Source organism: Nonomuraea antimicrobica (genome assembly GCF_039536965.1).
Classification (GTDB): domain Bacteria; phylum Actinomycetota; class Actinomycetes; order Streptosporangiales; family Streptosporangiaceae; genus Nonomuraea; species Nonomuraea antimicrobica.
The window spans coordinates 1-45,401 of sequence record NZ_BAAAZP010000014.1 but is presented as its reverse complement, the minus strand read 5'-3'; the positions used below and the strand labels follow the sequence as shown (position 1 = coordinate 45,401).

Annotated in this window: 40 protein-coding genes and 1 pseudogene; 24 read left to right on the top strand and 17 right to left on the bottom strand. The window is 71.2% G+C overall.

Annotated features, from left to right (window positions below):
* Positions 1-39: 39 nt before the first annotated feature.
* The gene (locus ABD844_RS05175; protein ID WP_344873472.1) at positions 40-783 is read right to left on the bottom strand and encodes a TetR/AcrR family transcriptional regulator; all 744 of its coding nucleotides are present in this window, start codon (positions 781-783) and stop codon (positions 40-42) included.
* 107 nt (positions 784-890) lie between these two features.
* On the opposite strand from ABD844_RS05175, the gene ABD844_RS05170 reads away from it, so the two are divergent.
* Positions 891-2,285: a serine hydrolase domain-containing protein gene (locus tag ABD844_RS05170; RefSeq protein WP_344873471.1), complete on the top strand. Its 1,395-nt coding sequence runs from the start codon at positions 891-893 to the stop codon at positions 2,283-2,285.
* A gap of 75 nt (positions 2,286-2,360) precedes the next feature.
* Here the strand turns inward: ABD844_RS05170 and ABD844_RS05165 are convergent, their stop codons facing one another.
* Positions 2,361-2,879 carry a DUF1707 SHOCT-like domain-containing protein gene (locus ABD844_RS05165; protein ID WP_344873469.1) on the bottom strand — a complete coding sequence of 173 codons (519 nt, stop codon included), beginning with the start codon at positions 2,877-2,879 and terminating at the stop codon, positions 2,361-2,363.
* A gap of 126 nt (positions 2,880-3,005) precedes the next feature.
* Here ABD844_RS05165 and ABD844_RS05160 point away from each other — a divergent pair, with 126 nt between their 5' ends.
* On the top strand, positions 3,006-3,761 hold the full coding sequence (locus tag ABD844_RS05160; protein WP_344873467.1) for a TetR/AcrR family transcriptional regulator: 756 nt from the start codon (positions 3,006-3,008) through the stop codon (positions 3,759-3,761).
* A gap of 8 nt (positions 3,762-3,769) precedes the next feature.
* Here ABD844_RS05160 and ABD844_RS05155 read toward each other — a convergent pair whose 3' ends face one another.
* From ABD844_RS05155 to ABD844_RS05130, 7 genes and pseudogenes are all read right to left on the bottom strand, one after another.
* A complete protein-coding gene (locus ABD844_RS05155; protein ID WP_344873465.1) occupies positions 3,770-4,924 on the bottom strand; it encodes an NAD(P)/FAD-dependent oxidoreductase in 1,155 nt (384 codons plus the stop codon).
* Positions 4,925-5,056: 132 nt separating this feature from the next.
* A complete protein-coding gene (locus tag ABD844_RS05150; RefSeq protein WP_344873463.1) occupies positions 5,057-6,319 on the bottom strand; it encodes an MFS transporter in 1,263 nt (420 codons plus the stop codon).
* Positions 6,316-6,873 carry a winged helix-turn-helix domain-containing protein gene (locus tag ABD844_RS05145; RefSeq protein WP_344873461.1) on the bottom strand — a complete coding sequence of 186 codons (558 nt, stop codon included), beginning with the start codon at positions 6,871-6,873 and terminating at the stop codon, positions 6,316-6,318. The genes ABD844_RS05150 and ABD844_RS05145 overlap by 4 nt, the downstream gene beginning before the upstream one ends.
* Before the next feature lie 73 nt (positions 6,874-6,946).
* Positions 6,947-7,756 (bottom strand): class I SAM-dependent methyltransferase, encoded by an 810-nt coding sequence (locus ABD844_RS05140; protein ID WP_344873459.1) that lies wholly within the window; start codon positions 7,754-7,756, stop codon positions 6,947-6,949.
* Between the two features lie 51 nt (positions 7,757-7,807).
* Positions 7,808-9,739, bottom strand: a complete 1,932-nt coding sequence (locus ABD844_RS05135) for a tetratricopeptide repeat protein (protein WP_344873457.1) — start codon at positions 9,737-9,739, stop codon at positions 7,808-7,810.
* Positions 9,740-9,868: 129 nt separating this feature from the next.
* Positions 9,869-10,033, bottom strand: a pseudogene (locus ABD844_RS53050) (helix-turn-helix domain-containing protein); the annotation flags it as partial.
* 122 nt (positions 10,034-10,155) lie between these two features.
* Positions 10,156-10,533 carry an SbtR family transcriptional regulator gene (locus tag ABD844_RS05130; RefSeq protein ID WP_344873455.1) on the bottom strand — a complete coding sequence of 126 codons (378 nt, stop codon included), beginning with the start codon at positions 10,531-10,533 and terminating at the stop codon, positions 10,156-10,158.
* A gap of 266 nt (positions 10,534-10,799) precedes the next feature.
* Between ABD844_RS05130 and ABD844_RS05125 the strand changes: the two genes are divergently transcribed.
* On the top strand, positions 10,800-11,756 hold the full coding sequence (locus tag ABD844_RS05125) for a LysR family transcriptional regulator (RefSeq protein ID WP_344873454.1): 957 nt from the start codon (positions 10,800-10,802) through the stop codon (positions 11,754-11,756).
* Positions 11,757-11,813: 57 nt separating this feature from the next.
* Here ABD844_RS05125 and ABD844_RS05120 read toward each other — a convergent pair whose 3' ends face one another.
* Positions 11,814-12,764: a helix-turn-helix domain-containing protein gene (locus ABD844_RS05120; protein ID WP_344873453.1), complete on the bottom strand. Its 951-nt coding sequence runs from the start codon at positions 12,762-12,764 to the stop codon at positions 11,814-11,816.
* 207 nt (positions 12,765-12,971) lie between these two features.
* On the opposite strand from ABD844_RS05120, the gene ABD844_RS05115 reads away from it, so the two are divergent.
* The gene (locus tag ABD844_RS05115; RefSeq protein ID WP_344873451.1) at positions 12,972-13,517 is read left to right on the top strand and encodes a hypothetical protein; all 546 of its coding nucleotides are present in this window, start codon (positions 12,972-12,974) and stop codon (positions 13,515-13,517) included.
* An 87-nt stretch (positions 13,518-13,604) separates the two neighbouring features.
* On the opposite strand, the gene ABD844_RS05110 is transcribed toward ABD844_RS05115, so the two are convergent.
* The 3 genes from ABD844_RS05110 to ABD844_RS05100 form a co-directional block, all read right to left on the bottom strand.
* Positions 13,605-13,973 (bottom strand): hypothetical protein, encoded by a 369-nt coding sequence (locus tag ABD844_RS05110; RefSeq protein WP_344873449.1) that lies wholly within the window; start codon positions 13,971-13,973, stop codon positions 13,605-13,607.
* 212 nt (positions 13,974-14,185) lie between these two features.
* Entirely contained in the window at positions 14,186-14,845 is a 660-nt protein-coding gene (locus ABD844_RS05105; RefSeq protein WP_344873447.1) for a class I SAM-dependent methyltransferase, read from the bottom strand.
* Positions 14,846-15,140: 295 nt separating this feature from the next.
* Complete coding sequence (locus ABD844_RS05100; RefSeq protein ID WP_344873445.1) at positions 15,141-16,694, bottom strand: alpha/beta fold hydrolase; 1,554 nt, start codon at positions 16,692-16,694, stop codon at positions 15,141-15,143.
* Positions 16,695-16,880: 186 nt separating this feature from the next.
* Between ABD844_RS05100 and ABD844_RS05095 the strand changes: the two genes are divergently transcribed.
* Positions 16,881-17,909, top strand: coding sequence for an aldo/keto reductase (locus ABD844_RS05095; protein WP_344873443.1), 1,029 nt, complete (start codon positions 16,881-16,883; stop codon positions 17,907-17,909).
* A 77-nt stretch (positions 17,910-17,986) separates the two neighbouring features.
* Here the strand turns inward: ABD844_RS05095 and ABD844_RS05090 are convergent, their stop codons facing one another.
* Positions 17,987-18,550, bottom strand: coding sequence for a TetR/AcrR family transcriptional regulator (locus ABD844_RS05090; protein WP_344873442.1), 564 nt, complete (start codon positions 18,548-18,550; stop codon positions 17,987-17,989).
* 86 nt (positions 18,551-18,636) lie between these two features.
* On the opposite strand from ABD844_RS05090, the gene ABD844_RS05085 reads away from it, so the two are divergent.
* The 6 genes from ABD844_RS05085 to ABD844_RS05060 all read left to right on the top strand — a co-directional run bounded on the left by ABD844_RS05085 (position 18,637) and on the right by ABD844_RS05060 (position 25,560).
* On the top strand, positions 18,637-19,578 hold the full coding sequence (locus ABD844_RS05085) for a TIGR03620 family F420-dependent LLM class oxidoreductase (protein WP_344873440.1): 942 nt from the start codon (positions 18,637-18,639) through the stop codon (positions 19,576-19,578).
* Between the two features lie 380 nt (positions 19,579-19,958).
* Positions 19,959-20,672 carry a YbaB/EbfC family nucleoid-associated protein gene (locus tag ABD844_RS05080; protein WP_344873438.1) on the top strand — a complete coding sequence of 238 codons (714 nt, stop codon included), beginning with the start codon at positions 19,959-19,961 and terminating at the stop codon, positions 20,670-20,672.
* Between the two features lie 27 nt (positions 20,673-20,699).
* Positions 20,700-21,044, top strand: a complete 345-nt coding sequence (locus tag ABD844_RS05075; protein WP_344873436.1) for a hypothetical protein — start codon at positions 20,700-20,702, stop codon at positions 21,042-21,044.
* Positions 21,025-21,498 carry a hypothetical protein gene (locus tag ABD844_RS05070; RefSeq protein ID WP_344873434.1) on the top strand — a complete coding sequence of 158 codons (474 nt, stop codon included), beginning with the start codon at positions 21,025-21,027 and terminating at the stop codon, positions 21,496-21,498. The genes ABD844_RS05075 and ABD844_RS05070 overlap by 20 nt, the downstream gene beginning before the upstream one ends.
* A 19-nt stretch (positions 21,499-21,517) precedes the next feature.
* Positions 21,518-25,141: an RHS repeat-associated core domain-containing protein gene (locus ABD844_RS05065; protein ID WP_344873432.1), complete on the top strand. Its 3,624-nt coding sequence runs from the start codon at positions 21,518-21,520 to the stop codon at positions 25,139-25,141.
* The gene (locus tag ABD844_RS05060) at positions 25,141-25,560 is read left to right on the top strand and encodes a hypothetical protein (RefSeq protein ID WP_344873430.1); all 420 of its coding nucleotides are present in this window, start codon (positions 25,141-25,143) and stop codon (positions 25,558-25,560) included. The genes ABD844_RS05065 and ABD844_RS05060 overlap by 1 nt, the downstream gene beginning before the upstream one ends.
* Positions 25,561-25,699: 139 nt before the next feature.
* Here the strand turns inward: ABD844_RS05060 and ABD844_RS05055 are convergent, their stop codons facing one another.
* On the bottom strand, positions 25,700-26,110 hold the full coding sequence (locus ABD844_RS05055; protein WP_344873428.1) for a YbaB/EbfC family nucleoid-associated protein: 411 nt from the start codon (positions 26,108-26,110) through the stop codon (positions 25,700-25,702).
* A 161-nt stretch (positions 26,111-26,271) separates the two neighbouring features.
* On the opposite strand from ABD844_RS05055, the gene ABD844_RS05050 reads away from it, so the two are divergent.
* The 8 genes from ABD844_RS05050 (at position 26,272) to ABD844_RS05015 (ending at position 31,811) form a co-directional block, all read left to right on the top strand.
* Positions 26,272-26,574: a type VII secretion target gene (locus ABD844_RS05050; protein WP_344873426.1), complete on the top strand. Its 303-nt coding sequence runs from the start codon at positions 26,272-26,274 to the stop codon at positions 26,572-26,574.
* Positions 26,571-27,299: a hypothetical protein gene (locus tag ABD844_RS05045; protein ID WP_344873425.1), complete on the top strand. Its 729-nt coding sequence runs from the start codon at positions 26,571-26,573 to the stop codon at positions 27,297-27,299. Before ABD844_RS05050 ends, ABD844_RS05045 begins: the two co-directional genes overlap by 4 nt.
* 35 nt (positions 27,300-27,334) lie before the next feature.
* Entirely contained in the window at positions 27,335-28,018 is a 684-nt protein-coding gene (locus ABD844_RS05040; RefSeq protein ID WP_344873424.1) for a WXG100-like domain-containing protein, read from the top strand.
* Positions 28,019-28,042: 24 nt separating this feature from the next.
* Positions 28,043-28,360, top strand: coding sequence for a hypothetical protein (locus ABD844_RS05035; RefSeq protein WP_344873423.1), 318 nt, complete (start codon positions 28,043-28,045; stop codon positions 28,358-28,360).
* Between the two features lie 369 nt (positions 28,361-28,729).
* Positions 28,730-29,191 (top strand): nuclear transport factor 2 family protein, encoded by a 462-nt coding sequence (locus ABD844_RS05030; RefSeq protein WP_344873422.1) that lies wholly within the window; start codon positions 28,730-28,732, stop codon positions 29,189-29,191.
* 228 nt (positions 29,192-29,419) lie between these two features.
* Complete coding sequence (locus tag ABD844_RS05025; protein ID WP_344873421.1) at positions 29,420-30,037, top strand: TetR/AcrR family transcriptional regulator; 618 nt, start codon at positions 29,420-29,422, stop codon at positions 30,035-30,037.
* 299 nt (positions 30,038-30,336) lie between these two features.
* Complete coding sequence (locus tag ABD844_RS05020; protein ID WP_344873419.1) at positions 30,337-30,543, top strand: ferredoxin; 207 nt, start codon at positions 30,337-30,339, stop codon at positions 30,541-30,543.
* On the top strand, positions 30,540-31,811 hold the full coding sequence (locus tag ABD844_RS05015; protein WP_344873417.1) for a cytochrome P450: 1,272 nt from the start codon (positions 30,540-30,542) through the stop codon (positions 31,809-31,811). The genes ABD844_RS05020 and ABD844_RS05015 overlap by 4 nt, the downstream gene beginning before the upstream one ends.
* 45 nt (positions 31,812-31,856) lie before the next feature.
* Here the strand turns inward: ABD844_RS05015 and ABD844_RS05010 are convergent, their stop codons facing one another.
* Both ABD844_RS05010 and ABD844_RS05005 read right to left on the bottom strand, forming a co-directional pair.
* On the bottom strand, positions 31,857-32,504 hold the full coding sequence (locus ABD844_RS05010; RefSeq protein ID WP_344873415.1) for a TetR/AcrR family transcriptional regulator: 648 nt from the start codon (positions 32,502-32,504) through the stop codon (positions 31,857-31,859).
* The gene (locus tag ABD844_RS05005; protein WP_344873413.1) at positions 32,501-33,709 is read right to left on the bottom strand and encodes a cytochrome P450; all 1,209 of its coding nucleotides are present in this window, start codon (positions 33,707-33,709) and stop codon (positions 32,501-32,503) included. The genes ABD844_RS05010 and ABD844_RS05005 overlap by 4 nt, the downstream gene beginning before the upstream one ends.
* Positions 33,710-33,881: 172 nt before the next feature.
* Between ABD844_RS05005 and ABD844_RS05000 the strand changes: the two genes are divergently transcribed.
* The 5 genes from ABD844_RS05000 to ABD844_RS04980 all read left to right on the top strand — a co-directional run.
* Positions 33,882-34,766 carry an SseB family protein gene (locus ABD844_RS05000; protein WP_344873411.1) on the top strand — a complete coding sequence of 295 codons (885 nt, stop codon included), beginning with the start codon at positions 33,882-33,884 and terminating at the stop codon, positions 34,764-34,766.
* Positions 34,766-35,164 (top strand): hypothetical protein, encoded by a 399-nt coding sequence (locus ABD844_RS04995; protein ID WP_344873409.1) that lies wholly within the window; start codon positions 34,766-34,768, stop codon positions 35,162-35,164. Before ABD844_RS05000 ends, ABD844_RS04995 begins: the two co-directional genes overlap by 1 nt.
* Before the next feature lie 98 nt (positions 35,165-35,262).
* Positions 35,263-35,670, top strand: a complete 408-nt coding sequence (locus ABD844_RS04990; RefSeq protein WP_344873407.1) for a YbaB/EbfC family nucleoid-associated protein — start codon at positions 35,263-35,265, stop codon at positions 35,668-35,670.
* Positions 35,667-36,011, top strand: coding sequence for a hypothetical protein (locus tag ABD844_RS04985; protein WP_344873405.1), 345 nt, complete (start codon positions 35,667-35,669; stop codon positions 36,009-36,011). Before ABD844_RS04990 ends, ABD844_RS04985 begins: the two co-directional genes overlap by 4 nt.
* A gap of 11 nt (positions 36,012-36,022) precedes the next feature.
* A partial coding sequence (locus ABD844_RS04980) for a WXG100-like domain-containing protein (protein WP_486348535.1) occupies positions 36,023-45,401 on the top strand: 9,379 nt, incomplete at its 3' end.

Here is a 45,401-nt window from a genome sequence, read left to right as displayed (position 1 = left end):
GCGGGCCACGACGCCAAGGAGGCGCAACGGCCCCGCCCGCTAGCGTTCGCCGTCCGGCGTGGGCTGGAGGCGGGTCGCGAGGCCGTCGAGGACGCAGGCGAGGCCCTCGTCGAACTCCCGGTCGCGGGCGTCGCGCCGGTGCCCGCCGCGCTGTGCCGCGTAGAGCGTGCGCAGGCGCGGATAGTCACGCACGGCCCGCTCGGCGGCGGGCCACAGGCGGTCGGTCCACTCCTGCTCGTCGTGGCCGCTGCGGGCCAGCTTCGTCAGCCACGCGGCCTCGCTGGTCGACCTGCCGACGACGTACGCCGTGACGGTGTTCAGCCCCTGGTCGGCCGCCTCCAGGGAGAATCCGCCCGCCTCGAACGCGGCGAGTGTGGCCTCCGACAGCCGCAACACGTTCGGCCCCAGGTAGGCCACCCCCGCCTCGCCCAGCACGGACCCGATCCAGGGGTGGCGCAGCAGCGCCGCGCGCATGCTGTGGGCGCTCCGGGTGACGGCCGGCCGCCAGCCCGCGCCCGTGGCGGGCGGCTCGATCTCGCCGTAGACCTCGTCCACGACCAGTTCGAGCAGTTCCTCCTTGCTGGCCACGTGCGTGTACATCGAGGTGGCCCCGGCGTTGAGCCGGGTGCCGAGCCTGCGCATGCTCAGCGCGTCGATGCCCTCGGTGTCCAGCAGTTCCAGCGCGGCGGCGACGATCTGCTCGCGGCTCAGCGCCGGTTGCTCCTTGCGCCGGGGCCGGGGGCGGGCCCACACCGACACGAACGGTTCCTGGTCGCCGGGCATGCGGCCTCCTGATCTCTGCGCCATGCTCTCGCACAGTGTACGGCTTGCGAATGCCGTGCGATGCTCCGTACAGTGTTCGGACACCGCACACCGTACGGAGGTTTTCCATGACGTCATCCCATTTCGACACCGCCCGGTGGCAGGCCAGGCTCGACGAGCTGCTCGCCGCCCACCACGTGCCGGGAGCCGCCCTGGCGGTGCTGACCGGCGGCGTCGTCCACGAACTGGCCGGCGGCCTGCTGCATCGCGGCACGGGAGTGGCGGCCACGACCGACTCGGTGTTCCTGTCCGGCTCGCTGGCCAAGGTCTACACCGCCACGCTCGTGCTGCACCTGGTCGGCTCGGGTGACCTCGACCTGGACGCGCCCGTGGTGAGCGTGCTGCCCGAGTTCGGCACCCCGGACCCGGAGGCCACCGCGACGATCACGATCCGGCAGCTCCTGTCGCACACCGGCGGCCTGACCAACGACTTCATGTACGACTCCGGGCGGGGCGACGACTGCCTGGCCGAATACGTCGCCGCCCTCCGGGACGTACCGCTGGACTGCCCGCCGGGGACGGCCCTGTCCTACGGCAGCTCCGGATACGTGGTGCTGGGCCGCGTCGTGGAGGTGCTGACCGGCCGGACGTGGGACCAGGCGATGAAGGAGCGGCTGTTCGATCCGCTCGGGCTGCGGCACTCGATGACGCTGCCGGAGGAGGCGCTGCGGTTCCGCACGGCCATGGGCCACCTGGGCGAACCGGGCCGGATCCCCGACCCGGCCCCGGTCTGGGACATGATGCCGCGCTCGGCCGCCCCGTACGGCAGGGTCATCGTCTCGGCCGGGGACGTCGTCCGCTTCGCCAGGATGCACCTGGACGGCGGGCTCGCCCTCGACGGAACCCGCGTGCTGCCCGCCGACGCCGTCGCCGCCATGCGGCGGCGCCACGCGGACAGCCTGGACAAGTGGAGCGTCTGGGCCGACGGCTGGGGCCTGGGCTGGACCCTGCACGACTGGGACGGCGTCCCCGGCTTCGGCCACGACGGCAACGCCGTCTCCCAGCACTCCTACCTGCGCGTGATCCCGCACGCTGGCGTGGCCGTGGCCCTGCTGGCCAACGGCGGCGCGGTCGGCCGCCTGTACGCCGACCTCGTCCCCGAACTGCTGGACGAACTGGCCGGCGTGCGCATGCCACCGCCCTTCGCCCCGCCGCCGAACCCGCCCGAGGTGGACCTGGCGCCGCTGGCGGGGACGTACCGGCGGGAGGGCGTCGTCACGACCATCAGCCAGGACGCGGACGGCGCCGGGCGCATGCGCTACGAGCTCGTCGGCGGCATGAGGCGCTACTCCCCGCCGCTGGAGGCCGGCCTGGTGCCGGTGTCGCGGTCGGAGACCCGGTCGGTGTTCGCCGCCACGGGCCTGCCGTCCGGGGAGGAGTTCTGGCCGGTGGTCTTCGCCGCGCTGCCCGACGGCACGCCGTACGTGCAGGTCGGCATGCGCGTCGCCCGCAAGACCGACTGACGCGGGAATCCCGCGCCGCCCGGTGACCGATCAGCCGGTCGGCGCGGCGAGCGGGCTCGCCCTCCGGCCGACGACTCAGCGTCGGGCGTGGCGGATCGTCAACCGTCCCAGCCCCATGGCCCCGGAGATCCGGATCCTCGGCCCGCCGGGACGGGAGCGCCGCCGGACCTTGTGCAGCGGAGCCTTCCACTCGGTGCGCAGTCCCTCGACGTCGACGATCGCGTCACGGGGCACCTTGATCTCGGCGCCGCCGGTGCCGAGCCACAGCTCGATGTCGATCACCGGATGGTCGATGACCGCCCGGGACAGGTCCAGCCGCACCCTGCCGAGCGCCGACTCGACCTTGAGCGTCCTGGGCACCCGCCACGCGCCGCGCCGCCGGATCCGTCCGCTGACGGCGGCGATCGTGGAGGTGGCGTTCTCCACCGGGAGCGCGGCCAGGGCCGACTCCAGCTCGTCGTGCGTGGTGGCGGTGAGCGCCCGGTGCAGGCCCTCGTCCATCTCCTCGTGCGAGACGCGCCCGTCGGCGTACGCCTCCTGCAGACGCCGTACGGCCGCGTCGCGGTCGTCCTCGCCGATCGGCAGGGCGTTCACCGTCCCCGCCCTCCGGCGACCACGATCGGATCCGCCATGATCCCCTCCGCTTGGTACGTTGTACGCGGTTTGATGACGGTCAGGCTAAGTTACTGGGTACGACGTACGCAAGTGGGAGGTGGAGCCGTGGCCGATGCCGAGTACACGAACATCTGGATGCGGCCCGAGCGCCCGGCCCGCGGGCCGAAACCGGCCTACAGCCGCGCGCAGATCGCCGAGGCCGCGGTCCGGATCGCCGACGCCGAGGGGGCGGAGGCCGTCACCATGCGGCGCATCGCCGCCGAGATCGGCGCGGGCGCGATGTCCCTCTACCGCTACGTCCCGAGCCGCGACGACCTCATCGTCCTCGTGGCCGACCGGCTGCAGGGGGAGATCGACCTCGATGGCGTGCCCTCCGGCGACTGGCGCGCGGACCTGACGCGCTACGCCCACGAGGTGCGGGCCATGTGGCTGCGCCACCCCTGGGTCGCCACCGTGCACCGCTCGCTCCTCGCCCCGGGCCCCAACCAACTGCGCCTGATCGAACGCGTGATGGGAGTCCTCGACCCCTGCCTCTCCATCGACGAGAACCTCGGCCTCATGGCCATACTGAACGGCTACGTCGAGAGCGCCGCGCGCGAGGAGGTGAGCCGGGCCGAGGAGGTTCGCCGCAGCGGGCTCAGCGAGCCGGAATGGCTGGCGCGCAGCTACCCGTACGTCGAGCGGCTGCTGTCGAGCGGGGACTACCCGATCTTCACCAAGATCGCGACCGACACCCGCCACCTGCGCCTGGGCCGCGACGACCAGTTCCGGTACGGGCTGGAACGCGTACTCGACTGCATCGCCGCGGCCCTCCCGCCGACGCCCCCGCGCCGCGAGCGACGGGAGGACCACGACGATTGAGCCGGGTCTCAGGCGGTGGGCGCGGCGGCCTCCTCGGTGAGAGGGAAGAAGGGGATTTCGAGGTAGACGTTGTCGGCGGCGGCGAGGAGCCTCGCGGCGTCGTCGACCGGCGGGTGGATGTGCCGGTTGATCCACATCTTGACCTCCTTGCCCGCGACGCCCGAGGCCATCACCTTGCGGTCCCAGCCCCGGGTGAAGACGGCACCGGCGCCGCCCAGGTCCAGGCAGGTGACGTACGGGCCGGGGGTGAAGTCGCGCAGCGGCCCGCCGAGCAGGTCGGCCGCCGCGTTGTGCCCGGCGACCTTGCCGAGCGGGGTGGCGTGCTGGCAGGCCTGCATGACCGTGTGCCCGGCGTCGTACGCGGCCGCGGCCGTGTCCCCGGCGGCGAACACCTCGGGCAGGGCGCGCAGGTGCCGGTCCACCGGGACCCGGCCGAGGTCGTCGAGATCATCGGAGATCTGCCTGGTGAGATCGCTGGCCCTGAGCCCGACGGACCAGACCACCACGTCCGCCTCGACCTTGGCGCCGTCGGAGAGCACGGCGTAGCCGTCGCCGATCTCCGTCACCGTCGTCCCCAACCGGCGTACGACGCCCAGCGTGTCCAGCGCCGCCTCGATCACCGCGCGCGGGCCGGAGCCGAGCTGGTCACCGACCACCTCCGCACGGTCCACCAGCAGCACCCGGCCCCGGGCGGCCAGTTCGGTCGCGGCCTCCAGGCCGACGAACCCGGCGCCGACGACCACGGCGGAAAAGTCCTCCCGGTCGCGCAGATGCTCGGTGAGCCGCCGGGCGCCGTCCAGGGTGTCGATGTCGAAGAGCCGCTCTGCGCCCGGCAGCCCCTGGGGCGGGACGAGCCCGCTGCCCGCCGCCAGCACCAGCCGGTCATAGCCGACCTCCGCGCCGTCCGCCACCACCACGCGGCGGGCGGTGTCGATCGTGCTGACCGTGGCCCGCAGGTGCTCGACGCCGATCGGCCCGAGGATCCTGCTCAGCTCCACCTTGGCCAGGTCCGGCTCCGGCTCGTACAGGCGGGGCCGCAGCACCAGGTGCTCGTTCGGCGCGATGAGCGTGATGCGCAGCTCCGCGTCCTCACGCGCCAGCGCCGCCCCCGCCGCGCTCCACACACCCGCGAACCCGCCGCCAATGATCACAACGTGCGCCATCGGTCCCGTCCTCTCTCAGCATTCGCCCTCCGGGGATCGAAGGGTCCGGCAGGGAGACAAAACGGAGCCTTCAGATGTGACCGAACCAGCAAGGTTTTCCTGACCGCCCGGTCTCCTGACCGCCGCGATCGGTCAAGATCGCACGGTGTCCGGCTCTCCGGCGTTCTCGTGTCCGAGGGACTTCGCGGAAGCGGCGGCGAGCCTCCTCGTGGAGGCCGTCGTCAGGGTCAGCGCGCAGCCGAGCAGGATCGCTCCTGCCGTGAGCAGCAGCCACCGGTAGTCGACCACGGCGACGAGCGCGGCGCCGGCGGCGATGGAGGCCATCTGCGGCAGAGCGGTGGCGACGTTCGACGCGGCAGCGGTACGCCCCTGCAGCCTGGACGGGGTGAGCCGCTGGCGCGTGGTCACCATCGCGACCGTCAGCCACGGGAGCGCGACCCCGGCCAGGAACAGCGCCGTCAACGCGACGGGAAGCAGGGGGACGCCCGCGAAGTCGGCGGCCATCGCCACGCCGGCGGTGCCGAGCAGCGCGAGCGCGGTTGCGTACGTGACCGCCGGTCCCAGCCGGCGCAGCACCAAGGCGGCCGTCAGACCGCCCAGGACGCTACCGGCTCCCTGGACGCTCATCAGCACCCCGAAGAATGCCGCGTCCATCCCCAGTCCCTTGTCCACGAGCTCGAACAGCGCCGAGTCGTAGAGCCCGACGACGCCGAAGGCCGCCGCGCCCACCATCACCATGCGCCACAGCAGCGGGACGCTGCGCAGGTGAGCCAGACCGGCGGCGGTCTCCCGCCATCGGCTGTGCCCCGGCGGGCGGGGCTCCGGCGCGGATTCGCGTACCCGGATCGTGAGCAGGACGAGCGCGGTGAGCACCAGGCAGGCGGCCACCCCGATGGCCAGCGCGGCGCCTCCCCACCCGGCGTAGAGCGCGCTCCCCACGACCGGTGAGAGGACGCGTAACCCCTGGTCGACGGTGGCCAGCAGGCCGTTGGCGGTGTCGAGGTGCCGGGCCGGAAGCATGTCCCGGACCAGCCCGGTCTGGGCGGCCGAGTTGACCAGGCCCAGAGTCCCGTAGGCGAACGCCACCGCGTACAGCAACCACAACTGCCCGGCCGTCTGCACGGCCAGCAGCGTCGTGGCGACCGCGGCACCGGCGAGGTTGGCCCAGACGAGCAGGGGCTTGCGGCTGACCCTGTCGGCGAGCAGGCCGATGAGCGGGAAGAGCACCACCGGGGCGGCCAGCGCGAGGAACACCAGACCGGCGGCGCCGCTGCTGCCCGACAGGTCCTTGGCCCACACTCCGAGCGTAAGATAGAGCGCGCTGTCGGCGAGGTTGCCGATCGTCCAGCCGCCGAGCAGCCGCCGGAACGGCCGGCTGGCGAGTGCCCGTCTCATCGCCGGTCCGGGTCCGGCAGGAGATAGGTGTTGTGGAACAGCCGGACCGGACGCCCGTCCGCCGGGCGCGCGTCCGGCTCCCGCCAGCGTTCGGTGTAGGGAGCGATGAGCTGGGCGATCTCCGCCCCGAGGCGTTCGGCCTCCTCCGGCGTCAGCCAGAGCGTGGCGCCGGAGCGCGACAGCCTGCCCTTCCACGCCTCCGGCACCGTCGCCGTGGCCGCGGCCTTCATCCGTGAGTGCTCCCAGTCAAGGAAGGCCTGATCCAGCGCGGACGCCGCCGACTGCCCGTCCTCGTCCGGCTGCTCGGAGTCCCAGGACTGGTCGAGGTCGACGAGCCGCCAGGGCCGGTCGCGCCCGGTCTGGCCCGGCGCGCGCTCGATGTAGCCGAACTTCGCGAGAACTCGCAGGTGGAATGAGCAGTTGGACGGGTTCTCGTCGACCAGCTCCGCCAGCCGGGTGGCCGTCGCGGTGCCTTCGATGGCCAGGAGTTCGAGGAATTGGATGCGCAGGGGGTGGGCGAGCGCGCGCATCGCCTTCGGATCCTTGATCTTCACCGGCCCAATCTATAAGCGAAATAACTCTTTCGCAATAACTCTTTCGCGTCACCTCGTGGGGCGCCGTGAGGGGTCAGGTGGGCAGGGACGCGGCGACGGCCATTGTCGTGTACGGCATGGTGAAGCCGCCTCCGAGCGCGTCGACGGCGGCGCCGACGGCCTCCAGTACCTCGGCCAGCCGGTCCGGCGGGAGGCGGGTCAGTCCGCCGGTGGTGGGCAGCAGGTCGAGCCACTCGGCGCGGGTGTAGCGCCGCTCCCAGGCGAAACGCCACTGCTCCGGCTCGCCGAACGCGGCTGACCGCCGGATGCCGTCGGCGAACGTGGCGCACATCTGCTCGTAGATCTCCTGGGCCGGTCGCGGCGGGCCGGACCCGTACGGCGAGTCGGGCGCCACCCGCCACAGCGCGGCGGTGAACGCCTCCATGACCGGGGCGGGCGGGTCGTACGCGTGGGCGAACACCGCCAGCAGGCCGCCGGGACGCAGCACCCGCGCCGCCTTGGCCGGGCCCGCGACCGGGTCCACCCAGTGCCACGACTGCCCGGCGACGACCGCGTCGAACGTACGTCCGGCGGCGTCCCAGTCCTCGAACGTGGCCACCTCGACCTCGACCCCGCCACGGCGGGCGAACTCGGCCATCCGCGCGTCCGGCTCGACCCCCAGCACCTCGCAACCGGCCGCGATGAACTGCCGGGCCTCGATGCCGGTGCCGCAGCCGACGTCGACGATCTCCGGGCCGGGGCTGGTGGCCGTGATCCGCCGTATCAGGGCCTCGGGGTAGTCGGGGCGGGCCCGGTCGTAGCGTTCGGCGTCGATCCCGAACGATTCGGCCATGTGGCGGGCCTTGTGGGGTTCGTTCCCGGAGGGCGAGGGTTGAGTGGGCATGCGCCCACTCTAATGGGCGTGTGCCCACTCGGCAACCGGGCGCGGTGTGCGTCAGGGGGTGGTGGCCGCCAGGTCGCGGCAGCGGCTGCTCGCCTCGGCGTCGCCGATCGCCTCGTACAGCGTGGCCGCGCGCGTGTACGTACCGCTGCTCTCCTCGGGGCGGCCCTCCTCCGCCAGCAGGGCCGCGAGCCGCTCCAGGGCGACGGCCTGCGAGAAGTTCGCCAGGTGCAACTGCTCCATGAGCGCGACCGACTCGGTGAGCGCGGCGATCGCCTCGGCCCGGCGGCCGAGCAAGCGCAGGCAGACGCCGAGCCGCATCAGCAGATGCGGCCGGGACAGGGCCGCGATGCTGGGCGTCATCCCCGACCGATCGTCCTCCAGCAAGGCGCGTACTTCGAGGAACGTCTCCAGCGCCTCCTCGTGGCGCCCCTGGTCGTACCGGCAGTCGCCGAGGCCGCTGAGACTCTGGCAATAGGCGTCGACGTCGCCCGCGGCCTGGAACATCCGCGCCGCCCGGGCGAACGACTCCGCGGCTTCGTCCAGCCGCCCGAGCCTCCGGAGGGCGGCCGCCGCATAGTTGTGCGACCAGGCGATCTGCGCCGTGGCGCCGGCGCGGGTGGCGAGTTCGAGCGCCTGGGCCGCGTAGCTCAGCGTGGTCTCCGGCGCGGGGGGCGGCACCAGATGAACCCACGCCAGGTAGTTGAGCTGGGTGGCCTGCCGCGCCGGGTCGTCCAGGGCGGCGGCGGCTTCCGCGCCGAGCGTGAAGACCTCCTGCCAGTGCGGCGAGTGCATCCAGCGGTCGGAGAACCAGTGCATCGACTCGGCGCAGTCGAGGACGGCCTCGTGCCGCCCGGCGCCGGCCGCCTGCCGCATCGCGCCCAGCCAGTTGTCCACGTTGACGCGCAGCCAGCGTTCGGCGGTCTCCGGAGAGGACATCTCGGCGCCGGGCCGGTCGGGGCGGCCGTAGGCGGGTTCGAACCATCGTCCGGCGGTGGTGGCCGTCCGCAGCAGCCACGACGTCGTGGTCTCGGTGATCGCCTCGCGCTCGGCCGCGTTCTCCTCGGCGTGCAGCCGTTCGCGGGCGAACAGTCGGACCAGGTCGTGGAAGCGGAAGCGGCCCGACGTGCTGTCCTGCAGCAGGCCGAGGTCGACGAGTTCGTCGAGGGCGCTCCAGGTGTCCTTGATCGCGATCCCGCCGGCGACCGCGGCGAGGGCTGCGTCGAAGTCGCGGCCGGGCACCAGGGCGAGGCGGCGGAAGACCCGCCGGGTGGCCGCCGCGAGCTGTTCGTAGGACATCTTGAACGCGGTGGCGACCTCGAGGTCACCGGCCTTGAGCTGGGTGAGGCGGCGTTCCTCGTCCGTCATGCGGGCGACGAGCTCGGCCGGGTCCCATTCGGGGCGGCTGACCAGCCGGTTTCCGATGATCCGGACTGCGAGGGGCAGGCCGCCGCAGAGCTGCGCGAGCTGCGTGAGCACCGCTGGCCCGCCGGCCGCGGAACGTTCGCCCAGGATCCCGGTCAGCAGGTCGGTGGCCTCGCCCACCGGCAACGGGCCCAGGCTCAGCCTGCGTACGCCCTCCAGCCCGGCCAGCAGCCGCCGGCTGGTGACCAGGGCCCGGCTCGCGCCGCCGCCCGGCAGCAGCGGGCGCACCTGCTCCTCGGAGCCGGCGTTGTCGAGCACGACCAGGACGCGCCTGTCGCGCAGCAGCGAGCGATACTGGGACGCCCGCCCGGAGGCGTCGGCGAGGACCTGCTGGTCCGCGGTGCCGAGCGCGCGAAGCAGCAGGGCCAGCGCCTCCTCGGCGGGCAGCGGGTGCGGGGACATGCCGAACAGGTCGAGGAAGAGCACCCCGTTCGGGAAGTCCGGTCGCAGGGCGTGCGCGGCGCGGACGGCGAGCGTGGTCTTGCCCAGACCGGCGGGACCGGTGATGAGCCCGACCCCCGCCGCCCCCGGCGCGCCGGCCCCGCGAACCAGCTCGTCCATCCAGGCCAGCTCCGCGGCGCGGCCGGTGAAGTCGGCGACGGACCGGGGCAGCTCGCACGACCCGTCCGGACGCGCCCAGTGGTCGCGCAGACGGCCGTCTCGTGCCAGGTCGACGAACTCCTTGCGGGCGGCCTCGCCGAGGGCGAGCGCGTCCGCGAGTCTGGAGACGGTGCGGTGCTGGGGGCCCTTGCTGCGCCCGCGTTCCAGGTCCGACAGGGTGCGGGCGCTGATGCCCGAGGACTCGGCGAGTTCCTCCAGTGTCAGGCGGGCCGCGTGCCGGTGACGGCGAAGCAGCTCCGCGAAGCTCGGCGGCTCGGTGATGGGACGACTCCTGCTCTGCGGTGCGGGTGCGCCTGGACGCGACTGCCAGCGTACTCGGCTGCGCCTTTTGGCTCCGGACCGTCAAGATCTCCGCGTCAGCTCGGGGCTTGCTCGTTCCTGATGCCGGGGAGAGCCTGGGGGCCCGCGAAGCCGTGCCGCAGGATGCGCAGGAGCCGACGCGCGTGCTCGGGGCCGCCGCCGGCGACGGCGCTCGCGCTCGTGAGCGCGAGCAGGTCGTCCACGGTGAGGGTGCGGTCGGCCGCACCGGACTCCTGGGCCCGGGTGAGCAGCTCCTGCGCGGTCGACCGCATGGACGCGTGCCACTGGTCGAACAGCGTGGTACGGCGCCGGTCGTCGCTCGCGGTCCCCGCCGTGGCCAGGGTGCGTTTGGTGGCGACGTGGACGACGAAGCCGTCCAGCCAGGCGAACAGCGCCTCACCCGGCGGAACGAGCGGCCCGACGGCCGGGTGCACGCGCTCTCGAAGGGGATCGGCGTCAACGCCGACGGCACGTGCGCAAGCGTGACCTACGAGGACGTCGTCGTACGCGTGGATCAGGGCTGGCGCATCAGCCGCCGCAAGGTGCTCGCGCGACGGGTACCGCTGAAAAGGTGACTCGCCCGTTCGCCGGTTATACTCCTGGCAGTTGTCCTGGAGACGGCCGGCGTCGCTCGTCGAGCCGGAGTCTGCCTTGAAGGATCCACAATCGGCAGGTCACGGAAGACAACCGGGAGTTGTTCATGGAGCTGGACCTCGGTGCCGTCAGGACCTTCCTCGCCGTCGTCGACGACGGGCACTTCACCGAGGCGGCCGCGCGCGTGGGCATGTCCCAGCAGGCCGTGTCCAAACGAATCGCCAGGCTGGAGTCCGACCTGGGCGTCTCCCTGCTGGTCCGGTCCCGCGCCGGGGCCAGGCCGACCGGCGACGGCGAGGCGTTCCTCCCGCACGCCCGCGCGCTGATCAGCCTGGCCGACCAGGCCGTCGCGATGCTCCGCGCACGCGGCCGCCCCCTGCGCATCGACGTGCTCGGGCGCGGCGCGGCGTCGATGGACCTGGTCCGGGCCTTCTACGAGGCCGGCGACGTCGACGTCGACATCGTCGTCTCCCGCGGCGCCGTCCCGCGAACGTCGGTGCTCGCGGACGGGTCGATCGACGCGGCGTTCGGCCGAACCACGGGCACCCTCACTCCAGGGATCGAGCGCGTCCCCGCCTGCCTGGAGCCGATCTCCATCCTGGTCGACCGGCGGCACCGGCTCGCCAGGCGCCGGCGCGTGCCGATGCGGGAACTGTCGGGCCTGACGGCCTGGATGCCGGGCAACGCCCGCGACAGCGAGTGGGCGGACTACTACCGCTTCCTCAGCGCCGAGTTCGGCGTCCACATCGACAGCTCCGGGCCGGTCTTCGGCCGTGACCACATCATGGAGAGAATCGCGGCCTCACCGGACCTCATCACGTTCGGCAACAAGAGGCAGTATTCGGTCGCTCCGGAGGTCGTCGAGATCCTGGTCACCGACCCCACGCCGGTGTACCCCTGGTCCCTCATGTGGCACGAGGCGAACCGTCACCCCTCGCTGCCGCTGCTCGTCGCCCACGTGAAAGACCACTACCGCCCCTTCGACCCCCGGAGTCAGTGGCTGCCCGCGCCTGACCGCCACCTCTTCCCGGCCGATCCCGGGCAGGCCCGCCAGGTCCTGTAGCGGCCTCGCCCGGCGGACGTTCGACGGCTTCACCGCCGCCGTCGAACCGGCAGGCTGTCAACGGGGCTTGGTGCGGAAGGCGCGGCGGTAGGCGCCCGGTGTCGTACCCAGGGTGTTGAGGAAGCGCCTGCGGAGGTTGGTGGCCGAGGAGAGGCCGACGCGGCGGGCGACGGCGTCCACGGGGAGGTCTGAGGATTCCAGCAGGTCCCTGGCGGTGGCGATCCGCTGCGCGAGCAGCCACTGCCCGGGGCTGGTGCCGAGCTGGTCGGCGAACCGCCGGGCCAGGGTACGCGTCGAGAGGCCCGCGTGCGCGGCCATGCTCTCGATGGTCACCGTCGCGCCGATGCGCCCGCTGATCCACTCCAGCAACGGCGCGAGCGTGCCGTCGATCTGTACGGGGTGCGGCGGCGCCGAGTACTGCAACTGCCCGCCCTCGCGGTGCGGCGGCATGACCATGGTCCGCGCGATGTGGGCGGCGTAGTGGGCGCCCTGGTCGCCGCGGACCAGGTGCATGCACAGGTCGATGCCGGCCCCCGCGCCGGCGCTGGTGGCCACGTCGCCGTGGTCGACGTACAGGACGTCCGGGTCGACCTGGATGTGCGGGAAGCGTACGGCGAGCTTGTCCGCCAGCCTCCAATGGGTGGTCGCCCGTCGTCCGTCGAGCAGGCCGGCGTGCGCCAGCGCGAAGGCGCCGGAGCAGATGCTGACCACCCGCGCTCCACGGGAGTGGGCCTGGCGCAGCGCCCGGACGACCGCGGACGAGGGCGGCTCCTCGGTGGGCAGCCACCCGGCGACGATCACGGTGTCCGCCCGGTCGAGCGCGTCGAGCCCGTCGGTCACGAGCATGTCGTACCCGGCGTAGGTCGCCACCGGGCCTGGGCGCTCGGTGCACACGGTGAAGGTGTAGCGCGTCGGAAGCCCCGGCCGTTCGATCCCGAACACCTCGGCCGCGCACGCGAGTTCGAAGGTGGACTGCGGTGGGCGGATGAGCGCCACGACGCGATGCATGGCTGAAAAGTACCGCATGATGTCTTTCCTGACATTCGAGGATCGCACCGCATCGCGACACCTCGGGCAGGCCCGGCCGCCGCACCCCCGCACGAGCCCCTGTGGCTCCTGACATCTGGGGATGAGGCGGCGCTCGGAGGAAGCTCTTCGCCCTCGGCCGCCACCAGGAACCTTCGCGACGTTCTTCGCGTCCTACATGTCATGCGTATGATCGTCGCCGCGGCCATCACCGGCGTCGGCATTCTCGCCTTTTCGCCCGCCTCCGCCGCGACCGACGTATCGGCTTCCCAGGAAGCGTGCACGTTCACCTGGTTCAACATCGACAACCGTGACGTGCTCACCGCGGTCTCCGAGGGGAAGACGCTGGCAAAGGACGAGAAGTGGCTCCCGTCCATGCAGGTGTTGCGGACGGGCGTCGCGCAGGTGACCGGGGTGCGGCTGGACAAGCCGCAGACGGCGATTGCGTCGTTGGGCAAGCGGGTCGGCCAGTCGTTGACACCGATCGACCAGACGTATCCGTCCAAGGGCCGTTTCGGGGAAACCTCTTTCAGCGGCGCGGGGCGGTACGTCATCTACCAGATGGCGAATGGCCTGGTGGACGCCGACTGCGTGGTGGAGTGCGGCGGGAAGCGGCTCGGCTCGGGACACGCCACCTCCTGGCAGTACGGCGACTCCCGCGGGGCGGCGCAGTGCGGCGTCAAGACGGGGGACGAGACCCGCATTGCCGACATGGCGCTCCAGTTGGCCTGTTGACGCCTCGACCGTCGTCCCGCGGGGCCATCCGTCCCGCGGGACGCGCTGCGGCGCCCGAGTCCCCTCGCCTTGGGGGTCGGTCGTGTGTCAGCGCCTTCCCTGCCAGGAGTAGAAGGCGCCCTCCAGGTGCTCGAAATAGTGATCGACGTGATCCTCCGACCACTCCATGTCCTCGAGGAGTCGGGCTGGATCGCCCTGCGGACTCCAGGCGTAGCCGTAAGGGCTGAATAGCGTCACGCCCTGTTGGAAAACGACCACCCCGCGTTCGCGGCGGACTTCCTCGAAGTCCATCCCGCCGACGGTGCGAGGGCCGAGCCGGTCGCCGTCCTTCATTGTGCGGGCGAACGCCTCCATCTCTGCGGCTGACCGGATGAACCGCTGGTCATCGGTGCCGCGGAAGGCCACGATCGCCACTGTCACGACGACCGCGACCGTGAGGACACCGAAGAACGCCAAGGCTCTCGAACGTGAACCGCTGACTGACACGCGGCCTCCATCTGATCGTCGTGGACAACGGTCCTCCGTTGATCGTAAACAGACCGGAGGTGTCCGGGCTCAATGAATTGCGACAGGCGGGGCGCCCCTGGTCAGCGAATTGACATCTTTCTTGAGAGGAACCGGTATGACGGCCAGGGTTGTCTCATTGAAGGTGGGCAGTTTTCTTGGTGTCAGGCCCGGTTGCCCGCTCCCCAGTAGAACGGCCCAGTGGTTGAGTGAATCTTGATGCGCCATCCGATCCGCTCGAGCTGTCGTTCGAGGTCTGGCGGTTGGTGTGGGACTTTGACGATCCGGTAGGCGGTCCCGTCCAGGAGCTGGCGTTGTATGGTCGCGGACTGCTCGCCCTCGATGAGTTCGTCGGCAGTCCGGTAGCCGTCGTCGACGAAGAATACCCGCCCGTCCGGTTTCAGGCAGTCGGCCACCAGGGACCAGAAGGAGGCGAAGCGTTCGGGGGGAACATGTGACAGCCAGAACCCGAAGAAGACGACGTCGTAACGACGGTCCGGCTGCCAGCGGAACAGGTCGGCCGACACGAAGCGCACCCGCTCTTCCTCGCCCACCCGTGCCGAGGCGATGGCGAGCATTTCTGGGGACGCGTCCACGGCGGTGACATCTGCGGCGTGCTGGAGTAGCTGTGTGGTCCAGTTGCCTGGGCCGCAGGCGAGTTCGAGCACGCTGCCGGTCGGCCGGAACGCATCGAGCGCCGCCGACAGCTCAGAGGCTCCGGGAAAGGGTAGAGCGTGGCGCTCGTACTCCGTGGCAATCGCCCGGTAGTAGACGACCTGTTCGTCGAGTAGTTCTTGCAGGTTCCCGCCATCAGCCGAGTTCATGGATCGACTATCACAAAATCATTCGCCGGGCTGCAATGCTGACAGCGTCGACGTCTCACCATCGGCGCCAAGCCAGGACAACGACCAGCCGGCCACGCCTGGCGCACGAGTCTCAGCCACACCGCAACCATCGCTGCAGAACGTAACCGTCAGGTCACACCACTTGGCAGTGGACCAACGAGACCCACCAACGCTTCGAGACGAACGCCAGGTCACGTGAGACAGGGATGCTTGCGGGATACGGCATCGCCGCGCTCGTCCGGCCTGTGCTGATCGCCGGGTCCGCAAGTCGTGGTCAGTTCGGGGTCGCCAGGCCCTTGCAGCCCTTGTCGATCTTGCCCGTCTCGAAGTACCGTGCCACGTCGGCGGCGCACTCGGGCACCCGGGTGGTCGACACGTGCACGTCGTCGGCGACCGTGTAGACGGTGCCGCCGATGGCGCGCCGCGTCTGCAGCGTCCAGTCGTAGACGGACATGAACTCGTGCAGGTGCCCCGCCAGCACCAGTGACCCGCTGCTCCGCTTCAACGTGGCCTGTTGCACCGGCAGCGGCCAGCCGGGACACATGACCGGCACTCCCCAGGCCCGGCCGGTCGCCGGATTGCGCTTCAGGAGCTGCTGGTAGGCACTCCAGGCGGTGTCGAAATCGGCCCGGCTGCCGTCCTCGTTGCACGAGACGGCCAAGTTCATGGTCATGTTCAGCGTTTCGGGTGCGCCGGGCGCGGGCGTCCCCATCGTGGGCGCGCCGAGCATCTCCTTGACGGTGGGCGGGGCGGTGGCGCCCGTCGCCGTCCGCAGCTCGGCCAGCGCCCTGCCCGCGCGCGCCCACTCGGTCGAGTTACGCCTGGCCAGGTCGGCGACGGCCGAGCCGTCGATGGGACGCTGCAGGTCGGTGTAGGTCCTGGGGTGCTTGTCGTACGTACTGACCAGCGTCGCCACCTCCTCGCGCACCTTCTGCGGGGTGGCGCCGAGACCGTAGGTCCCATCGCGGCGGGCCAGCCAGGCGGCCATGCGCCCGAAGTTGCGCTCGGCCGCCTCCGCGCTGTCCTCGGCGTGCTCGTCGATACGGGTCCACGGCGGCGCCACACTGTCCAGGAAGGCCCGTCCGGTGTGCCCGGGGAACAGGCTGCGGTACACCATGCCCAGATACGTGCCCCAGGAGAAGCCGAGCAGGTTGAGCTCGCTCTCACCCAGCGCGGTCCGTACCAGGTCCAGGTCCTTGGCCACGTTCTCGGTGGTGAGCTGCCCGAGGAAGGCGGGGTCGGAGCGTCCGCACCTCTGGTTGGCGGCGACCTGGGCGTCGTAGATCTTCCTGGCCGCCTCCTCGGCCAGCGTTCCGGGCTCCTGCGGGCCGTTCGGCGAGGTGGGGCAGGCGACCTTGGTGCTGTACCCGACCCCGCGCGGGTCGAAGCCGATGATGTCGTGTCGCTCGTTGAGCCCCGCCATCTCCTCGTTCCTGAGCGCGGCCCGCAGGACCGGGTCCAGGTATCCGCTGTTGCCCGGCCCGCCCGGCAGGACGGCGATGGCGCCGAGCCGGTGGGCCTCGTCCGTGGCGGCCAGCCGGGTCAACGCGATGTCGATCTTCCGCCCGGCGGGTTCACGGTGGTCGAGCGGGACGCTGACCGTCCCGCACTCCAGGCGCTTCAGCAAGCGGTGGAAGGCCGCGACCTTGTCCGCCGCCACGCCCAGGCCGCGGATCACCTCATCGGAGTAGGCCGGGCAGGATTTCCACTGCACGGAAGACACGCCGGAGCTGGAACTGGGGCTCGCGGTGCCGCCCGCCGCGGAGGGATGCGCCACCAACCCCGCCAGCGCCAGTGCCAGCGCCGTCAGTGAAGTTCGGTACGTCATGCGGACCAGTAGTAGAGCGGCGGTCGTTTACTTACCGTTTCTCCTCGGCAGTACCGGCCGAAGATCACGTGCCGTTGGGCGGATCCAGAAGCCGCTTCGCCCCATCACTGTCAGGAGGCGCGCCCTCAGTGAAGTTCGTTAAGCAATGCGCTAATTGATTGGCCGCCCAGCGCCCAGGCTGTGATCGTGAACGTATGGAGGCGCACAGTTGTCAGGAAGGACGGCGGGATGAAGGCCAAGCGGCTCGGGCGCAGCGCGGTGGAAGTCACGGAACTGGGCTTCGGTGGCGGTCCACTGGGTGGCCTGTTCGCGCCGCTGGCCGACGACGCGGCCGCCGAGGCGCTGGCTGCGGCGTGGGAGGGCGGGATCCGCTACTTCGACACCTCACCGCACTACGGCATCGGACACTCTGAACGCCGGATCGGCGAGTTCCTGCGCCAGGTGCCGCGCGAGCAGTACGTCCTGTCCACCAAAGTGGGCCGCCTGCTGCTTCCGCAGGACCCAGCCGGCCGGATGGACGAGTTCTTCCACGTGCCCGCGACCCACCGGCGGGTTTGGGACTTCTCCCGCGACGGCATCCGGCGCAGCGTCGAGGACTCCCTCACCCGCCTGGGCGTCGACCGCTTCGACGTGCTCTTTCTGCATGACGCCGAAGAACACTTCGAGGCCGCGTTCCGCGACGGTTACCCCGCGCTGGCCGAACTGCGGGCGGAGGGCGTGGTCGGCGCCATCGGGGCGGGCATGTACGACACCGGCATGCTCACCCGGCTCGTCCGGGAAACCGACATCGACGTCGTCATGCTGTCCGGCTACTACACATTGCTGCACCAGTCCGCCCTCGACGAGCTGCTGCCGGCCTGCGCCGAACGAGGGATCTCGATCCTCGCGGCTTCCATCTTCAACTCCGGCGTCCTTGCCACACCACGCCCCGGGCCCGACGCGCGATTCGAGTACCGGCCCGCCTCCGCGGAGGTGCTGGAGCGGGCGCACCGCATCGCCGACGTCTGCGAGGACCACGGCGTGACACTGCCCGAGGCCGCCATGGCCTTCCCCCTGCGACACCCGGCGGTCGCCGGCATCGTGGTCGGCATGCGCTCAGCCGAGGAGGTACGCCGCAACCTGGCCGCGTCCACCAGTCAGGCGCCGGAACGGCTGTGGAGCGACCTCGTGGCGGCCGGGCTCGTCGACGAGCGGGCACCGCAGGCGACCGCGTAACTCCCGCCGCCCCACCCGCTCACACCTCACCGGCCGAGGGCGCGGAGCGGGGCGACGGCCGGTGTCGGTGATGCGGCTCAGCGTGGACGCAGGCCCTCGAAGACCAGGTCGAGGAGGCGTTCGGCGGTGTCCGGCGGGGCGGTCGTCTCGTTGACCCAGGCGACGGCCGTGGCCAACTCGATGAGCTCGGAACCGGTCAGGTCGGTTCGTGCCTGGCCGCGGGCTTGTGCATGTCGTACCAACTCGGTGGCGGCCTGTTCGACGGCCAGGCAGCGGACGCCCAGAGGGCTGTCCCCGGTGCGCGTTGCCCGCGCGTAACTGGTGGCGATCCCACGGTAGCGGGTGATGTGCCGGACGAGGGCGGAGACCCACTCGCGCAGGATGTCCCGCGATTTCGGCTCGTCGAGCAGTTCGATGGCCAGCGCGGCGAGGCCGTCCAGGCTTTGTCCGACGATCTCTGCCGTCAGCGCCTCCTTGTCGGGGAAGTGGCGCCACAGCGTGCCCGGTCCCACTCCCGCGCGGCGGGCGATGTCGTTCATCGCGGCCGTGTCGACGCCGACCTCGTCGAAGAGCGCGGTTGCCGCCTCGATCAAACGAGCGCGGTTGCGGCGCGCGTCGCTGCGTCCGGGGTGTCCGGTCATCACGTCGTTCTCTTCCCTTGTTGTATCGGAGTGGCACTCCGGTATTATACGGAGCCCCACTCCGGATTCTAGCGAGGAGCTTGTTCATGACGTCGACCCTGCCGTTCATCGGCCCAGTGGGACTGTGGGTGCCCGGCATGGACCTACGGTCACCGGCGGCGGCCGCCGAGGCTGCCGCCGAGATCGAGACGCTCGGCTACGGCGCACTGTGGCTGAGCGAAGGGCTGGTCCGTGACCCGTTCATGGAGGCGTCCACGCTGCTGGGCGCCACCGGTTCGCTTGTCGTGGGGACGGGCATCGCGGTGATCTGGGGCCGCCACCCCCGGGTGATCAGGTCGCAGGCGCGGGCGCTGCTCGACGCCCATCCCGGCCGCTTCGTGCTGGGGCTCGGCACGTCCCACGCCCGGATGGTCGAGGGCGTGCTGGGCCTGCGCTACGAGCGGCCTTTGACGGCGCTGCGCGAACACCTTGACCGCTTGGACGAGCCCGATCCCATACTCGAACTGGCCGCGGTCGGCGGCGGTCCGGCGCCCCAGGCGCCCCGGGTGCTCGCCGCGCTGGGCCCACGTGCCCTCGAACTGGCGCGGGACCGGTCTGCCGGGGCGTTCTCCTACCTGGTCACGCCGGAGCACACAGCCGATGCCCGCGCGGTGCTGGGGCGGGAGCGCGCGCTGATCGTCGAACAGGCCGTGGTGACCGGAGTGAGCGCCGACGAGGCGCGGGCCAGGGCGCGCGCCCACATCGCCGGCTACCTTCCCGGCGCGCCGTACCGGGCGAGCTGGCGGCGGCTCGGGTTCGACGAGGTCGACTTCGCCGATGGCGGAAGCGACCGCCTGGTCGACGCGCTGGTCGCGATCGGCGACGATGAGATCGCGGCGCGGGTCGGCGCCCACCTGAGCGCAGGTGCCGACCATGTGTGCCTCCAGGCGCTGCCCGCAGATCCAGCCACGCTCCCGCTCGACCAGTGGCGTCGGCTCGCACACCTCACGCGGCGATCGGCCGGTTCCGCCGCCGCCCCGATCGTCTGAGTGACACGCTCCCGCCGGCCCGCCTCCCGCCGGCAGCGGCCTGCTGCCGAGTCCCTGACATCTCCCGCGCCGTACTGACATCCGCAGGCGACCAGGACAGCGCTGTCCGGACGCATCGAAGATGGTCGAGACACCGCTGGTTGCGTCATTGAAGTTGGCAGTGACCAGCCGAAGATCAACTGTATGAACGCACTCGCTGCAGGGATGCCCGAACGCCCGGAGTGGTCTGCCAGGGACAAATGCCGGCGCCGGGCCCGATTTCTCCGGACAAATACCCGAGTGAACCAAGCCGAGCTGTACAGTGGCGGTCGTGTTCGATCACCACATCAGGACTGGCCGCGATGGCGCGCGTCGACCAGGGAAATGACGGAGCCGTCCGAGTGGTGGTCGCTGACGGCCGGGTGGCGTCCTGCCGGGTGAATCCCCGCGCGCTGGCCCTGACACCGGAGGAACTCGCCGGGCACGTGCTGGTGGCCGTGAACGAAGCCCTCGACGACGACCGCGACGACCGGGCCGGGCAGGACGACCAGGACGGGCGACCGCCCGTCATCGACCCCCTCGCACTGGCCGGGCAGTTCCGGGAGGTTCGCGACGATGTCGCGGCGCGGGCGGCGGGCATCACGGTCGCGATCGAGGACAGCGCCTGGCGGCTGCGCCAGGAGATGGAGGTCTCCGCCGCCGTCCCCCGGCTGGATCTCGGGCCGGCCTTCGACCGGCTCGCCGGGATGCTGGAGGTCATGGGACAGGTGGCCGTCGCCGCCGACCGGGCCGCCGCCGAGGCCTCGGGTGAGGGCGTGGCCGCCGGGGGACTCGTCCGGGTGGTCTGCCGGCCCGCGCCGCGGCTGGACTCGGTGACCATCCGGCCCCGCGCGATGGGGAACGCGGCCGAACTCGGCGACGCCCTCATGGCCGCCGTCAACCTGGCGCTGGACGACCTGGCGGCCGAGGTCCGGGAACGACGGCGGGCCGCGGGAGCCGACCCCGAGCGGATCGCCGCCAGGATCGCGGAGCTGCGGGAGCAGGGCGTCGCGGAGATGCGGGCGTTCGGGCAGGCCATGAGCGATCTCATGGGTAGCATCAAGCCTCGGGAATGAGTCGGGCAACGAGATGGGACGTACGGCATGGCTGCCGAGCTCGAGGTCGATCACGCGTCGCTGGCACGGCAGGCCGAGGGGCTCGGCGAGGCGCACGGCCGTTCCCAGGAGACCGTGCGGGCGTACCTGGAGGAGATGGCCTCCTACGGCCGTCCCTGGGGGCTCAACAACGAGGTCGGCCAGGCGATCGACATGTGTTTCAGCGCCGTTCACGAGGCGTTTGTTGCGTGCCAGCGGGACAATCTCGATGATTATGCCGCCTATCCCGGCGCCGTACGGGAGATGGCTGCCGTTCACAGGTCGTCGGAGGACGCTGCGACAGCACAGATCCGGGTGTCTTCCGAAGGGGACCATGAGCCTACAGCTTCCTGACGGGCAGCTCTCCGTCATGGCCGCCTTCCTGGGGGTGCTCTTCCCTGACGGCGAGGAGGACCTGGTCACGGCCATGGGCAAGGTCCCCGGCCAGTACGCCGACCTGATGCGTGAACCGCTTTCCGACGGGAACGCGTTCGCGCAGGCCATCGCCGTCGCCAACCAGGGCGACGACTTCACCGCCTTCGACGGGCACTTCGGCGGACCGGAGAACGCGAGCGCGAACCTCCAGCTCGCCACCACCGGCGTCCGGGTCGTCGGCCTTGGTCTCCTGGTCTGCGCGGCGATCGTGCTGGCGCACAAGGCCTACACGCTCTACCAGTACGGACTCACCGCGGCGGCCCTCGCCCCCGCGGCCGGCACCGGTGGCGCGATGGTGCCCGTGATACGGGAGGCGGGGCGCCGCCATCTCGACCTGACGTCCAAGGCCGCGGCGGCGGCCGTGACCGGTTGAGCCGCCGAGTACGGACACGATGGCTGTTTCCAAGATTGGCCGTGGGCTGGCGGAGCAGGGCCTGTTCCGGGCGGCGGGCTCGTTGTTCAGGATCCGGGGCGCCGCGGGCCGGGGCGTGGCTCGCGGCGCCGGAGCCGGCGCCGACCCGCGACGGTCGTTGAGCGCCGGAGCCGGCGCCTTACCGCGGTCGCGAGGCTACGCCGATCGGGTACGCACGAAGGACCCGATCGACGTGGCCAGCGGCGAGGTGGTGCTCCGGCAGGTCGATGTGGAGTTGCCCGGCGTACTGCCGCTGGAGCTGGAACGCACCCACGTGTCGTCCTACCGGGCGGGCCGGTCTTTCGGGGTGTCGTGGGCCTCGACGCTGGACCAGCGGCTGGAGTTCGGCGACGGCGGCGTGTACTTCGCCGCGGCGGACGGCATGGTGCTCGCGTATCCGCCGGTGCGCGAGAGCCCGGTGCTGCCGGAGGCCGGCCCGTACTGGCCGCTGGCGCCGGACGGGGCGGGCGGGCACACGGTCACGGACCCTCAGGCGGGGCACACGCTGCGGTTCGCCCCGGACGGCAGGATCACGGCCGTCCGCGACCGCAACGGCAACCGGATCGACTTCGACCACGACCCCACCGGCCGGCTCACCGGCATCCGGCACTCGGGCGGCTACCGGATCGCCGTGCACACCGACGACGACGCCCGGGTGACGGCGCTGCGACTGGTGTCCGGCGGCCAGGATCTGACCCTCGTCCGGTACGCCTACGACGACGCGGGCCACCTCACCGACGTGTACGACTCCGCCGGCCGCCCCCTGCGTTTCGACTACGACGCCGAGGGACGGCTGACCGGCTGGACCGACCGTAACGGGCACTGGTACCGCTACGTCTACGACGAGTGGGGACGCGGTGTCCGCGGGCACGGCACCGGCGGGTTCCTGGACGTGGCGCTGGCCTATGAGGACCGTGTCACGGTCATGACCGACTCGCTCGGGAACCGCACGACCTACCACCTCAACGACGCCGGCCAGGTGGTCACCGAGATCGACCCGCTGGGACATGCCACCGGGTCCGAGTGGGACGAGCGGGACCGGCTGCTGTCCAGGACCGATCCGCTGGGCCGTACCACCAGGTGCTCCTACGACGGGGCGGGGAACCTCACCGCGATCGTCCGCCCCGACGGCCGGCACATCACCGCCCGTTACAACCACCTCGGCCTTCCCGTGCAGGTCACGGATGCCGACGGCACGGTGTGGCGGCAGGAGTACGACCCGCGCGGCAACCTCGCGACGGTGACGGACCCCGCCGGCGCGACCACCCGGTACGCCTACGACGAGCTGGGCGGGTTGTCGTCGGTCACCGATCCGCTGGGGGCGCTGACCCGCATCGCGAACGACGACGCGGGCCTGCCGATCAGCGTCACCGACCCGCTGGGCCGGCGGAGCCGGTGCGTCCGCGACCCGCTCGGCCGGGTGATCCAGACGTTCGACCCGCTCGGCGGCCGGACCGCCTTCACCTGGACGGTCGAGGGACTCCTCACCTCCTCGACCCAGCCCGGCGGGGAGACGGAGCTGTGGTCCTACGACGGCGAGGGCAACCTGGTCACGCACGTCGACGCCGCGGGCCGGCTCAGCCGTACCGAGTACGGGCCCTTCGACCTGCCCATTTCCAGGGTCGAGCAGGACGGCGCGCGCGTCTCGTTCGACTACGACACCGAGTTGCGGCTCACTGCGGTCACCGATCCGCGCGGGCTGGTGTGGCGCTACGCCCACGACCCGGCCGGCAACCTGGTGCGGGAGACCGACTACAACGGCCGGGTGCTCCGTTACGCCTATGACGGCACGGGACTGCTGGTCGAGCGGGTCAACGGTGCGGGCCAGAGCGTCCGCTACGCCCGCGACGTCCTGGGCAACGTGATCGAGCAGCGCTCCGGCGACGAGGTCGCGACCTTCGGCTACAGCGTGACCGGCCGGCTGGTGAGCGCGGTGAACGCCGACGCCGACGTCAGGTTCGAGCACGACGTGCTCGGCCGGGTGGTGGCCGAGACGTGCAACGGCCGCCGGCTCGACTCGGCCTACGACGCGGCGGGCCGCCGCGTGCTGCGCCGCACGCCGTCCGGCATGGAGGCGTCGTGGGAGTTCGACCTCGCGAGCCGGCACGTCGCCCTGCACACGGCGGGCCGCACCGTACGCTTCGGGTACGACGCCTCCGGGCGGGAGACCGGCCGCCGGATCGGTGGCGGGACGACGCTCGTCCAGGACTGGGGGCCCGGCGACCGGCTCGTCCGCCAGACCCTGAGCGGCGCCGGCGTCCTCCAGCAGCGCACCTACGCCTACCGGCCGGACGGGAATCTCACCGGCATCGAGGACCGGACGATCGGCGCCAGGCATTTCGCGCTGGACGCGGTGGGACGGGTGACCGCCGTCCAGGCGGCGGGCCGGGGGGAACGCTACAGCTACGACGCCGCCGGCAGCGTCGTCCATGCCGACCGGCCCGCGGGGGCGGCCGGCGACGACACCCTCGGCGGGCGCGATTACACCGGCGTACGGCTCCGCGCGGCGGGGCAGGTCCGCTACGACCACGACGCCCAGGGCCGCGTCGTCCTGCGGCGGAACGCGGACGGCTCCTCGCCCTGGCGCTACGACTGGGACGCCGACGACCGGTTGGTGGGCGTCACGACTCCCGGCGGCCGGCGCTGGCGCTACCGGTACGACGCGCTCGGGCGTCGCGTGGCCAAGCAACGGCTGGCGCCGGACGGCCGCACCATCGTCGAGCAGACCGAGTACGCCTGGGACGACGCCGTCCTCGCCGAGCAGACCACGGTGACCGCTCCGGGTGCCGTGGCACGCACGGTCACCTGGGAATATGAGCCCGAAGGTGTCCGGCCCCTCACCCAGACCGAGCGTGACGGCTCCGGCCTGCGGTTCCACGGCATCGTCAGCGACCTCACCGGCGCCCCCACCGAGCTGGTGAACGACGCCGGCGAGCAGGTCTGGCGGCACGTGCCCACGCTGTGGGGCGGCGGCCTCCCGCTGGCCCGCGAGGGGGTGGACTGCCCGCTCAGGTTCGCCGGCCAGTACGCCGACGCGGAGACCGGCCTCCACTACAACAACCAGCGCTACTACGACCCCGCCACGGCCCGTTACCAGAGTCCCGATCACCTCGGCCTGGCCCCGCAACTCGACCCGTACGCGTACGTCGCCAACCCGCTGATCTGGGCCGACCCGCTCGGCCTCGCGCCCTGCCCGGTCTTCTTCAAGGACCTGGCGCTCAAGGTCCGTAGCTGGCGGGAGAAGGGGCCACGCTGGGCCTTCGCCCTGCAACTGGCCAAACGCGACAACCGCCTGGTGAACCGCAGCCTCGGCGGGTCGGCCCCGGCGCCCAACGCCACGGTACGTGACCTCCTGGACCTGAAGGCGGGCAACCCCCAGTACGGTGGCAGAGCGGCGGGCGCGTCCAAGCGCTCGGACGCCGAACTGCTCCAGTCGGTCTTCCAGCCGCGCGACGGCCAGTACATGGCGGTGCACCCGAGATACCCGGGCACGATCCTGCAGGGCAATCACCGGCGGATGTCGCTCATCCACCGGGCGGAGGACCCCGGGTCGGAGATCACCCTGGACACTCCGGTGTTCGTCAACAACTTCAGGAGACGCTGATGCGTATCTTCCGGGCCCGCAAGTGGCCGAGTCTGGACCTCTACTCTCCCGGCGGCCGGGGTGACATCAAGAGGCCGTCCCCGGCCGACTACGAGCGGCTCGCGCGGACCGCCCGCGATCAGGGCCGCTCCGCCGTCGGGCGGCCGGGCTGGATGGCCGCCCATGCGAGCCGGATCCGATCACTGTTCGCGGTGGTCTTCGGCACGGAGGGGCCGGGGGTTTACCGGTGCCTGGTCACCGCCGTCCTGGACGACGGCTCGGGAGGAAGCTTCACCCTCGATGTGTCCCACGCGGACTTCGACGCCCTGCCGGACGTCACCGCGGACGAACTGGTGGAGATGGCGCACCTCTACCTCCTGGACATGCCTCCCATCGACCTGGACCCGGACCAGCAGGCGTCGTGGGAGGACCCGGAGTAGCACACGGCTCGAAGGCGTGTGCGCCCTGGAGGGTTGTGCGGTGCCAGAACTGGGGCGAGCTGCGCAGCGGCTGGAAGGTGCGCCGACGGGCCCCAGGCGACGGCGGACGGCAGGACGACCCGCTTTCCTCTTTGAGGGATCAGCGGGAGTCGGTACGCAAGGAGGACAGGAAGGAGGACTGGATGTCTTCGAGTCCGCGGCCGGCCGCGCCCATGTCGAACGAGCCCAGCTCTTCCCCCTGCACCGCCGCGAGCCGCGCTTCCAACTGCCCGCGGGCCGAGAGCTGGGCCTCGCGCAGCGCCGCCACGATGGCCTCGGCCAGTTCCTCGACTCCCATGGTGCGCAGCGTGCGCGGATCGAGGCGGATCTCCTTGACCATGCCGTCGGACTCCACGGTGGCCTGGATCTTCCCGTCGGCGGCCGTGCCCTCCCCGGTGACTTCATGGAAGCCGTCCGCCGCCGCTTCCAGCTTCGCCATGGTCTCCTCCGCACGCCGAAGCATCTTCTCCAGATCTTCAGGCGTGACAGCGGCCGGATCGAACTCGGGCATGCCGTGGTCTCCTGTCGTAGGCACGGCAGCGAACTCGATCAAGGCTCGTTGAACCGGCGGTCAGCGTACAGTTTCGCCCTTGTGAACATACACCGAACGCAATGATCAAGGACTTGAGGTGAGGATACTATCATCCGACGCAAGGTTGCCGAAGGAGTGACATGTCGGGTGCAGAGGGCACGAGAGTCATCACCTCTCACACCATCAAGACGATGAGCGAGCACTACGACGATGTCGCCGACGGCTTCTGGCAGAGCCGGCGCCGCCTGCCGTACACCGCTCTCATGGATGCCTTCGGCCCGCTCTTCCAGGATGCGCAGAACACGTACGAGGTCGCGCGGCATCGCTGTGACACCACGCTGGACCAGGGCTTCCAGGCCGCTGACGACATCTCCAACGTGCTGACCACCTGCGCCCGCAACTGGAGCGCGGCCGAACAGGCCAACATCGTGGAGTACCGATGATGGCCTTCCCGTTCGCCATGACCCTCAAGACGTTCACGATCTTGCAGTGGTCCTCGGGGGCGTTGGTGACCGCGGCCTCCGCACTGGCCAAGTCCTTCATCGACGAGGACAGGCTTTCCACGATCGCTGAGCGGTGGAGGGAGATGGCCAGGTACCTCGACGCCCCCGTCACGACGCTGGCGGGCATGCCCGAGGAGTCCAGGCGTGGCTGGATCGCCGCGGACCAGGGTGAGTTCGCCGTGGTGACGGTCGAGATGCATGAGAAGACCGGCAGCCTGCGCGCGCTGTTCCTCGAGATCGCGGACGCCTTCGACGAGCTCGCCCGGGTCGCCCGGCACTGGGTCCACTCGGTGAACATGCTCGGCGCGGCGCTCCTCACCCAGGTGGTGGCCCTGCAGGTGCTGAGGCGTTACCCCCCGGCCGCCATCCAGGCTCGCTGGTACTTGAGATGGCTGGCGGCGGCCGCCGACAAGATGACGTGGCTGATGATCATGGGCTTGGTCATCTACGTCAAGTCGCAGATGTCCAGGATCGACGCCGCCAGCGTGCAGCTGAAGAAGTTCGATCGGTTCGCCTCCTCCGCGGTCATCGACTTCGCCCACGTGCGGATCGACACCGAAACCAACCCCACCTACCAGGAGCCCGACCCGGGAGAGAAGTTGCCTGACCAGGCAGAGGACTTCGGCTGGGTCGCGCCCGAGCACGCCGACGCGGGTCAGCGGTAATGCCGAACACGCTGGGACTGACCCTCAGGGGATTCATGCATCTGCAGTTGGTCTCGGGGGTAGCGCTGGTGGTGGTCTCCCTCCTGGCCAGCCGTGATTTCGACGAGGACGCGTTCACCCGCGCCGCCGGAGTGTGGCGGCAGATGGCCAAGGATCTCGACGGCTCCGTCACGACGCTCGAGGACCTGCCCGAGGAGGCGAAGCGCGGCTGGATCGCCGTCGACCAGGAAGAGTTCGCCCGGGTGACGAAGGACATGCGCGTCAAGACCGAGGAACTGCGCGCCTTGTTCCTTGAGATCGCGACCATCTGCGATGAGGTCGCCGACGCCGTCGAGAACTTCTTCTACAAACTCAACGTCTTCATCGCCTGGCTCCTCCTCCAGACCGGATATCTCACGGCGATGATGCTGGTGCCCCAGACCACCGTCCAGGCCCGCTTCTACCTGAGGTGGCTGGCGAAGGTCACCGACAGAAGAGTGGCCATGATGATCCTCAAGCTCGGCCTCTACGTCAAAGCGCAGTGGAACAGCGTCACGACCATGCGGTTGCAGCCGAAGATGTTCGAGGAGTTCGTGAACTTCCGGGCCGGGCTGGTGGACTTCGCCGACGTGAGCGTCGACATCAGGCACAACCCCACCTTCCAGCAGCCGGAACCGGGACAGAAACTGCCTGACCAGGCAGAGGACTTCAACTGGGTCGCACCTGCCGAGCAGAAGTGACCCCCAGCTGACGGGAAGAGAGACATGTCGGACGCAGAGGACACGAGATTCGTCACCCCTGACACCATCGACAAGATGAGCGTCCGGTACGGCGAGGACGTCATACCGGGGTTCGAGACCGCCCTGTCCCGTCTGACGTCGACCGCCCTGCCGGGGGCGTTCGGCTGGTTCGCCGCCGGCGATGCGGAGCGTATGTACGACACCGTGCGCGAGCACTGCCGCACCTCGCTGACGGACGGCACCGACGCCGGCGGGATGATCTCCGAACTCCTGGTCCAATGCGCCCGCAACTGGCGCGCGGCCGAGCGGGCCAACCTGGTGGACCACCGGCCGGCCGAGTAGACCGCGGTCGGAGCCCGGCCCTCAGCGTGTCCATGACCGGGAACGTACGTTAAGCCCTTCTCCAGCGCACTGTCTGGCGTCACTGAACATGGCAGCGGAACCTGCGGCCGACCTGGCCACTTTCATTTAGACCAGCATCTAATCAGTCGATCGAATGACATTCAAAGTGACAGTAGGGTCCGAACCGCGTTCGGACGCCGCCGTACTGGCTTCGCATCTTCGGTCATGCAGGCCGGTTCTTCGGGTTGAGGCCGTGCGGGCGTGACTGCCCTCCGTTGACAACCGGAACGAGCGCCCCGTATTGTCGCCGACCAAACCGGGGCGATCGTTCCGGTAATGCGTGCCCGATGGTTCGAACTGGAGTCAGTCGTGACGGAGCAGACCAAAGCCACCCCAACAGCACACGAGGTCGTCGAGCGCTTTCTCTCCGCTGCCCTAGACCCCGCTGGGGGCAATCTGGCCGACCTGTACGGGGCATCGGTCGTGATCGAGATGCCCTTCGCCCCACCGGGAATCCCGCAGCGCTCGGAGACCAGCGGCGAAGAGCTGCGCACTCGGTTCCAGGCGGGCGCCGGAGCGCGGGAGTATCAGAAGATCGATTCCGTCGTGATCCACCAGACCGCCGACCCGGAAGTCGTCATCGTCGAGTACGACGTGCATGGCAAGGTCGTCGCCACCGGCAAGCAGTTCGTGCTGTCCTACATCTGCGTCATGACGATTCGTGACGGCAAGATCGTGCACTCCCGGGACTACACGAACCCGATCACCGGCGCGAGAGCTCTCGGAATGCTGCCCCAGCTCATCGAGCTGCTTTCGCAGGAGAGCGAGTGAGCGGGTGCGGTGATGGGCCGACGCTGACGATTGTCGACCCGGGAAGGTTGTTTCTGCCCGGGCGGCAAGCCGGGACGCTGGATGCCAAGGAGATGTCACCCACCAGCGGCCGGCCCGCGGGGAGGTGACGGCCGACGCCGAGTTCACCGGTCAACTGGTGAATTAGGGTTGATAGACGATCACCCGTTTCGTGATCGCCGTCCCTACCCCGCCAAAGGAGGAAAGAGCGTGAAGGCCGAACAGCCTCCACCGTCGATGCGAGCCGATGCACGGCGGAACAGAGCGCGGGTGCTGGAGGCGGCGCAGGCCGCGTTCGCGTCCGACGGTTTGCTGGTTCCTCTGGATGAGATCGCACGGCGGGCCGGGGTCGGTGCCGGGACGGTGTATCGCCACTTCCCGACGAAAGAGGCGTTGTTCGAGGCGGTCATCCTCCACCGCGTGCGGCGATTGGTCGACCGCGCCCGTGCCCTGACCGTCGCCGAGCGCCCAGGTGAGGCCTTCTTCGAGTTCGTCGCCCACATGACCCGCGAGAGCGCCGCGAAGAAGGACCTCATCGACGCTCTGGGCGGGAGCGGCATCTCGGTCACGGCGAACCTGGCCGAGGTCAACCGCGATCTATGGGACGCGATCGCCGAGCTGTTGGCCCGGGCTCAGCGGGCCGGTGAGGTCCGCGGGGATATCGGCATCGTGGACCTCATGGCGCTGCTGCGAGGGACGTTCGTAGCCACCAACCATGAAGATGGCGATACCGGGCTGGCCGGCAGGGTCCTTACCGTCGTCTGCGACGGACTTCGAGTGTCGGCCTCGAGTGGCCGATCGTCGAAAACCACGGACGGCGGCAAATAGTCGCACCCTGTTGGGCCGAGGTGTTCCGTCGAGACGGAGCCATCCGATCAATCCACGAGACGAAGGACTCGTCCGGCTGCGGTTCAACCACCAACGCCAGGCGTCGAGGGCGCAGGCCAACTGTCATCCTCGATCTCTCACTATCAAGTCAGCTGTCAAGAACCGCGCCAAACTGTCAGGTTCGATGAGTTCAGACACGCATCATCTCGTCGGTGGGCCTTGACGAGTCAAATGAACGCTTTTTTAATTCGCTCAAGGAGGTACCGGATCCGAGACCCAGCACAGACGGGAACGAGGCCATGAAGGTACACATCGACTCCGAGCGCTGCCACGGGCATGGTCGCTGCTACGACCTGGCCCCCGGCCTGTTCGGCGAGGACGACGAGGGTTACGGGACGGTGCTCGCCGGCGGCGCCGTCCTGGCCGGGCAGGAGCCGGGCGCTCGCCTGGCGGTGGCCAACTGCCCGGAACGCGCGATCGACGTCCTGGACGGAGGCCCGCGATGAGCGCGGACGACCGCTTCGGCGCGGAACTGGAAGAGACGCGCAGGGCCCGCCAGATCGGCACCGTCAGCGAGATCGTCACCGCCCCGGTCTCCGACTGGGCCACCGACTTCTCCCACGTCGACCCCGAATGGACGGCCGACCCCTACCCCATCCAGGACGAGCTGCGCCAGAGCTGCCCGATCGCCCACACCGAGCGGTTCGGCGGCATGTGGCTGCCGACCCGCTACGAGGACGTCGCCTCGATCGCCTACGACACCGGCCGCTTCTCCTCGCGGGCGGTCGTCGTGAGCAACGTCCGGCCGCCCAAGGAGCTGGCGCCCGTGGGCGGGGTGCCGCCGATCTCGTCCGACCCGCCGTTCCACCACGACGCCCGCAAGCTGCTGCTGCCGGCCTTCACCAAGTCGGCGGTGGCCCGCCGCGAGGCGGCCACCAGGGAGTTCTGCCACTCGCTGATCGACGCGATGCGCGGGCGCGAGGTGGTGGACGCCGCGCGCGACTACGCCCAGCACATCCCCATGCGGGTGATCGCCGACATGCTCGGCTTCCCGCCGGAGGACGGGCCGCGCTTCAGGGAGTTCGTGGAGAGCGCGCTGGAGAGCGTCAACCGGCCGCCGGAGGAGCGGCTCGAACGGTTCACCAAGCTGTCGGACTACCTGGTCGCGCAGATCCACGACCACATCGAGCATCCGCGTGACGACCTGACCACGTACCTGATCGAGGCCGAGCTGGGCGGGCGCAAGCTCGACCCCGCGCACGTGGTGGGGACGATGACGCTGCTGCTCGTCGCGGGCATCGACACGACGTGGAGCGCGATCGGGGCCTCGCTGTGGCACCTGGCCAGGACCCCGGCCGACCGGGAGCGGCTGGTGGCCGAGCCTGGGCTGCTGCCCACGGCGATGGAGGAGCTGCTGCGCGCGTACGCGCCGGTGACCATGGCGCGCCTGGTCAAGGACGACATGCGGTGGAACGGCGTGGACATGAGGGCCGACGACTGGATCCTGCTGTCGTTCCCGGCGGCCAATCGGGACCCGGCGCAGTTCGAGCGGGCCGGTGAGGTGGTCATCGACCGCGAGGTGAACCGGCACGCGGCCTTCGGCCTCGGCATCCACCGGTGCGTGGGCTCACACCTGGCCAGGATGGAGCTGCGGGTGGCGCTGGAGGTGTGGCTGGCGCGCATCCCTGAGTTCGAGCTGGCCGACCCCGGCGCCGTCACCTGGGCGGCCAGCCAGGTACGCGGCCCCCGCACCCTCCCTCTCCGCATCGGCTGAGCCCGCGCCGCCGGTGGCGGGCCCGGGCGCCCCCATCGGCGACGGTCACGCGGAGGAGGCGCGCAGCGCGTCGATGAGGCCGGTGACGGCCGTGACGAGGTCCGCGCCGAGGCGCCGCCATGCCGCGGCGGCCACCTCGGCGGCGGGCTGCTCGCGCGCCAGCTCCGCCTCCAGCTCGGCCGGCATGTGCACGATGAGCTGCCGGGCCATGTCCTCGCGCCGGGTCGCGGCCGGCCCCTGCTCGTCGTCCTGGGCGGCCAGGGCGTCGTAGAGGCGGCGCAGCGAGGGCGTGTTGAGGTGGGCCTGGACGGCGTACTCGCGCAGGGCGGGCTCGACGGTGACCTGGGCCAGGAACCGGCCGTACCAGGAGGGTGCGCCCAGCTCGATGTGGTGCTCGATGCGCGGCAGCACGACGTGGCGGACGCGCTCGGTCAGCGTCATGAGGGCGGGCTCGGGGCAGGCCATCGCGGCGCGGTGCCGTTCGATCGCTGCGGCGTGCTCGGCCAGGATCGCCTTGATGAGGGCGTCGCGGCCGGAGAAGTGGTACTGCACGGCGGACTTGTTGCGCTGCCCGGCCGCCTCGCCGATCTGCCGGATCGACACCGCGGCCAGGCCCCGGGTGGCGTAGAGCCGCTCGGCCGTGTCCATGATCAGGCTTCTGGCCACGGCCGCGCGCGTCCGCCCGGTGGTCACCAGGTGACCCACACGTTCTCGAGCCCGCCCGACAGCAGCCCCGTGCGCAGGCGCAGGCCGTCGACGCCGTCACGCAGGTCAAGCGCGGGCAGGCGGCGGGTGAGCGTGCCGAGCGCCACCTGCAGCTCCAGCCGGGCCAGCGGCTGGCCCAGGCAGTAGTGCGGGCCCGCGCCGAAGGTGAGGTGCTGGGCGGCGTTGGCCCGGCGCGGGTCGAACCGCTCGGGGTCGTCGAACCTGCGCGGGTCGCGGTTGGCGGCGGGCCGGCACGGGATGACGGTCGCCCCGGACGGCACGGCGCTCCCGCTGAGGGAGGTGTCCTCGGCGGCGACCCGGGGGAAGCCGACCACGCTGAGCGTGGTGTCGAGGCGCAGGACCTCCTCGACGGCGCCCGGGATCAGCGCCGGGTCGTCGATCACGGCCTGCCAGCGTTCGCGCTCGGCCAGCAGCGTCGCCACCATGATGGCGATCATGTTGGAGGTGGTCTCGTGCCCGGCCAGCAGCAGCGCCCGCACGGTGGCGATGAGCTCGTCGTGGGAGAGCCGGCCGTCGTGGCTGTCGGAGATCTGGGTCAGCTCGCTCAGCAGGTCGTCGCCTGGCTCGGCGCGCTTGGCGGTCACCAGGTCGGAGACGTACGCGTCGAACTCCCGGTAGGCCCGCTCGACCTCGTCCTGACCGTAGCGGGTCAGCGTGAGCATGACCTGCGACCAGTGGGCGAACAGGTCCTGGTCCCTGCTCGGCGCGCCCACCAGGGCGCAGATGACGCGTACCGGCAGCGGCAGGGCGAGGCGGGCGGACAGGTCGGCCGGGGAGCCCGCCTTGAGCAGGTCGTCCACCAGCTCGTCGGCCATCCGCTGGACGCGGGGCCGCCAGGTCTCCATCTTCTTGACGGTGAACGCACGGGTCAGCAGCCGCCGCCACCGCAGGTGCCCCTCGCCCCGCATCGAGTCGGTGCCGGCCGAGCCGCGGGCGAAGATCCCGCCGTCGCGCGTGGTCGAGACCCGGGCGGCGTCGGGGCCGCCGCGGCGGAAGCGCGGGTCGGTCAGGACCGTGCGGACGTCGTCGTAGCGGGTGAGCAGCCGGGCGGTGTCGCCGCTGGGCAGCCGTACGTGTGCCACGGTGCAACGGGCCTGCAAGTCAGCCCATTCCGGCGGCGGCTGCAACGCGGCCTCGCGGTCGAAGGGATAGTCCGGCGTGATGTCCGGCATCGCGGCCCCCCTGATAGTTGACGATTCCCTTTCACTTTAAGGCGGTCGCCTTAGTAAAGTCAGCCCCCAATTCCCCGGCGCCATTCGCAGGGGGCGCGGGACGAATGCCGGTCCTGTCGCAGGGGGCGGACGGAAGCGCTCGAATTGGTGGGCGGCGCGCCAGAATGGGCGGATGAGCGCCGATGATCAACCGCCGTCCGGACCGTTCGAGGAGCGACTGTGGGTTGCGCACAGTGACGGGCAGCAGGCACTGTGCCTGAGCCTGCTGCGCGAGGCCGAGCTGGCGTTGCCGATCACCGCTGAGGCGGCGGCGGGCACCGAGGCGCCCGCCTGGGCGACGGTGGAAGCCGCCGGGCGCACGTGGGTGCTCGCGTACACCTCGGTCGAGGCCATGCGCCTGTCCACCGGCGGCGCCGCCGCGCACTGCCGGGTCGCGACGATGCCCGATCTGGCCGCCGGCTGGCCCGACCTGCGCTGGGGGCTGGCGGTCAACGCCGGGCTGAGGGTGGCGTTCATGCTGGAGGCGGGGACACTGGCCCGGCTGGCGGTGCCCACCATGGAGCAGGACCTGCTGCTCGCCCCCGAGTCGGGCGTGCCCGTCGTGCAGAAGTTGCTCGCGCCCGACGACATCCCGGTCCTGCTGGACACGGCCGAGCCGAGGGTGTCCGGCTACTGCCACAACGCGCTGGACGTCTCGCACATCGCCACCCCGGCCGTGCTCGCCGCGGCGCTGGACAGCTCCGACCTGCTGACCGAGAGCGGGTCGCTCAACATCCTGCGCTGGCATCCCGTCGGGCTCGGCCTCTACCACACCCCGTACGGGGGGACCGACGAGGAGGGGCGGCGGGCGGTGGCCGGCTGGGTGGTCGAGGAGCCGCCGTTCGTGGGGATGGGCCTGGTGCCCAGCGTCAACAACCTCATCCGCGAGTACAAGGTGTACGGGGTGGGGCTGCCGCACGGCGCGGAGATCTGGGAGCTGACCAACCGGGGCACCGAGCACCGCCGTGCCTTCTACCACGGCGACCTGCGCCGATGGCTGCTGGTGGGGCGGCGGTGATGACGTCCTGGCACTTCTACCGGGCCCGCTGGCACGGCGCCGACTACCCGGCCAGCCCCGAGCCGCACCCCCTGGAGCTGTGGGTACGCCTGCGCAGCCCCGATCCGCTGGACGGCTTCGAGGAGGTCGAGCCCGGCTGCCACGTGCGTACGGTGCCCGCGCCCGAGTGCGAGTCGCTGGACTTCGTGACCGTCGTCTGCCACTGGCGCGGCCAGCCGTTCCAGGTCCACGGGGAGCGGGACGGGCTGCTGCTGCTCGAATACCTCGGCGCGTCCGTGATCACTGCGCGTGAGCTGGGGCTGGATCGGATGGAGCGGGGTGTCTACCGGGTGTGGGCGCCCCGGTCGGAAGTGGCAGGGCTCAGGGAGGAGGCCGTGCCCCTTTTCACCCAGAAATAATACTTCTGGGAAAGACTCTTGTTTCATGGTGTTCACGTGACGGAAACTTGCTAGGGAGGCACACGTTTCGGCATAGGACTGTGAACGGGGCGGGGGTTATGGACAGACCTGAACTGCCTGATGTTGCGGGGATGCGGGCGTACGCGGAGGAACTGCGCGGGATTTTCGGCCGTCTGCAGGACGAAGGACTGGATCTGCACGCCAAGGCGAAGGCGGTCCAGGTGACCAAGACCTCACGCGACGGCCTGGTGTCGGTCACGGTCGGCGCACGCGGCGACCTCTTGGGGGTCGACCTCGACCCCCGCGTCTTCCGGCATCTCGACGCCCGCGGACTGGCCGACGCCATCCTGGGGGCGGCGCGGGAGGCCGCCGCGGCGGCGCAGGAGCGCGTCATGGAGATCTTCGAGCCGGCGATCCCGCGCGAGCACCTCAAGGCGCACCTGGAGGGGGACGTCGAGACCGTCCTGGCCAGGCTCGCCGACCAGATGTCAGGAGGCGGACTGTGACCATGGCAGACGGGACGTACGTCGCCAGGCCCATCGTGAACCACGGCATCGCCGCCTGGTCCGACATGGCCGGGGAGCTGGACCGGAGGGTGTCGAACGCGGTGGCCGAGATCGAGGCGGCCCTGAGGAGCGCCCCGTGGGGCCAGGAGACCGAGGGGCGGGCCTTCGCCGACGCGCATTTCAGCGGCAACGGGCCCGCCGAGATGCTCGACCAGTGCAGGCTGCTGACCAAGGAGATCGTGGCCGAGGGCGACCGGGTGCGCGCGGCCGTCGACAACACCTGCCTGACGGACGCCGACATGGGGAACGACCTCGCGGCTGGCCTGGCCCGCGAAGCCTGAGGCGCCGATAGATGTCGCACACGGGTGGAGTCAACGTCCAGGGCCCCGGCGGACAGTCGGCTCAGCGGGCCGTCATCTGGATCGACAGGGACACGCAGCCCGCATGGGACAGCCTGAACCTGCCTGACTGGGTGAACACCTGGCTGATCCCGCTGCTGTCCGCCGGTCAGAAGTGGCCGAAGGCCAGCGAGAGCGGCCTGTCCACGCTGGCGAGAGCGTACGCGGCGCTGGCCGACGAGTCCGTCGTGTCCGTCGATTCCGCGGGTGCCGCCGCGCGCACGATCGTGACCGGCTGGGAGGCCCCCGCCGCCGAGGACTTCGTCTTCAGGGCCCGTGAGCTGTACAGCCGCGAGGGCGGCCTGACCGGGGTGAACGGCAACGCGAAGGCGTACGCGGAGCAGGCCAACAACTTCGCCATAGAGACGCAGTACTCCAAGATCTCCATCAACGTGGCGTTCTGGGTGACGGTCATCGCCATCTTCATCGCCCTCGTGGCGGCGTTCTTCAGCGCGGCGGTCTCGGTCGCGCTGGTCGGCCCGTACGCGGCCGGGGCCCGCGCGGCGCTGAGCCGCATCCTCGTCAGGCTCGCGGCGGCGGCCGCCCGCAGGGTCGGCGCGACCCGGCTGGCCCGGGTGGCCGTGCTCAGCGGTCCCACCGGGCGCAGCCTCATCACCCGGCTGCTGGCCACGCCGCTGGGCCTGGAACTGATCGAGGAGATCGGTGAGGAGTTCTTCATCACCGTGATGACCCAGTACCAGCAGATCAAGATGGGCACCATCAAGGGCTGGGACTGGAAGAAGATCCAGGCCGCGATCCTGGGCGCGGCCACCGGGGCGATGATCGGCATGGTGGTGGCCGGTCCCATCTCCCGGATCGTGAGCAGGCTGGGCGTGCGCGGCTTCGCCGGACGCGCTCTGACGGTCGGCCTGACCAACATGATCGCCTCGCCCGCCGGCAGCTTCGTCGCCAACGGCGTCGTGTACCAGCAGTGGCAGAATCCGTTCACGCCCGACGCGCTGCTGGGCGGCTTCATGGGTGGTGTCGGGCGTACCGGGACCATCAGCCCGTTCAACCCGAGCGTCGCCATGGCGCTGGGCAGCCCGCTGAGCACGCTGGCCGACGCGTACAACGCCGCCGCGCAACGGGCGGGTCACGGCCCCGGCAGCGGCGGACCGGGCGAACCCGGTACGCCGAACGGGGGACCTACAGGGCCGCAGGGCGGCCCGCCCGGCATGCCGGGGACCGTGCAGGGACCAGAACCGGCCACGCCCTCATCGCCGAGCCCGTCCGGCGGCCCGGCGGCCGCCGGTGCCCCGGCGCCGGCGGGCCGTCCCGGGCCCACGGTGGCGAACCCCGACATGTCCGCCCAACGGCGCGCCTCCGCGGGCTCCGACCAGAACGCCGTCGCCCCGGCCCCCGGCGAGGCCCCCCGCCAGGGCGAGAGCGCCGCCGCCACGCCACAGGGCAACGCGACGGCCCGTCAGGACGGCCGCACCGCTCCGAACGCCACCCCGGGCCAGAACGCCGCCCCCACCCAGAACGGCGCAACCCAGAACGGCACCCAGAACACGGCGACCCCGCACGACGGCGAGACAGCCGGTCGCGGTGCGACGGCGGGCGCACCGGCCTCGGGCGGCGCGACGACGCCGGACGGGCCGACGTCCCAGAACGACGGGACGGCGCAGGGCCGCGGCACCACGAGCGACCCCGCGACGGCGAACCAGCAGGACGGCTCGGCGGCCGTGGACGGCGCACACGCGGCGCAGGACGGCACACCGGCGACGGTCGGCGCCGCTCCCGGCGGTGTCACGAACCTGGGGGAGGCGGACGGCACGAGGCAGGCGGGGGCCCTGATCGGGGCCCCGGCTCCGGTCAGGGCGCGGGCGGCGCTCGTGGACGCGCTGAACGCCGAGTTCCCCGGCGCGGTGCTGGGCCCCACGGGCGACCTGCTCGTCCCCGGTCCCGGGGGCTACCGTGTCGTCTCCAACGCCACCATGAACCGCATCCGCAGGGCGCTCGATCTGCGGGCCACGGAGGTCGGCAACCAGTCCGACCTGATGGTGGACGCCGCGGCCATGCTGCTGGTCGCCCTGGCCGACGACGCGATGTCGGCGTCCGTCCCCGGCTCCGCCGCCGCGTCCCCGGCCCTCACCAGCAGGCCGGGCACCGTCACCTCCCTCTCCGTCCCCGACACCAGGTACGTCGCGGACGGCCGCGTGGGCTCGGTCCTCTCTCTGACCGAGGTCCACAACGGCACCGCCACCTTACGCCCCGAGCATTTCGCCCATGGCTCCAACAGGGTCGAGAGACTCGAGTGGCGCCCCTCGCCCACGGACCCCGACCCGGCCAACCAGGTACTCAATGTCCGCACCACGAGGAACGGCGCCCAGCACTTCCGCCCCATGATCGGCCGTCTGGACCCCGGAGTCATGGCCACGACCGTGCTCAGATCGGGCACGGCGCAGGACCCGCACCTGGTCATCTTCGCGCCCGGAGTCGCGGAAGACCAGCTGCCGAGGGTCTGGCTGCACGAGATCACCGACATCCTGCAAGTCCTGTCCGCGCAGGACGCGGGCAGGATTCGGAGATTGCTGCGGGCCTTCTCCGGCCGGCGGCGGGAGAGCGTGGACAACTGCGTGGCCGCCCGGCGCAACGAGCTGGCGTACCTGACCGAGCAGTGGGAACACGCCAGGACCGTGCCCGAGCAGCGCCAGTTGGCCGTGGACATCCACGGCGTGCTGCTCGACCTGAAAGCCCGCGGCGCCAAACCACCGCCCGCGCCCTGGGCGCCCGAGCAGGGCAGGGGACGCAGCCACCAGCCCGCTGGACTGGGGCCCGATCCCAGTCCCAAGGGCGCGCGGGCCGTCATCAAGACGCTGGCCAATGCGGAGGAGGACCTTCGGCGACAGGTCACCCTGAGGACGAAGAGCGCCGAGAAGGCCGAGCAGGAGGCCGTCGAAGCGACCCGGAAGGCCGAGGAGGCGCTCAACGACCGCGACAGCGGCAGGTTCCTCCGCGCCGCCGAGGCCCAGGAGGAGGCGCGCGCCCACTGGGCCAAGAAGGCGCGGGACCTCAGGATCGCCAGGGCGTACTCCAAAGCGGCGGTGGAGGCGGCCGCGGCCAGGAAGGTGTACGAGCGGTACGAGCGGCAGCTCACCCAGCTGAGCCGGGGCGCCAAGCCCACCAGCCTGGGCGGGGTCAGCCTGCCTGCCCTCGCCACCATCACGGGGAACGAGGCCGAGCACGCCCGCAGGGCGTACCTGGAGGCGCTGCACAACGTGCTGCCCTCGACGTTCTCCCTGTCGGAGGCGATGCCCACCGGACGGCCGGCCCATCTGGACGCGCTCACCGACACGGTCAACGAGCTCCTGCGGAGTAAGGGCGTCAGCATGCGGGTCACCCCCGACGAGCTGGAAGGCGCGATCAAGGCCAACTACCACGACGTCGTCTCCGGCGACGGCATGGTGCTCAGCCTCGGCTGGGGCGAGGACGCGGTCGAGGTGTCGATCCAGGAAGCCCTCTCCGACCTGGTGGAGGTGCACGATCCGGCGGTGCAGGCGTCCGAGATGTCGGTGGGCCTGTTCTACCAGTACGGTCACACCTACACCGCCACGCAGTCCGGCAATGCCTCCGTCTCGGCGGACGTCGACACCAGGGCGCTGATCCCGGCATTGCCGGAGGGATGGCGGGAGCTGGCCCAGGTGGTCGGCGTCGGCACCGGGTTCACCGCCGGGCGCAGTGCGTCGGCCTCGGGCGGGGCGAAGGACACCACGGACGGCGGCTCGGTGGCCGACAACCGCAGCGAGTCGATGCTGTTCGAGGCCAAGGCAGTCTGGTCCGTGAGCGTGCGCACCCGGCAGGACAGCGGGTGGGGCGCGACCACCAGGGTCGACTCCGGCACTCCCAGCGACCCCGGCGTCCAGCGGATCTGGGTGTGGCACTCCTACGTCGACCAGACGCCAGGCAGGGAGGAAACGATCCCCCGCGACCTGCGCGACCCGAAGATGCCCAACGTCGAGCCCATCAGCATGGCCGGCATGGAGGCCGCGCTCAAAGCCCTCGAAACACATCTCGGCGGCGACTTCGCCAGGATCGGCACCAACGCCCACAGCGACCTGCGCACGTTCGTCACCCAGACGATCAGTATGCGGTTGCGGGACGCCGCGGAAGGGCTGTCGGTGCCCTTGCTGGTCAAGGGCGTGCCGTACGCCACCATCAAGGTCAAGAGCGAGATCGTGCTGGAGGAGTCCGAGCGGGAGGGCGCGCCGACCGCGGAGGCGCTGGAGGAGGAGGTGCTCACCCAGTCCACCGCCTCGCCGAGCAGGACCGAGTACGGAGGCTCGCTGGAGGGCAGGGTGTCCGGCGGACCCGTCCTCGAGAATCCGGACGTTCTTGGACCGGTTGGCGAATATCATCCCGACAGGGTCACCCCTGTGGGGAAGGTCGGCAGGCCGGTGGCGCAGTCGTCCGCCTCCACGGCCAACGAGGCGTCCCACCACGTGGAGGTGGACAAGAGGAACGGGCGCTCGCAGGCCTACCGCGCGGTGGTGCGGCACACGTTCACCGTGGAACGGCTCGGCAAGCCCCCCGTCGAGCTGCCGCCGATGAAGGCCACGGCCCTGATCCGCATGCAGGAGTCGGACGCCTACCGCTTCGGCCTGCCCGTGGCCGCGGAGGCGGTGGTCATGGAGAACGGCCGGCCGAAGACCGACGCCGACGGCAACGTGGTGATGCGCGACAGCCTCCGGAAGGTGCCGCTCCAGGGCCGCAAGGTCGGGCTGCCGGAGTGGCTCGGCGACGGCGACGAGCAGTTGCGCGGCGCCGCGGGGCCCACCGACGTCCGGAGCATCACCGGGGTGGACGGGCTCGGCGAGGAGGTCCTGGCCAAGCTGGCCGATATGGGGATCGTGGCGAAGATCGAGAACGGCGCGCGCCAGTACGACTCCAACCGGTTCGTGCGCGCCGCTCAGATGCTCGCCGAGATGGACGTCGCCGCCCACCTCACCGAGGCCGCGCTGCGTGGCGGCTTCGACCAGGCGGCGCAGAACGGCATGCTCGTCCCCGTGGTCCAGTACGGCTTCAACGCCGTCCCCGTGGTGCACGCGCTGCACATCGTGCTGCGGCAGGACTTCGACGACCTGGGGTACGCGGGGCTGATCAACAAGGTGCACACCGGCCTCGACATCGGCAGCGACACCTCGGGCCGGGCCATCAGCCGCTCCAAGACGATCAGCGGCGGGGGGTCGGCCAAGAAGACCGACGGCCCCGAGCCGAAGGAGGACGGGATCGCGCACACGGCGGGCCCGGACGGCGCCGTGAACCGGACCTCCACGGTGGGCTCCTCCGTGGGCAGCACCGTCAACTGGGTCAAGATGACCGAGGACGGGAAGGAGAAGGGGTCCGCGGGCATGTGGGTCGGGGGCACCCTCGAGGTCGGCCTGATGCGCGGCGACGGCGAGGTGACGTCGCTGGCGCGCCGCGACGTCAGGACCCTGCTGCTCATTCCCACCGACATGCTGCCCAGGGACGGCGGGCCGCGCCTGTCCGGGCCGGTGGGCAGGTCGGCGAAGAACTCCGCGAAGGAGGTCACGAAGAAGCTGCTGGCGCTCGCGACCATCGAACACTTCGACGGCGGCCGCGAACTCCGGGACCCGAAGAAGATCCGAGGGCTGCTGCCGAGGGCCCTGCCACGGGTCATGGCCATGCTGGTGCAGGTCTCGCCGATCCTGAGCCGGCACTTCCTCACCGCCCACCTGCTGGTGCAGGTCTGGCCGATCCTGAGCCGGCACTTCCTCGCCGCCCACCTGCTGGAGGGGCGGCCGGTCGCCCACGACCTCGTCGTCGACCCCAGGGGCCTGCTGGGCACGCGCGTCTCCGCGGAAGTCGCGGCCGAGCCCGGCGAGGCACGGGTCCTCGACGTGGTGGACGCGGTGACCGGCAAGATCCTGCTCGGCCTCAGCAGCGCCGGCGTTTCCTGGGGCACGTCGATGAACTTCATGGCCGGTGTGGGGAACTCCGTCGCCGACCTGGACGACGCGGGCTCGTCCAGTGACAGCTTCTCGCTCTCGACGCCCTCGCGTTCCTGGGGCAGGGCGGTCGCGACCGCCCTGCTGGCCATCTGGGGCAGCGAGGCGCTCGGGATCGAGGTCGGCCGGAAATACCGCTTCCTCGCGCCCGTGGACGTCAGAGTGAAGATCACGGGCAGCCACACCAACCTGATGCCGATCGAGGCGCCGCGACTCCCGGCCCGGCCGGGCGAGTCGGACGGCTCGCTGACCAGCCGCGGCAACGTGCTGTTCACGGTCCCCGAGCGCGAAGCGCTGCGCCTGTACGCCGACGGCGAGATCAACCTGCCGCTGCCCCTGGTCGCCGACGCGGTCGAGCGATTCACCAACGGCAGCATGAAACTCGACAGGACGCTCGCCGTCCCCCTGATCATGACCTACGTCAAGGCCAGGGCCGAGGCGCTGGCCCGCAACGAGGAGATCGGGGTCGGCGCCCTGCACACTCCCGAGGTGCTGCTCAAGGCCGTCAAGGACGTCGCCGGTCTCGGCCGCCGGGGGGAGGCGCTGAGCCAACTGGACGAGGTGCTCAGCGAGGCCAAGGACCTGATCGAGCGATCCAGGGAGGTCGTGCTCGCCGAGCAGTACCAGAACGCCATCGGCATGAGCGAGCCCAAGTCGTTCGTCGTCACCGACGGTCGGGGCAACACCATCGACCTGGCGGACGCGGTGGCGAACGCCATCAACGCCGCCGTCCCCGGCGCCGCGGACGCGGTGGTGAACTCCGTCAACGGCAACGAGGTGACCACACCCAACCTGGGCAGGCAGCTCAGGGTGGACTTCGGCGCCGAGCGGCCGCTCATCCGCCTGGCCGAGATGTGGTCGCGACGCGGGCTGGGGCGGCAGTACAACGTGAGCGGCGGCTCCCTGGCCGACGGGGCCCAGGTGGTCAACGTCCGGGTGCGCGTCCAGCGCGCCCAGGGAGAGGATCCCAGGAAGGCGACACTGGAGACCCACATCTCCGACGCCGGGCTCATCGTCCAGCACTACCGCTACGTCGAGGCGTCGCACACGGAGGCACGCAACGCCGCGTACTCGGTCGGCTTCGACTACGCGGCCGAACCACAGGACTCCGACGCGCTCAAGGGGGGACTGTCCACCAGGCGCGGCCGCTCCTCCTCCAGCACCAGTAGCCGGCAGACGACCATGATCCAGCGCCTGGCCCTGTTCAACGGCCTCGACGTCGTGTCGGAGGGCATGACGGTGACCATCGAGGTCGACCACCGGCCCGCCCGGGTGCGGCCGCTGCCGTTGGAGAGGTGGGTGCCCCGCGCCGCGGCCGCGATCCGGTCGTCTGTGGAATGGGTGTGGCGGCGGCGCGGCAGCCGCGCGCCGCACACCTACGACGCCACGATGGTCCGCGCCGTCCCGGGCGGCATGACCATCCCGGTCGCCCAGGACCCGGGTTCGATCCCGTCCGTGATCGACCCGCGCCAGGTGGAGTTCGAAGCCGGCTTCTTCCCCAACACCCTGCGGGAGGACCCGGTCAGGCCCATGCTGGTCAGCGTCGTCACCGCCCAGCTCAAGAAGATGGTCGGCCATGCCCCGGTCGAGGAACGCGAGGGCGAGCTGGACGCTCAACTGTCGGAGCCGGCGCTGCTCACCGCCCTGGCGCGGCAGTCGGGGCGCGACGGCGCCACCATCCCACAGGTGGCCAGGGACAAGGTCCGGCATCGTGGCATCGACCTCAACGTCAAAGCCCGCCTGTCGGACCTGACCGTCGTGGCTGGGCCGTTCGAGGGGGAGTTGGGCGAGACCCAGAGAGAGACGAAGGCGCTGAACGCGGCCCTGACCCGCGGCCGCCCTCTGCCCCTGGGCATGGCGGCAGGCTCGGGCGGCGGCATGCCGGGCCTCGGCTACGGCATGAGCGCCGGGGCGCAGTCGTCGGAGAGCATCGCGACCCACCATGGCGCGCGCATTGAGGAGCAGATGTTCGAGAAGGGCAAGCTGTACACCGTCCGGCTCAGGGTGGACTACGACCTGACCTTCCAGCGCGTGAAGCTCCAGGACGGCCACGCCACGACGAACGTTGACAACCCGGTCCACCTGCCGGGCGCGAGCCGCGCCACCGTGCAGGTGACCCTCTTCGGGGAGCACCTGCAGGAGCTGTACGCCCGGATGGAGGCCGGCGTGCGCAGGTCGGCCGCCCTCGACCACCTGCCCCAGTTCCGCTTCAGGCCCGCCCGCAGCCGGTCCGGCCTGATCCGGGGCCTGCAGGACGCCCGCGTGGCGGCCCGCGAGCGCGGCGAGGTGGCCCTTGTCCGCGTGCACGACTCGCACGGCGTGCACGACTATCGGGCGGCGCCCGACGGCACCATCTCCAGCGAGAAGCCCGACGGGGGCTTCGCCGAGGCGTTCGCCACGCTGCCGGCCTCCCTCCTCGACGCGGCCGAGCAGGTGGGCCTCAACCTGCGGAACGTCTTCATGAACTCCGACGTGACCGGCACCTTCACCGAGCAGGTCACGGCCGAGCTGAAGGCCAGGAACGCCCTCCCGCCCCCGGCGGCGGACCCCCCCTTCCCGGCCGCCGCCTCCCAGCCCGCCTCCCAGCCCGCCGCCCAGACGCCGGGCCCGCCCGCGGGCGGCACCTCCCCGGGGACGACTTCGCCCGCGGCGCCGACCGACCCGGAGATCACCGGCACGCCGCTCGCCGCCGCCGCCCGCCCCGACGACGTGCGCGACCTGGACCTGGCGGAGGTGGGCCGCCAGGACGTGTCGCCGGCCGACTTCGGCGGCGCGGTGGCGGGCCTGCACCGGCCCGCGGTCGATCGGATCGTCGTGCAGGTGCCCTCGGCCCCCGACGAGCACGTCCGCGTACGGGTGGGCGATCCGGGCCCCGGGCTGGTCGGCCGTACCGACCTGCGCTCGGGCACCAAGGCGGACCCGCACGTGGTGTGGATCGCGCCGCGTGCGCACCCGCAGGTCGTGTCGGCGGTGCTGGTGCACGAGCTGTCGCACATCGTCCAGGAGCGGGCCGCCCAGCGGGCCGGGGCGCCGCAGGGCGTGGTCAGGCCGGCGCTGTCGCCCCGGCAGGTGGAAGGCACCGACCACTGCCTGACACCCCGGCTGGACGAGCACGCGCACCTGTCGCGCAAGTGGCACGCCACCGCGGACCCGCGGGCGCGGGAGCAGGTCGCGGCGGCGATCGACACGGTCGCGGCCGACCTCGAACGGCGCGGCCACCCCCGGCCCGCCCCGCCCTGGGCGTCACCGGACGCCGGGACGTCCCCCCGCAGGTCGCTGGCCGACCTCCTGGGCGGCGGGAGTCGTACCTCCTCGGCGCACCGCCCGGCGCTGCCCGAGCTGGCCGTCGCCAGGGCCGTCCAGC

Coding starts and splice junctions, on each gene's coding strand:
- ABD844_RS05170 (WP_344873471.1), top strand. CDS start 891: ATGACGTCATCCCATTTCGACACCGCCCGGTGGCAGGCCAGGCTCGAC.
- ABD844_RS05015 (WP_344873417.1), top strand. CDS start 30,540: ATGAGCGCGGACGACCGCTTCGGCGCGGAACTGGAAGAGACGCGCAGG.
- ABD844_RS05040 (WP_344873424.1), top strand. CDS start 27,335: ATGCATCTGCAGTTGGTCTCGGGGGTAGCGCTGGTGGTGGTCTCCCTC.
- ABD844_RS05085 (WP_344873440.1), top strand. CDS start 18,637: ATGACGTCGACCCTGCCGTTCATCGGCCCAGTGGGACTGTGGGTGCCC.
- ABD844_RS05000 (WP_344873411.1), top strand. CDS start 33,882: ATGAGCGCCGATGATCAACCGCCGTCCGGACCGTTCGAGGAGCGACTG.
- ABD844_RS05065 (WP_344873432.1), top strand. CDS start 21,518: ATGGCTGTTTCCAAGATTGGCCGTGGGCTGGCGGAGCAGGGCCTGTTC.
- ABD844_RS05035 (WP_344873423.1), top strand. CDS start 28,043: ATGTCGGACGCAGAGGACACGAGATTCGTCACCCCTGACACCATCGAC.
- ABD844_RS05100 (WP_344873445.1), bottom strand. CDS start 16,694: ATGACGTACCGAACTTCACTGACGGCGCTGGCACTGGCGCTGGCGGGG.
- ABD844_RS05135 (WP_344873457.1), bottom strand. CDS start 9,739: ATGGACGAGCTGGTTCGCGGGGCCGGCGCGCCGGGGGCGGCGGGGGTC.
- ABD844_RS05005 (WP_344873413.1), bottom strand. CDS start 33,709: ATGCCGGACATCACGCCGGACTATCCCTTCGACCGCGAGGCCGCGTTG.
- ABD844_RS05070 (WP_344873434.1), top strand. CDS start 21,025: ATGAGCCTACAGCTTCCTGACGGGCAGCTCTCCGTCATGGCCGCCTTC.
- ABD844_RS05155 (WP_344873465.1), bottom strand. CDS start 4,924: ATGGCGCACGTTGTGATCATTGGCGGCGGGTTCGCGGGTGTGTGGAGC.
- ABD844_RS05115 (WP_344873451.1), top strand. CDS start 12,972: ATGATCGTCGCCGCGGCCATCACCGGCGTCGGCATTCTCGCCTTTTCG.
- ABD844_RS05120 (WP_344873453.1), bottom strand. CDS start 12,764: ATGCATCGCGTCGTGGCGCTCATCCGCCCACCGCAGTCCACCTTCGAA.
- ABD844_RS05050 (WP_344873426.1), top strand. CDS start 26,272: ATGTCGGGTGCAGAGGGCACGAGAGTCATCACCTCTCACACCATCAAG.
- ABD844_RS05090 (WP_344873442.1), bottom strand. CDS start 18,550: ATGACCGGACACCCCGGACGCAGCGACGCGCGCCGCAACCGCGCTCGT.
- ABD844_RS05140 (WP_344873459.1), bottom strand. CDS start 7,756: ATGCCCACTCAACCCTCGCCCTCCGGGAACGAACCCCACAAGGCCCGC.
- ABD844_RS05125 (WP_344873454.1), top strand. CDS start 10,800: ATGGAGCTGGACCTCGGTGCCGTCAGGACCTTCCTCGCCGTCGTCGAC.
- ABD844_RS05055 (WP_344873428.1), bottom strand. CDS start 26,110: ATGCCCGAGTTCGATCCGGCCGCTGTCACGCCTGAAGATCTGGAGAAG.
- ABD844_RS05045 (WP_344873425.1), top strand. CDS start 26,571: ATGATGGCCTTCCCGTTCGCCATGACCCTCAAGACGTTCACGATCTTG.
- ABD844_RS05175 (WP_344873472.1), bottom strand. CDS start 783: ATGCCCGGCGACCAGGAACCGTTCGTGTCGGTGTGGGCCCGCCCCCGG.
- ABD844_RS04995 (WP_344873409.1), top strand. CDS start 34,766: ATGACGTCCTGGCACTTCTACCGGGCCCGCTGGCACGGCGCCGACTAC.
- ABD844_RS05075 (WP_344873436.1), top strand. CDS start 20,700: ATGGCTGCCGAGCTCGAGGTCGATCACGCGTCGCTGGCACGGCAGGCC.
- ABD844_RS04990 (WP_344873407.1), top strand. CDS start 35,263: ATGGACAGACCTGAACTGCCTGATGTTGCGGGGATGCGGGCGTACGCG.
- ABD844_RS05020 (WP_344873419.1), top strand. CDS start 30,337: ATGAAGGTACACATCGACTCCGAGCGCTGCCACGGGCATGGTCGCTGC.
- ABD844_RS05150 (WP_344873463.1), bottom strand. CDS start 6,319: ATGAGACGGGCACTCGCCAGCCGGCCGTTCCGGCGGCTGCTCGGCGGC.
- ABD844_RS05105 (WP_344873447.1), bottom strand. CDS start 14,845: ATGAACTCGGCTGATGGCGGGAACCTGCAAGAACTACTCGACGAACAG.
- ABD844_RS05060 (WP_344873430.1), top strand. CDS start 25,141: ATGCGTATCTTCCGGGCCCGCAAGTGGCCGAGTCTGGACCTCTACTCT.